52 protein-coding genes and 1 riboswitch (1 of these 53 running past the window's edge) are annotated in these 57,671 nt (G+C 42.2%); of the genes, 34 read left to right on the forward strand and 18 right to left on the reverse strand.

What is annotated here, in order from left to right; genetic code table 11:
- Positions 1–666: 666 nt before the first annotated feature.
- The 4 genes from BUB77_RS24085 (at position 667) to BUB77_RS24100 (ending at position 4,757) form a co-directional block, all read left to right on the forward strand.
- Positions 667–1,668 (forward strand): LacI family DNA-binding transcriptional regulator, encoded by a 1,002-nt coding sequence (locus BUB77_RS24085; protein WP_073279704.1) that lies wholly within the window; start codon positions 667–669, stop codon positions 1,666–1,668.
- A 268-nt stretch (positions 1,669–1,936) separates the two neighbouring features.
- Positions 1,937–2,428, forward strand: coding sequence for a GNAT family N-acetyltransferase (locus BUB77_RS24090; RefSeq protein WP_073279706.1), 492 nt, complete (start codon positions 1,937–1,939; stop codon positions 2,426–2,428).
- Positions 2,429–2,553: 125 nt separating this feature from the next.
- Complete coding sequence (locus BUB77_RS24095) at positions 2,554–3,249, forward strand: sigma factor (protein ID WP_278277742.1); 696 nt, start codon at positions 2,554–2,556, stop codon at positions 3,247–3,249.
- Positions 3,246–4,757, forward strand: coding sequence for an anti-sigma factor domain-containing protein (locus BUB77_RS24100; protein WP_073279710.1), 1,512 nt, complete (start codon positions 3,246–3,248; stop codon positions 4,755–4,757). Before BUB77_RS24095 ends, BUB77_RS24100 begins: the two co-directional genes overlap by 4 nt.
- A 178-nt stretch (positions 4,758–4,935) precedes the next feature.
- On the opposite strand, the gene BUB77_RS24105 is transcribed toward BUB77_RS24100, so the two are convergent.
- Together BUB77_RS24105 and BUB77_RS24110 are read right to left on the reverse strand one after the other, a co-directional pair.
- Complete coding sequence (locus BUB77_RS24105) at positions 4,936–5,874, reverse strand: AAA family ATPase (protein ID WP_073279712.1); 939 nt, start codon at positions 5,872–5,874, stop codon at positions 4,936–4,938.
- A 176-nt stretch (positions 5,875–6,050) separates the two neighbouring features.
- Positions 6,051–6,476 carry a CBS domain-containing protein gene (locus tag BUB77_RS24110; protein ID WP_073279713.1) on the reverse strand — a complete coding sequence of 142 codons (426 nt, stop codon included), beginning with the start codon at positions 6,474–6,476 and terminating at the stop codon, positions 6,051–6,053.
- A 186-nt stretch (positions 6,477–6,662) separates the two neighbouring features.
- Here BUB77_RS24110 and BUB77_RS24115 point away from each other — a divergent pair, with 186 nt between their 5' ends.
- Together BUB77_RS24115 and BUB77_RS24120 are read left to right on the forward strand one after the other, a co-directional pair.
- Positions 6,663–7,421, forward strand: a complete 759-nt coding sequence (locus BUB77_RS24115; protein ID WP_408606433.1) for a M48 family metallopeptidase — start codon at positions 6,663–6,665, stop codon at positions 7,419–7,421.
- A gap of 56 nt (positions 7,422–7,477) precedes the next feature.
- On the forward strand, positions 7,478–7,831 hold the full coding sequence (locus BUB77_RS24120) for an arsenate reductase family protein (RefSeq protein ID WP_073279792.1): 354 nt from the start codon (positions 7,478–7,480) through the stop codon (positions 7,829–7,831).
- A 183-nt stretch (positions 7,832–8,014) separates the two neighbouring features.
- Here the strand turns inward: BUB77_RS24120 and BUB77_RS24125 are convergent, their stop codons facing one another.
- The 5 genes from BUB77_RS24125 to BUB77_RS24145 all read right to left on the reverse strand — a co-directional run bounded on the left by BUB77_RS24125 (position 8,015) and on the right by BUB77_RS24145 (position 13,911).
- Entirely contained in the window at positions 8,015–10,402 is a 2,388-nt protein-coding gene (locus BUB77_RS24125) for a carbohydrate-binding domain-containing protein (RefSeq protein ID WP_073279717.1), read from the reverse strand.
- A 59-nt stretch (positions 10,403–10,461) separates the two neighbouring features.
- Positions 10,462–11,139 carry a DUF4956 domain-containing protein gene (locus BUB77_RS24130; protein ID WP_073279719.1) on the reverse strand — a complete coding sequence of 226 codons (678 nt, stop codon included), beginning with the start codon at positions 11,137–11,139 and terminating at the stop codon, positions 10,462–10,464.
- Positions 11,121–11,852: a polyphosphate polymerase domain-containing protein gene (locus BUB77_RS24135; RefSeq protein WP_084124683.1), complete on the reverse strand. Its 732-nt coding sequence runs from the start codon at positions 11,850–11,852 to the stop codon at positions 11,121–11,123. The genes BUB77_RS24130 and BUB77_RS24135 overlap by 19 nt, the downstream gene beginning before the upstream one ends.
- 173 nt (positions 11,853–12,025) lie before the next feature.
- The gene (gene larE, locus BUB77_RS24140) at positions 12,026–12,829 is read right to left on the reverse strand and encodes an ATP-dependent sacrificial sulfur transferase LarE (RefSeq protein WP_073279721.1); all 804 of its coding nucleotides are present in this window, start codon (positions 12,827–12,829) and stop codon (positions 12,026–12,028) included.
- Positions 12,830–13,002: 173 nt separating this feature from the next.
- Positions 13,003–13,911 (reverse strand): metallophosphoesterase, encoded by a 909-nt coding sequence (locus BUB77_RS24145; RefSeq protein WP_073279723.1) that lies wholly within the window; start codon positions 13,909–13,911, stop codon positions 13,003–13,005.
- A 262-nt stretch (positions 13,912–14,173) separates the two neighbouring features.
- Here BUB77_RS24145 and BUB77_RS24150 point away from each other — a divergent pair, with 262 nt between their 5' ends.
- A complete protein-coding gene (locus BUB77_RS24150) occupies positions 14,174–15,079 on the forward strand; it encodes a radical SAM/SPASM domain-containing protein (protein WP_073279725.1) in 906 nt (301 codons plus the stop codon).
- A 179-nt stretch (positions 15,080–15,258) separates the two neighbouring features.
- On the opposite strand, the gene BUB77_RS24155 is transcribed toward BUB77_RS24150, so the two are convergent.
- The 5 genes from BUB77_RS24155 to BUB77_RS24175 form a co-directional block, all read right to left on the reverse strand.
- Positions 15,259–16,971, reverse strand: a complete 1,713-nt coding sequence (locus BUB77_RS24155; protein WP_073279727.1) for a WG repeat-containing protein — start codon at positions 16,969–16,971, stop codon at positions 15,259–15,261.
- A 1,105-nt stretch (positions 16,972–18,076) separates the two neighbouring features.
- The gene (locus BUB77_RS24160) at positions 18,077–19,039 is read right to left on the reverse strand and encodes an MraY family glycosyltransferase (protein WP_073279729.1); all 963 of its coding nucleotides are present in this window, start codon (positions 19,037–19,039) and stop codon (positions 18,077–18,079) included.
- Entirely contained in the window at positions 19,036–19,746 is a 711-nt protein-coding gene (locus BUB77_RS24165; RefSeq protein ID WP_073279730.1) for an SDR family NAD(P)-dependent oxidoreductase, read from the reverse strand. Before BUB77_RS24165 ends, BUB77_RS24160 begins: the two co-directional genes overlap by 4 nt.
- Complete coding sequence (locus BUB77_RS24170; protein WP_073279732.1) at positions 19,743–20,771, reverse strand: SPL family radical SAM protein; 1,029 nt, start codon at positions 20,769–20,771, stop codon at positions 19,743–19,745. Before BUB77_RS24170 ends, BUB77_RS24165 begins: the two co-directional genes overlap by 4 nt.
- Positions 20,743–21,696, reverse strand: a complete 954-nt coding sequence (locus BUB77_RS24175) for a 5'-methylthioadenosine/S-adenosylhomocysteine nucleosidase family protein (RefSeq protein ID WP_073279733.1) — start codon at positions 21,694–21,696, stop codon at positions 20,743–20,745. Before BUB77_RS24175 ends, BUB77_RS24170 begins: the two co-directional genes overlap by 29 nt.
- A gap of 157 nt (positions 21,697–21,853) precedes the next feature.
- Here BUB77_RS24175 and BUB77_RS24180 point away from each other — a divergent pair, with 157 nt between their 5' ends.
- From BUB77_RS24180 to BUB77_RS24195, 4 genes are all read left to right on the forward strand, one after another.
- Positions 21,854–22,864, forward strand: a complete 1,011-nt coding sequence (locus tag BUB77_RS24180) for an agmatine deiminase family protein (RefSeq protein ID WP_073279735.1) — start codon at positions 21,854–21,856, stop codon at positions 22,862–22,864.
- 102 nt (positions 22,865–22,966) lie between these two features.
- Positions 22,967–23,839 carry an N-carbamoylputrescine amidase gene (gene aguB / locus BUB77_RS24185; RefSeq protein ID WP_073279737.1) on the forward strand — a complete coding sequence of 291 codons (873 nt, stop codon included), beginning with the start codon at positions 22,967–22,969 and terminating at the stop codon, positions 23,837–23,839.
- 21 nt (positions 23,840–23,860) lie between these two features.
- Positions 23,861–24,490, forward strand: a complete 630-nt coding sequence (locus BUB77_RS24190; RefSeq protein ID WP_073279739.1) for a hypothetical protein — start codon at positions 23,861–23,863, stop codon at positions 24,488–24,490.
- Between the two features lie 254 nt (positions 24,491–24,744).
- Complete coding sequence (locus BUB77_RS24195; RefSeq protein ID WP_139241311.1) at positions 24,745–25,935, forward strand: IS256 family transposase; 1,191 nt, start codon at positions 24,745–24,747, stop codon at positions 25,933–25,935.
- Between the two features lie 186 nt (positions 25,936–26,121).
- Here BUB77_RS24195 and BUB77_RS24200 read toward each other — a convergent pair whose 3' ends face one another.
- Positions 26,122–26,493: a VOC family protein gene (locus tag BUB77_RS24200; protein WP_073279742.1), complete on the reverse strand. Its 372-nt coding sequence runs from the start codon at positions 26,491–26,493 to the stop codon at positions 26,122–26,124.
- A gap of 321 nt (positions 26,494–26,814) precedes the next feature.
- Here BUB77_RS24200 and BUB77_RS24205 point away from each other — a divergent pair, with 321 nt between their 5' ends.
- The gene (locus BUB77_RS24205) at positions 26,815–27,297 is read left to right on the forward strand and encodes a glutathione peroxidase (protein WP_073279744.1); all 483 of its coding nucleotides are present in this window, start codon (positions 26,815–26,817) and stop codon (positions 27,295–27,297) included.
- 473 nt (positions 27,298–27,770) lie between these two features.
- Here BUB77_RS24205 and BUB77_RS24215 read toward each other — a convergent pair whose 3' ends face one another.
- Together BUB77_RS24215 and BUB77_RS24220 are read right to left on the reverse strand one after the other, a co-directional pair.
- Positions 27,771–29,489: an ATP-dependent metallopeptidase FtsH/Yme1/Tma family protein gene (locus tag BUB77_RS24215; RefSeq protein ID WP_073279748.1), complete on the reverse strand. Its 1,719-nt coding sequence runs from the start codon at positions 29,487–29,489 to the stop codon at positions 27,771–27,773.
- Positions 29,490–29,698: 209 nt separating this feature from the next.
- Positions 29,699–30,712, reverse strand: a complete 1,014-nt coding sequence (locus BUB77_RS24220; protein ID WP_073279750.1) for a substrate-binding domain-containing protein — start codon at positions 30,710–30,712, stop codon at positions 29,699–29,701.
- A gap of 208 nt (positions 30,713–30,920) precedes the next feature.
- Positions 30,921–31,102: riboswitch (Lysine riboswitch) on the forward strand.
- 102 nt (positions 31,103–31,204) lie between these two features.
- On the opposite strand from BUB77_RS24220, the gene BUB77_RS24225 reads away from it, so the two are divergent.
- From BUB77_RS24225 to BUB77_RS24235, 3 genes are all read left to right on the forward strand, one after another.
- Positions 31,205–32,056, forward strand: a complete 852-nt coding sequence (locus BUB77_RS24225; protein WP_073279751.1) for a transporter substrate-binding domain-containing protein — start codon at positions 31,205–31,207, stop codon at positions 32,054–32,056.
- Between the two features lie 84 nt (positions 32,057–32,140).
- Positions 32,141–32,905, forward strand: a complete 765-nt coding sequence (locus tag BUB77_RS24230; RefSeq protein WP_073279753.1) for an amino acid ABC transporter permease — start codon at positions 32,141–32,143, stop codon at positions 32,903–32,905.
- Between the two features lie 26 nt (positions 32,906–32,931).
- On the forward strand, positions 32,932–33,669 hold the full coding sequence (locus BUB77_RS24235; protein ID WP_073279755.1) for an amino acid ABC transporter ATP-binding protein: 738 nt from the start codon (positions 32,932–32,934) through the stop codon (positions 33,667–33,669).
- Here BUB77_RS24235 and BUB77_RS24240 read toward each other — a convergent pair whose 3' ends face one another.
- The 3 genes from BUB77_RS24240 to BUB77_RS24250 form a co-directional block, all read right to left on the reverse strand.
- Positions 33,670–34,626 (reverse strand): multicopper oxidase domain-containing protein, encoded by a 957-nt coding sequence (locus tag BUB77_RS24240; protein ID WP_073279757.1) that lies wholly within the window; start codon positions 34,624–34,626, stop codon positions 33,670–33,672.
- Between the two features lie 26 nt (positions 34,627–34,652).
- A complete protein-coding gene (locus BUB77_RS24245) occupies positions 34,653–35,939 on the reverse strand; it encodes a glycoside hydrolase family 18 protein (protein WP_073279759.1) in 1,287 nt (428 codons plus the stop codon).
- Positions 35,940–36,008: 69 nt separating this feature from the next.
- On the reverse strand, positions 36,009–36,473 hold the full coding sequence (locus tag BUB77_RS24250; RefSeq protein WP_073279794.1) for a MarR family winged helix-turn-helix transcriptional regulator: 465 nt from the start codon (positions 36,471–36,473) through the stop codon (positions 36,009–36,011).
- A 329-nt stretch (positions 36,474–36,802) separates the two neighbouring features.
- Here BUB77_RS24250 and BUB77_RS24255 point away from each other — a divergent pair, with 329 nt between their 5' ends.
- The 19 genes from BUB77_RS24255 to BUB77_RS24345 all read left to right on the forward strand — a co-directional run.
- Positions 36,803–37,348: a glutathione peroxidase gene (locus BUB77_RS24255; RefSeq protein WP_073279760.1), complete on the forward strand. Its 546-nt coding sequence runs from the start codon at positions 36,803–36,805 to the stop codon at positions 37,346–37,348.
- A gap of 383 nt (positions 37,349–37,731) precedes the next feature.
- The gene (gene nifH / locus BUB77_RS24260; RefSeq protein ID WP_073279762.1) at positions 37,732–38,553 is read left to right on the forward strand and encodes a nitrogenase iron protein; all 822 of its coding nucleotides are present in this window, start codon (positions 37,732–37,734) and stop codon (positions 38,551–38,553) included.
- 20 nt (positions 38,554–38,573) lie between these two features.
- Positions 38,574–38,900, forward strand: a complete 327-nt coding sequence (locus BUB77_RS24265; RefSeq protein ID WP_073279764.1) for a P-II family nitrogen regulator — start codon at positions 38,574–38,576, stop codon at positions 38,898–38,900.
- Between the two features lie 19 nt (positions 38,901–38,919).
- Positions 38,920–39,303 carry a P-II family nitrogen regulator gene (locus tag BUB77_RS24270; RefSeq protein WP_073279766.1) on the forward strand — a complete coding sequence of 128 codons (384 nt, stop codon included), beginning with the start codon at positions 38,920–38,922 and terminating at the stop codon, positions 39,301–39,303.
- Between the two features lie 15 nt (positions 39,304–39,318).
- Positions 39,319–40,908 carry a nitrogenase molybdenum-iron protein alpha chain gene (gene nifD / locus BUB77_RS24275; protein WP_073279767.1) on the forward strand — a complete coding sequence of 530 codons (1,590 nt, stop codon included), beginning with the start codon at positions 39,319–39,321 and terminating at the stop codon, positions 40,906–40,908.
- 2 nt (positions 40,909–40,910) lie between these two features.
- A complete protein-coding gene (locus BUB77_RS24280; protein WP_073279768.1) occupies positions 40,911–42,275 on the forward strand; it encodes a nitrogenase component 1 in 1,365 nt (454 codons plus the stop codon).
- 123 nt (positions 42,276–42,398) lie between these two features.
- Positions 42,399–43,742, forward strand: coding sequence for a nitrogenase iron-molybdenum cofactor biosynthesis protein NifE (nifE, locus tag BUB77_RS24285; RefSeq protein WP_073279769.1), 1,344 nt, complete (start codon positions 42,399–42,401; stop codon positions 43,740–43,742).
- Positions 43,743–43,860: 118 nt separating this feature from the next.
- Complete coding sequence (gene nifB, locus BUB77_RS30590; RefSeq protein WP_073279770.1) at positions 43,861–46,731, forward strand: nitrogenase cofactor biosynthesis protein NifB; 2,871 nt, start codon at positions 43,861–43,863, stop codon at positions 46,729–46,731.
- A gap of 26 nt (positions 46,732–46,757) precedes the next feature.
- Positions 46,758–47,066 carry a 2Fe-2S ferredoxin gene (locus BUB77_RS24295; protein ID WP_073279771.1) on the forward strand — a complete coding sequence of 103 codons (309 nt, stop codon included), beginning with the start codon at positions 46,758–46,760 and terminating at the stop codon, positions 47,064–47,066.
- A gap of 59 nt (positions 47,067–47,125) precedes the next feature.
- On the forward strand, positions 47,126–48,097 hold the full coding sequence (locus tag BUB77_RS24300) for a homocitrate synthase/isopropylmalate synthase family protein (protein WP_073279772.1): 972 nt from the start codon (positions 47,126–47,128) through the stop codon (positions 48,095–48,097).
- Complete coding sequence (locus BUB77_RS24305) at positions 48,084–48,890, forward strand: beta/alpha barrel domain-containing protein (RefSeq protein ID WP_073279773.1); 807 nt, start codon at positions 48,084–48,086, stop codon at positions 48,888–48,890. The genes BUB77_RS24300 and BUB77_RS24305 overlap by 14 nt, the downstream gene beginning before the upstream one ends.
- Positions 48,891–49,163: 273 nt before the next feature.
- Entirely contained in the window at positions 49,164–50,522 is a 1,359-nt protein-coding gene (locus BUB77_RS24310) for an aldehyde dehydrogenase family protein (protein ID WP_073279774.1), read from the forward strand.
- A gap of 67 nt (positions 50,523–50,589) precedes the next feature.
- Entirely contained in the window at positions 50,590–51,906 is a 1,317-nt protein-coding gene (locus BUB77_RS24315) for an acetyl-CoA hydrolase/transferase family protein (RefSeq protein ID WP_073279775.1), read from the forward strand.
- A gap of 4 nt (positions 51,907–51,910) precedes the next feature.
- Complete coding sequence (locus tag BUB77_RS31065; protein ID WP_073279776.1) at positions 51,911–52,318, forward strand: acetyl-CoA hydrolase/transferase C-terminal domain-containing protein; 408 nt, start codon at positions 51,911–51,913, stop codon at positions 52,316–52,318.
- 41 nt (positions 52,319–52,359) lie between these two features.
- Positions 52,360–53,250, forward strand: coding sequence for a LysR family transcriptional regulator (locus tag BUB77_RS24325; protein ID WP_073279795.1), 891 nt, complete (start codon positions 52,360–52,362; stop codon positions 53,248–53,250).
- 110 nt (positions 53,251–53,360) lie between these two features.
- A complete protein-coding gene (larA, locus tag BUB77_RS24330; protein ID WP_073279777.1) occupies positions 53,361–54,656 on the forward strand; it encodes a nickel-dependent lactate racemase in 1,296 nt (431 codons plus the stop codon).
- A 65-nt stretch (positions 54,657–54,721) separates the two neighbouring features.
- Positions 54,722–55,510 (forward strand): electron transfer flavoprotein subunit beta/FixA family protein, encoded by a 789-nt coding sequence (locus BUB77_RS24335; protein ID WP_073279778.1) that lies wholly within the window; start codon positions 54,722–54,724, stop codon positions 55,508–55,510.
- Between the two features lie 11 nt (positions 55,511–55,521).
- Positions 55,522–56,736 carry an electron transfer flavoprotein subunit alpha gene (locus tag BUB77_RS24340; RefSeq protein WP_073279779.1) on the forward strand — a complete coding sequence of 405 codons (1,215 nt, stop codon included), beginning with the start codon at positions 55,522–55,524 and terminating at the stop codon, positions 56,734–56,736.
- Positions 56,718–57,671 carry the 5' portion of an FAD-binding oxidoreductase gene (locus BUB77_RS24345; RefSeq protein WP_073279780.1) on the forward strand. Its footprint extends 450 nt past the window's final position, so the window shows 954 of its 1,404 coding nt (coding positions 1–954); its start codon is at positions 56,718–56,720; the stop codon falls past the right edge of the window. Before BUB77_RS24340 ends, BUB77_RS24345 begins: the two co-directional genes overlap by 19 nt.

Genomic DNA, 57,671 nt, shown 5'->3' on the forward strand with positions numbered 1-57,671 from the left:
CCAATCATAAAAGAGTTAAATAAGACAATAAAAAATATATCTTCCGATTTGTTAGCCAGCTTTGGTCGGCAACTAACAAGGGAAGATATATCCTACACACAGAAACGCACATCATTAAGCATTTTCCGATAGGAACAGTATACCAAAGGAAGTGATATCTGAAAAGAGTAAATTTCAAAAAAATAATTCACAGAAAGAATGGAAGTAGAATTCTTTTGGCCAAGGGTTGTGGATAAAACTTCTGAAAAAGCAGAAACAATTCCAATAATCCCCTTATTTATCCACAATAGGAATTATTGCAGAAATTAATGAAGTTTACCTTTCAGAGCTGACCTGCTTCAGGAGAAATTGACATTGAGGAATTTGTGGGGTATAATCAGGATACAATTTATGCATCTGTACATACACAATCTTATAAGCATACTGTGAATACACAGAAGACAGCTGCGAAATATCCGGAAGGAGCCAGTGAGGGTTTCGTGTCTACTACCTGACATGGCTTCCTGATAAGATAGGGATTCTGATAGATAGTGAAACCTATTTCACCTTCAAACCCACTGATTATAAAGTAAGAAATAAAAAGGTAATAAGGCAATAAATAAAAAAGTAACAAGAAAAAGGTGTTTCCTCAAGAATAATAAAGAAAAGGCGATTGGAGAAACCGTAATGGTAACGATAAAGGATGTGGCCAAGGAAGCAGGGGTAGCAATATCCACTGTGTCTAATGTACTCAATAATGTAGATGTAGTAAGCGAAGATACCCGCCAAAAGGTATTGGACGCGGCTGAAAAGCTCCACTATGTTCCAAATATGAACGCAAAATTTTTAAAATCGAATAAAAAGAACTCTATAGGCTTATTTTTAACCAGTATCCAGGGGGATTTTTATAAAGACCTGATTCAGGCTGTACATTTACAGTGCAAGCTAAAAGGCTATCAGCTAAATATCTACATCAGCAATGAAAATACCAGTGAAGAAATCTATAGTATGATAATTTCCTCAGGAGTAGAGGGTGCGATTGTTTTAAATGAGCATTTATCCCAGGAGTATATTGACAGGCTTGCCATGGCCCACATGCCCCTTGTGTTTATTGACCGTGAATACTGCGGGGAGCAGATGTCCAGTGTCATCATAGACAGCATGGAAGGGGCGACTCTTGCTATGGAATACCTGATAAAGCAGGGGCACAGAAGAATCGGCTTTTTCCACGGTATTTTTAATTTTGATGATGAATGCCGTTACAATGCCTATGAAAATGTATTAAAAAAATATAACCTTCCCATTGATGAATCCATAATCCTAAGGGCCTATTTTGAAGAAACCTTAGCTTACAGTGAAATGAGGGTTTTTTTACTAAAAGGAACGAAGCTTCCGGAAGCTTTCTTCTGTGCAAATGATGAGATGGCCTGGGGCTGCGTGAGAGCTCTTATGGAAGCAGGGATCAATGTGCCGGATGACATCAGTGTGGTAGGATTTGATGATAATGCAGTTGCCAGATACAATACACCCGCTATTACTACCGTGCACAGTCCTGTGGCAGAGCTTGGTACTTATGCGATAACAGAACTTATACGTCTGATGCAAAGCGAAGAGCGGGTTCAGGGAGGGGTCTTCCGCCTGTCACCTGCCCTTGTACTCAGAGATTCCTGCAAGCTGCGCATAGGATAATGACTGGAACAGAGGATGAATATAAGAAGGAATAGGAATAGCAATTAGGAACAGCAATTAGGAACAGTAAGAAAATAATTAAGCAATCGAAAAAACCGAAAAAGCAACCGGAAAAGCAACCAGAAAAGCACACCGCTTTCTGGCTGCTCTTTTTTTGCAAAAAATTAATTGCATCTACCCCAAAAAAATCTGACTTCATATCGAATATACATATATAAGAGCATAAAACACAACAGGGAGTAATCTGTCCAAAAAAGGAGCAAAGTCTATGATTTACATTCCAGATATAAAGATAAGAATACGCACCATGGAATTTGAGAATAACCAGACGATATTTGACTATCAGAATTCTCTTAAGGTGGAAGAACGAAGTAAAAAATATGTATTTAATGCAGAATTCAACGGAAAAACTGCCGGTTATATCACTCTGAATTTAAACAGTGACAAAGGTCCGTTTGCATGGAGGGATATCCCTGAGCTGGAGGAATTGCATGTGTTTCCTGAATTCAGAGGACTGGGTGTCGGAAATATGCTATTGGATGCAGCAGAAGAGAAAGCAGCGGAAGTCAGTAATACCATAACGGTATGTGTCGGACTTCACAGCGGCTATGGCGTTGCACACAGAATGTATATACGAAGAGGATATATGCCCGACGGCTCAGGAGTCTGGTATGAGGGCGAGCCCCTGAAACCCTATGCCAAATGCTGTAATAATAAAAATCTGGTGATTTATCTGTTAAAAGAATTGAATAATAATTAGATACTGTTACATAAGTACCATATTTTTATTATTTATCTGACATAAATAAATCACAAAATAGTAATAAATAATCCGAAAGTCGGATAAAGGGAGGGATAGTCCTGAGAGAACTGGATCACCTGGCATTGGAAGCATCTCAAAATGAAAATGTTTTAAATACTTTTATTGAACAGAATGAAAGAAATATTTTGCATATAGCATCAAAGGTTTCAGGGCATTACATTACAAAAAGTGACGATGAATGGGCAATTGCCTTAACTGCATTTGTCCAGGCAGTGAAGGAGTATGACGGAAAGAAGGGAAATTTTTTAAGCTTTGCCAAGCTGGTAGTGCAAAGGCGGCTAATTGATTATATCAGGCAGCAGAGTAAATACAAACCGGAATTGGCTGTAAATCCGGTTGCTTTTGACATGGAATCAGAGGAGGAAGAAAATAATACGGTTCGGTCTGCGGTTACTAAAAAATCTATGGAGTCCGGCAGGCAGGAAAGTCTGGCATTTGAAATCAGAACCGTTAACGAAAATTTAAAAGAATATGGCTTTTCTTTCTTTGATTTAACAAAATGCTCTCCCAAGGCCGCAAAAACGAAAATTGCCTGCGGGAAGGTCATAAATTTTTGTATTCAGGATTCCATGGCAGTAAAGGTTTTAAAAAACACGAAATTACTGCCTGTAAAAATTCTTGAGAAAAATACGAAGGTACCCCGAAAAATTATTGAGCGCCACCGAAAATATATAATAGCAGCCATAGTGATACTATCCGGAGAGTATCTTGAGCTTGCAGAATATCTTCGTTACATCAGAGAGGAGATGATACAATGAAATCTGTAGTAGTTGAAATAAGAGGTAAATTTGCAGCAGTACTGTCTGATGATGGAAGCATAACAAAAGTTAGAAATAGAAATTATGCAGTTGGTCAGGAAATTCTGCCGGAAAAAGCGGCCTGTCATTCGAAAGCTGGTAATGAATCCGGTTTACTGCTAAAAGAAAAAGAAAAGGGTATGATCATGAAAAAATTACATATTACAAAAAAACTGGCAGTATGCGCTGCCTGTGTGGCATTCTTACTATTATGTTCCGGTACCGGGATATGGGCATATGCATCACCGTATTCCTATGTCAGCCTGGATGTAAATCCTTCCATTTATTACACACTGAACCGTTTTGACCAGGTAATAAATGTGAAAGCAGTGAATGATGACGGAAAAATCATATTAGAAAAAATTAAAATATCAGGTTTGAAACATAAGTCTATTGAAAAAGCAATCCTAACTACTGTAGAAAGAATTTCAAAAGAGGGTTATTTCACAAGGAACAATACCCCGGCAGTTACCGACTCTGCCGTTGAAAAACCGAATAGTACAAATACAGGAGCAAAAGTAGTTACCGGTTCAGCAATTTCCATAGACGGAGGAATTGTGATTACAGTTTCCAGCGGCAATGCAAAATTATCCCATGGACTTGTGAAGGATATACGTAAGACAGTCAAAGCTTTTGTTAAGGAAAATAAGGAAAATGTGGAAGTTGAGGTCTCAAGCGTAGGGCTTGAACGCGTAAAGGAAGCAAGAGAGCTGGGAGTGACACCGGGTAAATTAAATCTGGTTGAAAAGCTAAAGCAAAGTGCGGCTGACCCTAATAGTATCAAGGTGGAAGAATGGCTGAATAAACCTGTAAAAGATATTATGAAAGAGATCAAGAAGAACAGAAAAGCAGCAGATTCTATTGCCAGGGCTGCTTCTGGTTCAACGGAAGAACAGACAAACGGAGAGGATAAATCTTCAGCAGCTAATGATTCCTCTGAGATGAAAGATTCTGAGAAGTCTAATAATGGCAAAGGCAGTAAAGAAAAAGGTAAGAAAGAAAAATCCAATAAGGGAAAGTCTAATAAAGGAAAATCCAATAAAGGAAGATATAAGAAAGAAAAGGCTAATAAAGAACAATCTGATAAGTATAAATATAATAAAGAAAAAGCAAATTATGATAACGACGATAATGAAAATGAACAATCTGATAAGGATGAAATGAAGAACCAAAAAGCTTCCCAAAAATCTGATGAAAAAGCACTGAAGAAGAAATCAAAAGAAGCAGACAAGGCAAAAAAGGAAAAAGAAAAACAGGAAAAAATGGAGGAAAAAGACCAGAATCAAAATGATAAGGATGAAGATGAAGGAAAATCACATTCCAAAGAAGAGAATAAACAGGAAGAAAGTGATAAATCCAATGAAAATTCATCCGGCAGGTCTAAGAACGGCGAATCGGACAAAGGGAATTCAGGAAAGAATTCACAAAGCAGTGGATATGCTAAAACAGAGGACAGCGGTAACAGGTAACGTTAAATAAACAACGGTAAATACACTATAACGCAGTTTTAGAAAACCAAATAAAATCTCATTTATATGAAAAACAGATAGCCTGCTGTGATTTAGCAGGTTATCTGTTTTTGATTATCCCGGCATAAAGGAATTTAAGGATGTCAGGAGGGGTTAATCAAATCACCCGCTCCGGCTATCAGCTGTTTTTTATGATATTCTCCAGTTCCAGCTTTGCCTGGCTCAGGGAGCTTTCTGTAGAACTCTTAAGGCTTTTTAGCTGGTTTAATACTCTGTCTACTTTTGTTTCCAGATCTGCGACGGCATCAATGGAAGAATTAATTTTTGACTGAACCATCCAATCAGAGAAGACCCCGTCAAAGAAGTAGTCTGCAAATTTCGTAAAACCATCTATCTGTACATTGATTTCTTCATCCATTTGAATATCCGCAAGCTCTGAATGAAATTGATGTAAAAGGGACTGAACTTCATTTATGGAGTCCTGGGCATCGTCAAGACGAGAGTGCTTAATAACATCACTTATCAGGCCGCCGCCCAATAAATCATAGGTTCCCCAGCTATGGGCACTATCTAAGCTTTCTTCTGCTTCCCTTACTTTAGCAATTACTGAAGTGCCGGCTCCGATGGCCTCGTTAATTTCGGTAAGGTTTTTTTCACAGAAATGTATTTTTTCCTCGGCAGCTTTGATTTTACCGGAATTTTCAGGATCGCTTTCCGACAGCAGCCGGTACTTTTCTTCATAAAGCTTCCGATATGTACTTTCACAGCTTGAGAGGTTAACTCTCTCTTCTTCCAGGCTCCGTATAGTAAGCAGGAGAGCTGCAATCTGCTTTTCAGCTTCGTCAAGCTTTACCCTGGCTGCTGCAATTTCCTGATATTCTTTGGCTTCTTTTTTCTCCTTCTTGTTTAATAGTTCCAGAATCAGGTTATTTAAGCTTTTTTTAAACAAGCTGTTATAATCTTCTTCCTCTTTTAAAAACTGCTGTTTTAAATTGACCCTTTTGGATTCCAGTTCATTCAATTGTTTACGGCAGTCGGAAAGCTTACTGCCAAGATGCTTGTATTTGTCCATTCCCTGACGGCTTTCATCCAGCCTTTGATTCAGTTCTTCATACATTTTTATAACTCCCTTTCTCCCAATATGAAATCATATGCTTCCATCTGATAAATAGAAAGCACAATTATCATAACATGAAAAGATTAAAAATACATTAACTAACAGGAAGGATTCATTTAAATAAAAGAATAAAAGGTTGTTACAAGCTTTCACACTGTAACAACCTTTCACTTGTCTTAATGGAAATGATTTGGTCTGGAGATATCCCTTAAGGTATCCTCTGCACTGTCGGAAAGAGCAGGTTCCAGAGAAATATCGCTTAAGGCTACAATTCCTACCAGAGAATTGTTCTCTACTATAGGCAGCCGCCGGATCTGTTCCCTGCTCATGATTTCGGCAGCATCCCTTACATTCATATCAGGGCTTCCAAGAGAAGGACTTTTTGTCATAACATCGGAAACCTTCTGGCTCTTCCAGTCCTGGCTTTCAGCAATACTGCGCAAGGTCAAATCACGGTCTGTAACAATACCGACAACCTTTTCATTATCGCATACGGGAATGGAACCAACATCATGCTGTTTCATTAATTGTGCACATTTTTCTACACTATCGCTGCCGCTGACACATGCTATATCTGTTGACATAATATCTTTTACCTTCATTTAAACTCCTTTCGTAAATATCAAATCCTGATTTGATATTTTTAAATGCGTTTGATTACCTTCAATCTTAGAATACCCATGCTGACGTTGTTTTATAATTGGATAATGAAGCTAAGTTATGTTATAATACCAGCTGAATGGATTTTAAAAATTTATAAGAAATCATTATTAAAAAGGAGGTGGAAGATACTGCTGTCAGAAGTGACTTTTACTGTCGGACAGGAAGAACTTTCTGTCCGGATCATATATTCTAAGCGAAGGACCATCAGCCTTGAGATAAAGGCAGAAGGGACAATAAATGCCCGTGTCCCGGATTTTATACCGGATGCAGATATAAAAAAGCTCATTGAAGATAATAAATTAAAATTGTACAGAAAATATAAGGAATTTTGCCCGGAGGGTAAAAAAACAATAACAAAGGGCGGAAGCTATGATAAGTTATATTATAATGGTGCAGTGCTTCCCTTCGTATTAGGGGAAATAAAATTACTTCTTGTAAAAAAGGGCAGTAAGGATTCAGCCAAACTTTACTATAGAAAGCATCCGGACGGGAGCAGGAGCCTTACGGTAGAGACCGGGTCTGAGGACAGCGTTTTAATCAGAGACAGTATCACGGACTGGTACCGCAGGTATGCAAAGGAAACCCTGCTTAAAAAGACTGCTTATTACAGCAAAATAATGCAGACAGATTACCAAAGAATCACGGTAAGGGAGCAAAGAACCAGATGGGGCAGCTGCAGCAGCAAAGGGAATCTCAATTTTAACTGGAAACTTATGATGATGCCCGAGACAGTGATTGATTATGTAGTGGTTCATGAACTGGCCCATCGAAAGCATATGGATCATTCACCTGCTTTCTGGCGGGAGGTAGAAAAAATCCTGCCGGACTATAAAGATAGGAGATATTGGCTCAGGGAAAACGGAAGGAATTTTTCCTTCTATTAGCCAAAGAAATAGAAGGAGATTCTCTTTCTATGAACGAAAGAAATGGAGGACTTTTTATGTTGTTTTTATGGTATCCCAAATGTACAACCTGCCAGAAGGCAAAGAAATGGCTGGATGATAATCAGGTTAGCTATGAAGCAAGAGATATTAAGACGGATAATCCAACCTTTGAGGAAATCAAGGAGTGGCATAATAGAAGCGGGCTGCCCCTGAAGCGCTTCTTTAATACCAGCGGTCTGGTATATAAGGAAAAGGAGCTTAAGGACAAGCTGCCCGGTATGACAGAAGAGGAGCAGTACGAAATTCTTGCATCGGACGGAATGCTTGTAAAACGCCCTTTGATTGTTGAAGAGAAAAAGGTACTGGTTGGCTTTAAACAAGAGGAATGGGCTGCCTTCTACGGAAAATAAGAAGGAGAATGGGGATTTGATAAGCAGACAAGAAGAATTATGAATAAATTATAAGTATCCGAATGAAAATGCCGGAAGAGAAGAGGCTTAAGGCGTTTAAGACATATTCGATATTACTCTAAAAGTACCATATCTTTTAATGAATTTATTTAAAAGATATGGTACTTTATTTATTTCATTCTATCAGGTACCGGAACTACTGTCTGTGCCGGATTTGCTGGTATCCTTACTGGAATTGCTATTATTTGTACTGGAATTGCTATTATTTGTACCGGATTTGCTGTTATTCGAGCCGGAATCACTGCTATTCGTACTGGAATTGCTGTTGTTCGCACCAGTGCTGTTGTTCGTACCGGAATTCCCATTGTCCGGTGCCTGGGTAGGAGTATTTCCGCTGTCTGTATTTGGCTGCTGGTTCTGGCTGTTATCACTGCTTCCGCCAGGTCCTCCATTACCCTGACCCCGACCGCCGTCAGGTCCGCCGTTCTGTCCGCCGCCAAAGCCTCCGGGGCCTCCGTTGGTTTGAATGGTCGTATTGGCATTAACCGTATCGGAGATAGTAAAGGTATATACGGAAGTACCGTTGGAGTAAAGGGTATATTTTTTAGTTTTCTCTAAAAGAGGAGAGGATATCAGTAAATATTGATAGTCCTTTTCAGGGGTATAGGATATAATTTCTTTACCATCTTCAGTCTTTAGAGTAAGCTTGGTACCGGCTGTCTGTTTGCTGTCAAAAATATAGGCAGCGGAAGCCTGCTTGGAATCGTCCGAAGGAGCCTGTGCCATGCCGGAGCTTCCGGCAGCTATGAGGGTTCCGCCATTCATTGCAAAGGTAGTATCAAAATCCAGCGGACCGTTGCCGTCATTGGTGGGACCGGACACATAGACGGTACCGTCATTTATTGTAACAGAGCCATTGGCATCCAGGCCATCTCCATCAGCATTTACCGAAATGGTTCCGCCGTTAATCGTAAGTGCTGCACTGCCGCTTGATTCCTGGCCTCCCGGACCGCTTCCCCCGGCTGTCTCTGAGCTTTCACTGCCGCCAGAAGCATTGATACCGTCATCACTTGCTTTAATGGAAATATCACCGCTGTTAATGATTATATTTTCACTTTCAAGGCCTTCATAGCTCTTCTTAATTGTCAGCTTACCAACAGAGAGAGTTAGTGCTGAATCTGCATGCATGGCATCATCTCCCGAAGAGAGGGTAAAGGTGCCGTCGGTAACAGTAATAGTTCCGTTACTGTGGAAGCTGTCGTCAGAGCTGTCTACGGTAAAGGTACCGCCGTTAATAGTTAAAACAGATGCAGATTTGAAAGCTTTTGCACTGGATTTCTCAGTCTCTGAAGAAGCAGTGCTGGAAGCCGATGATGAGCCATTACCTGAATTGGAAGTTCCAGAAGACGCAGCATTATCTTTTGGTGTTTCGGCTGTTGCCTGGGAAGTTATGTCTGCCTTGGAATTCGAATTAGAATCTGTTGAATTGCCGTCATTGCCGTTATTACTGCTATTGCCGTTTGGAGCGCTTTTGTCTCCAAAGGATGGCCTCTGCCCGCCGTTTCCTCCAAAACCTCCTCCAAAGTCATTATTTGTTTTGGCCGCTGCATTAGCACTGCCGCCGTTTGTGGTCACATCAAAGGTACCATCGTTTACAATAAGGCTCGTTTCTGCCTGAAAGCCGTCAGCTCCGCTGGTAATGTGAAAGGTCCCCCCGTCAACGATAATAAAGCCTTTGCTGGTATCCTTGGTATTTGTGGACTTTATGGCGTCCCCGGTAGAATTCACCGTGATATTTCCGCTTTTAATGGAAAGGGAATCTTTTCCGATTATTCCGTCATCCACAGAGGTTATGTTAAGGGTTCCGTCTACTATTTTTAAATCATCCTTGCATTGTATGGCATTGTTAAAGTTTCCTTTTACATTTAAGGAACCGCTTCCGTTGATGGTCAGATCGGATTTTGAAAAAACCGCTGCACTGGGCTCATCGTCAGCATCATCGGCATATATATATTTTGCGGCATCTGCAATGGTATTTTTGCTTCCTTCTGCCAGAATCAGATATGCATTTTTAGCGTTTTTTATATAAATAGGAGCAGTGGTACTGCTTGTCATGTCGGCATTGTTTAATACAAGCCTGACATCATCCTTATCACCGGCTGCTACAATAAGGCTGCCGTCTGTTAAAGTGCCGCTTAGGACATAAGTGCCGGCTTTTGTAATGGTGGCAGTATTATCCTTAACTGTAACACTGTTATCACTGCTGGTTATGTTCTGTTTGTAGAAGGTTATTTTTACGGCAGAAGCTTCATCCCAGGAAGCGTCCAAATCCTTATCGCTGTATTCTCCGGTGGTCTGCTTTACAGTACTTACGACAGCAGCTTTGCTTTCTGTCTGAGCAGCTTTGCTTTCTGTCTGAGCAGCTTTGCTTTCTGTCTGAGTTTCCTGCTGGGTATTGGAAGCTGTTTTACCAGAGGAGCTGTCCTTTTTATTGGTGCAGCCCGTAAATAAAAGCAAACTTAATATTAGTAAAAGGCTTAAGCCTTTTTTTAGCTTGGGTCGTATCGCCATGTATTTTACCTTTAAGGGCAGCCAGGAAATCCTTTAGCCCCTTTTCCTTTCTTACTGTCTTATAATTCCATGTTAACAGCCTGCTGTATCCTGCCGCAGATGATTGTAAGATTACCATTTCTGCAGCGGATATCGTCAATCATTTCTTTTTCCTTACTGCCGTCCAGCAGCTCAATTTCATAGTATAAATCATACATGCTTCCTAAGTTGGTAGTCTTTACCTTTGTAAGAGTGACATTTTTAGTGTATTTTTTAAAAATGTCATCGAATACGTCCGTATAGTCCAGATTTTCCGGAATTGTAACGCGAAGCTCCTTATTTTCATTCTTTTTATCACCAAAGCTGAAACGGGATAGAAGAAAGAGGGCAAGGCCGATAATTACCGTAATAAGTACAGCATAGGTAATGTAGCCCATACCGGTTGCAAGCCCGACTACCATGGCAAAAAAGATACTGCTGATTTCCTTTGAGCTTCCCGGTATGGAACGGAAACGGACCAGACTGAAAGCACCCATAACAGCGACACCGGCTCCCAGGTTGCCGTTTACCACCATAATTACGGCCTGTACCAATGCCGGTAAAAGGATTAGGGTGATAATAAAACTTTTGCTATAGGTTCCCTGAGTCATATATATTACTGCAATAATACCTCCCAGTATAAGGGATACTACAGTGCATATTAAAGCAGTTTCAATGGTAAGACTGCCTGTTACTGAAGCTATAATGCTTGTAAACATAAGTTTCCATTCCTTTCGTCTATTAATTGTTCTTTATAAACATTTCCGTATTTGGAGAAAGATAAAGGATAAATCATCAGATCCGATAAAATACCGGCAAGCCATAGGGGATAAGCGCTGGGAACTTTTATTTCCATTAATACAGCACCCTTTTCAAGCAGGCATTTCCCATGGTCACCTTCCGCAAGGTCAAGCTCTGTCATCCGGCTGCGGATGTTCTGGTCAAAGGTTATTCTGATATCGGAATCCTCCATACCATAGAGCGCAATTCTGTCATATGCCAGATAGACCTTTGGTACCGGGCGGTAGAATTGAATAAAATAATCAATTTCCTTTAGAATCTGACTGTCCATGGAGGGATGGATTCCGTGTTTAAGATACCTCTTTGTTTCCTCCAGAGTCATGGAAACTCTTCTTTTGTAAACAACTCCCTTATATTTTTTCTTGATTTCCAGAAAAACAGCGGAGTTATCCGTAGGTATTCCATAGCTTCGAAGCCGAAGCTTTTCCTTATAAACCGGCCCTTCGATGGAAGTACGTATCAATTCGTAATTTTCTGTGTCAAAATAAATATTGCAGATGGTATGAAGTCCGTAATGATCCATTTTCATAAAGGGCAGCAGTTTTTCTTTTAATAATTCATAGTCCATATTGGAAAGCAGGTATTTTTTCTCAACCCGTTCAAAAATATTGTTAGATTTCATCTGGTTCATAAGCATTGCTCCTTCCTTAAGAATATCATAAATTAAAATAATGTTTCGTCTGTGTAAAATTTATGTAAATTCTATGAACTTGTAAATAATGAACAAATAAAAGAAGATAGCATAAATCAAGGTTTTATCATGATTTATGCTATCTTCAGTCTTGTATAATATTACGGTTTATTTTATAATGTTTCGTTCATACTTCCGGTTCGGTAGCCCTTTAAATCTAAGGCCGTATAAGAAAATCCGAGCTTTTTATAATACTCCTGGACTTCTTTCATAAGGGCTAAATTTAAAAAATTTTCCATTTCTATCTGTCCGACTTCAATTCTTGCAATGTCTCCATGATGTCTTACACGAACCTGGCGGAAGCCATGGTCCAATAAGAATTGTTCTGCCTTATCAACCATTTCCAGTTTTTCTTTTGTGATCTTCTGGCCGTAAGGGAATCTTGAAGAGAGACAGGCAAAGGCAGGCTTATTCCAGGTGGGAAGCCCCATTTCCTTTGATAATGACCGGATTTCCTCTTTTGTAAGCCCTGCTTCTCTCAGAGGGCTTAATACTTTATGCTCTGATACTGCCGTAAGTCCGGGACGGTAGTCACCCAAGTCATCCATATTGGAACCTTCTGCAATATAGGAGATATCCTTGGCTTTTGCAATTTCATCAATTTTTTCAAATAATTCATTTTTACACAGATAGCAGCGGTTAACAGGGTTATCGGCAAAGCCGTCCACATCAAGCTCTTCTGATAAAATTACCTCATGGGGAATTCCATACTTCTTTGTAAATTCCACTGCTTCCCTGTATTCTCTCTCCGGGTAGGTAGAAGAGCGGGCCGTGATAGCAAGTACTTTATCGCCTAATACATCATAGGCTGCTTTTAATAAAAAGGTGGAATCCACACCGCCGGAAAAAGCAATACAAAGGCTGTCAAGAGCGGAGAGATTCTTCTTTAATAGATCAAATTTTTCCTGTAAGTCCATATTATCCTCTTTTCTATATTTCCTGAAAGCTTGAAATATTATTATACCTCTATAATTCGGGTATCATCAAACTAATGATGCCCGAATTATGAATTGTCAACAATCTAATAGTATAACACCAGGGGAGGACTTGTCAACACGAGAAAGAAAGTGTACAGGATACGACATGGAGGCTATTTTAACGGAAAATTACACTGCTGGTATTTGCAGATTTTCTCAGGGCCTCTGACAATAGTTCTGACAATATTAAGGGCTCCGTCTTCATCGGCCTTTACCCTCCATTCCACCAGATTGATTGTATCATTAATAATCTCAATACCGGTAAGGCCCTTGGAGTGGATACAGCAGCCGGTGTTAAAGTAAGGTAATTCCTTTACCTTGGGAAAATGGGGCCTATGAGTGTGACCGCAGATTAGCATCCGTTTATTTTTATTGATCCATACCTTATAATTTTTTTCGATTTTATGACGCTTGTAAAGGTTCTTAGCCGGGCTGGCAGGATTGTGAAGTCCCACAACATGAAGGAAACGCCAGATGTAGCGAAGCATGATCATGGAGATAAACCATAGCTGGTCATTCATCAAATCTCCCTGATGCCCATGGACGACCAGAATCTCCTGACCTGTTTTCCGGTGCTTTAATACGATTGCCTCATGAGGAATAAGATTCTTAAACAGGCTCTGCCTTTTTTGCTTGTATTCATCATAGAAGCTGTAATAATTCTTTCTTACATATTTACTTTTTTTCAGATAAATATTATGATTGCCAAAAAGGAAGATAAGCCTGCCCTCGTTTGCAAATTTCTTCATGCCAAGGAATACATCGCTGTGAGCCAGACGGATATAGTTGAAATCCGTATATTCCCATAATTCATCCCCATCCCCGGCCTCTATATAAGTATATCCGTTGTTATAGTAGTAATCCAGGGCGTGAAGAAAGACATGCTGGTTCTTGGCAAATTCATCCGAGGCGCTGTCATCTCCTCTGTGACAGTCGCTGAATATAATATATTTGGAATTCTTATCAAAATACTCTACTTTTGCTGTTTTATAAGCCTGTGTAAGACGTTGTTCCGTAAACATTCATAGCCTCCTAAAAGATAATATAACGAAAAAGTAAGGGCAATTTATTAAAATTAATTGTAAAAACAGAAGGAATCTGATACTCTTAATTCTGTGCAATATTGCAGGGTTTATGCCATATTGCTGAAAAAATGATGGCATGTTTCCAATGCATGGGACGGAATGGAAATACATGATAGACGGAGGGACGGTCATGGGTTTGCATTGGGAACAAATATAAAATCAAAATAATTAGAAAGGATGCCCAAGGGCATTATGTGATATGAAAAGCTTTAAGAAAATTTATATAGAGATAACAAATGTCTGTAATCTATCCTGTAGCTTTTGCCCCAGGACCAAAAGGGACATGGCCTTTATGTCGGAAAGGTCCTTTGAAGAAATAATCCAAAAGATTAACCCCCATACAGATTATGTCTGTTTTCATGTGAAAGGGGAGCCTTTACTGCATCCCAAGCTGGGAGCTTTTCTTGATATCTGCAATAACTATGGGATCAAGGTCAATATCACGACCAATGGTACCCTGATTACAAAAGTATTAAAGGAGCTTGCAGGGAAGGATGCCTTGCGGCAGGTGAATTTCTCCCTTCACAGCTTTGGAGGCAGAGAGGAAGAGAAGGAAAAGTATTTGCAGGACATACTTTGGGCTTCGGAAGAACTTCTAAGGACAACAAAGACGAATATATCATACCGTTTCTGGAACCTGGACCAGGAGGCTGACCAAGGCCTGGCAGAAGAAGAGGAGAGCGGTGAGAACAGTGAAATGGACGATACCGGTAAATATCTGAAAATACTTGAAGAAGCCTATGGGATAGAAGGTTCGCTTAAACATTTGGCAGCCCCCGGAAGAGGGATAAAGATTGCGGACCGGGTATATATCAGCAGAGATTACCAATTTACCTGGCCCTCCCTTACGGAGGAAGAGGATGAGGGAAAGGGATTTTGCTATGGCTTACGAAGTCATGCCGGAATACTGGCGGATGGTACGGTGATTCCCTGCTGTCTTGATGGGGAGGGAGCAATAAGCCTTGGCAATATCTATGAGAAAAGCTTAGAGGATATCATAAACAGCCCTCGGGCCAAGGCAATCCATAGCGGCTTTTCAAATAGAAAAGCCGTAGAAGAATTATGCAGAAAATGCGGTTACCGAAAGAAATTTTCTCTTTCCTGAAATTATAAGGGCTTACGAAGATAAAATCATAAAAGATAAAACATACGAAGGATAAATCATACAGAAGATATATCTTATGGAAGTAGAATTCTACGGAAAAAAATCATACGGAAAATAAGTAAAAAAGGGGGACTGGTGCAAACAGATTGCGCCAGTCCCCTTCAAATATATCCTATTTTTTATTTATCCGATTGAAAAGCTTTCCAGAAGTCACCGTCTTTATTGATGATATTGCTTATGCTGTCAAAGGGAATCTTGAATTCAGGAAATCCTGCAGCATAAGGAGCGATATCGTAGGGATAGAAATAAAGGTAAAGGTTATTATTATCCAAATAAAAGTACTGGTCCTCCTGTATGGAAGTGAAAGAATCATTAAAATACATGGACTGCTCTTTTTTAGACTCTTCTTTAATTTTAGCAGCTACCTTCTTGCTTAATACCTTTACATAGTCGCTGTTTTCCAGAAACAAATCCTTTAGTTTATAAATTTCTCCGGTCTTAAGGTCAATCGGATAGTAGTTGTTAATTGGCATGCCGTGGGCAGCTCCAAAGGAATAGTCATAGCCTGATTTGTTCAGGAGTAAAAGGTTATTTATCGTTTTTCCTGTAAAGGAATCATCGACGGAGAGATTATCTTCCTTTTTTATATCCTTGCGGCCTTCAACAAAAATTGTATATAATTTCTCATTAATCTTTTTTTCTACCGAGCCGTCAGAAAGACCGGTAAGGACCGGATAGTGAACTACAACATATTTATTTGGCTTGAACTTCTCTGCCTTTAAGGTAAGAGAGGAACTGAGCTTCACATCATCAGAGGTCTGGTAAAAGACTTTTCCGTCAGAGGTTTCGTAGGTCAGGATATCATCTATCTCTGCTTTAATTACATTTCCGGTAAGAGTAAGTTTTCCCCTTCCTTCAAACTTTGGTAAAGTATCAACCACTTTACCCTTTGTATCTATGAAATAAGTGCTGGTATCATCCGTTGCCGAGGCATATCCGTTACTGTAGCTGCTCAGATCATAGAAAATATAATCTGTAAGCTTGGTGCCATTTGCATCAAAGAGGGCATAGGGAGTTGTAAAGGTAGAGGAATAGTCCTCTGTTCCGCTTTTTTTCATAACGGCAAATATATTATTGCCTAAATACATGAGGTTACCGTATCCGGTGTAGTCAGAGGATACATTGTTGGGAAGTGGAAGCTTTGCGCCCTTGTAATCCATTGCCTCCATGATACTGCTTCCGACACTGTTGTAAACAATATAGCCATCACGGAAATCAGAGATATAAATATCGTTTTTATTGATATCAACGCTGCTTAGTACTTTGCCGGTCTTATCGATTTTCTTAATCTGTTTGTCCGCATATACGTAAGCTGTGCCATCCTTAAATTCCGATGCCTTGTCGTATACGGCAGGCAGAATGATATTGCCGGCAGTATCTATATAGCCCTCCAGGGTTTTACCATCCTTGTAATCATCAAAAACAGCCATGCCATCATGATAGCTTCCTATGTTATAAGAGCTCTTGTAGATGCTCTTGCCAGTATAATCAATAACACTGTATTGATTATCTTCCGAATTAAATACAACGGCAAAGCCTTCACTAAAATCAGATGCCTGATCATAGACAGGATTGATTACAAAAGCACCGGTTTCATCAATATATCCATATTTATTTTCATCCTGGCTCTTTACATAGGCGGGTAACAGGCGGGTTGAGGTACTATCTGCGGCTGCTTTTGATTTATTATCATCTGCATCTGCCGTTATAACATCTGTCCGGCTGGCAGAATTATCTACATTTTTAATCACTTGTTCATTTTTATTCTGTGTGCTGCAGCCGCTTGCCGCAAGAATAGTAAGCAGCAGTATTGAGAATATTATTTTTTTCATCCAGCTTCTCCTTGTAGTCTTTGAAGGTTTATATGATCTTTTCGATAAAAGTTTTATATCTTTGTTATAAGATATTCCAACATAATACCCATGCATATCGCAAGTCTGCTGCGATATTGTTTAAATAAAAGATTAAAAATGCATAGCATTTTTCAATCTAATACCCATGCATATCACAAGCTTGCTTGTGATACTGCTTAAATAGAAAGATTTAAAAATGGAGCGCATTTTTAAATCTAATACCCATGCATATCACAAGCTAGCTTGTGATACTGCTTAAATAGAAAGATTTAAAAAATGGAGCGCATTTTTAAATCTATGTCTTATATCATTATAACAGTGATATTAGCAGGTTTCAAATTAAGTTTGTGTGACAAAATCATTACATAATTCACTTTCTATTTAAAATAACGGACAGTTGGTACAAAATTTTCCAGGAGCAAAGGAAAGCTTTATATAATAGCAATATATGCCTTTAAATAATTTTCGGTATTATAACTGTGCATGAAACAGTCTGATACAGCAAAAATCGGTCCTGTATCAGGGCAGAATCAATACAGAATCAGGGATTGTCTGTTTCGAGGGAGTTAAAAGCCATCCGGCATTGTCGTAAAACATCCTGGGATTTGGAAGGAATGAGCAGGTTATTAAGCAAGAAAAGGATTAATGACAGAAAAAATCCGTAAAAATAGCATTAAAGTCAATGAAAAGAATGTGATATAATAAATATTTTGACGAAAGCTACAAATTGGGATATAATTATAGAAAATAATAGGGCAGAGGTAATAATTGACAATATATGGAAAATGAAATACAATGAGAACAGACTATCTGTTATAGATATCATTTAATTCCAGGAAGGTTAAGGTTAGGAGGTGAGACAGATGGGAGATAAAAATCCAAAGAAAGCACCTAAGAAAAAACAGGGTGCAGAGAAGTCGGCTCCTCAGGCTTCTTCATCGGCAGCTGCTTCTAAGAAAGCAAAATAAGGAACAGAATAACAGACATAAAAAATTCCCCTTAGAGGGAATTTTTTATGTTATGCTGGAAATCGGGAAAGAGATAAAGCTTTGCTTTCAGCCGATATATGTTTTGCCGGCAATAATTATATCAGGAGCCATATCAGGGTAAAGGAAATCAGCACCTGGATTATGGCAAATTTAAATACTACCTGCGTATTGGACCAGCCAAGCTTCTTCCGTACATGGTCGTGGATGGGAGTTATGGTGTTTTTTAAAATATGGACTTTTAAGAAGCGGATTAAGGATACCTTTAAAAGGCCAAGTCCGCCATCTAAAATAAGCATAAAGGCTGCAGGGATGTATAGTAAAGGGCTGCCCGTTTTTAATATGGCAATGGCGATAAAAAAGCCCAGAGCTCTGGAACCGGCATCCCCCATCATCATAAGGCTTGGGGTAGCATTAAACCACAGGTAACTCATAATACAGGAGACCATGATCAAGATCATATAAGTATCATTAGGGTCCATGCCCTTAATTCTTCCTATGCCAAAAACCGTTAACAGTGTAATCACGGAAAGAGTACCGGAAAGGCCGTCAACGCCGTCAGAGCAGTTGGTTACATTAATAGATACCCAGATTAATATGGTAGCCAGAATGACAAACAGGGCAGGAGGAACGGTAACAGGGCTGCTTATAAAGGGTATTTCAAAGGTGGAGGAATTAAAGTTAACATAGGTAATGGCAGTGGTAAGTGCTATGGCAAAGTCTAAAAGTCCCTTCTTTAATTCTCCCCAGGGAGTTTTGGAACAGTCGTCTAAAAATCCCGTAAGCATGGCAGCTAAGAGCATAATGACATAGATCAGTTCCTCTGTGGTAACAGGAAGAAAGAGCAGAGTGGAAATAGCAAAGGTGAGAATAAACAAGAAGCCTGCCCCTCTTGGCTTTCCCTGGGAGAGCTTACCGTCATGGGCGAATTCCCGGCCTCCGTCTCTTGGCAGTATACCTGTACCGAATTTTAACAGCAAAAAGGTAACCGCATAGGTAAAAAGAATACCGATTAATGCGGTCATTCTATAATCTAAGTGTGTATTTAGCAGAGTTATCATGATTTTCTCCTATCATTTATTTTTTGCAGACGGTGCAGCTGTGGTTTTAAGGTGATTTCCGAAACCACCAGCCCATCCCTGCTCGTTATCATCATTTGGACAGCCTTTGCCACCTCTTCGGGCAGCAGGTAAGTGTCAGAAGTTTCGCCTTCCTTAAAGTCTGCGTTCCGGTAAAAATTACTCTTTGTCATGTCCGGGTGTATGGTGCATACTTTAACACCATACTTTCTTACTTCATCAAACAGGCTTGCAGAGAAGCTCGTCAGAGCTGACTTTGTAGCACCGTAGGCACAGCCGTGGGTATTGCTCTTTGACGCAGTAACAGAAGATATGTTGATTATAATTCCTTTATGTTTCTTTAAATCTCTGAGTAAAAGCTGACTTAGCAACAAGGGCACTTCTACATTTACAGAGACCATTTCATGTATTTTTTTCTGATTTAATTCTTCATGGGGACCAAAATACCCTACACCGGCATTGTTGACTAACAGGTGTATTTCCTCCTGCTTTTGTATCTCTTTGATATGTTCTGTTAACCGGAGGGTATTGGTGATATCACAGGTAATGGGGCAGAAGCACTTACTGTTTGGCGTATCCGGCGGAAAATTCCTGCCGAAAGCATAAACCCTGTAATCAAGCTCAAGCAGCATTCGGGTGATTTCCAATCCGATACCGGAAGAGGCACCGGTCACTATTGCTGTTTTCATGTTACTGTCTCCTTCCAGAGATAAATATTATCCTCCTTCAGCCATTTCGTCAACTCTAAATTGCAAAAGTCAAGGATTTCTTCTGCCAGAGCTTTATCATAGCTTAAGACCCCGGAAGAAGTGGAATAGGGATATTGCAGAACAAGGGAGTCCCTGCGCTGCTTTCTCATGACCTTCATGAAGTCCTTCGGTATACGAAAACAGCCAAGGCTTGCATCCTTTATCTTATCGGGAGGAATTCTTTCAAATACTTCCAGGAAAAAAGCGGAATACATTTCCTTCCAGTCCTTAACGGCCAAAAGGGGGTCAAAGCATAAACGTACCGGAAAACCCATGGAAAGGACATTATCGATAGCATCAAGCCTTTGTGCGAGGGCGGGGGTATGATGCTCCAAGGCTTCCTGTACAAAGGGAGGAGATAAGGTCCAGGCAAAAATGAAATTCTTTAAGGGCGCAAGCTCTTTTAAAGGAGTAAAGGCGGCACTTTTGGTACGGCATTCAATAGTAAGCCCTTTATGGGAGGCGGCAAAATCATAAAAGGATTTCACAAATCCAAGGAGTGGCTCCAGGGCCATCAGGTCCGTATCATAGGAAATACAAAGGTAAATATCTTTCTGTGAAAGCAGCAGCTCCAGTTCATTAAAGGTATCTTCCAGATTTACGAATATAACAAGGTTTGCACTCGGGTACATGCCCTGGAGGTAACAGTATTCACAGTCATAGATACAATTCATAACACAGGAGGTATAGTAAAAGTGGCTGTTTCCAAAATCCTGACAGGTAGGAGCACCTTCGTAAATTAAGGAAGTACGGTTTTTGGCAAGTATCAGGGACGGACTCTTTTTTTGCTCCATATAATTTTGACCGCTCCGGTTAAATACATCCTTGTAATGGGTTACAGGTATAAGCTCCGCATCAGGATAGCGGTCCAGAATCCTTCTGGTAACGGTATAATCATAAGCTTCCTGTTCTATATATATGTGAGAAAAAAACGAATTATAAAAGGTTTTTCTTAAAGTAGTCAAGGTATTTCTTTCCTTCCAATTTACTCTTAACCGGCAGGGGCATTTCCTTTGCCAGCAAGCTGGTAATGGTGAGGAAATCCCCCTTTACCAGCTTGCAGTACCGCAGATACTGCGTCAGCTCGTGCTCCATGGTTACCGATAATTTCAGGCTTTCTGACAACTGGCGGATATATTCGGTTTCCTCTTTAGTAAAATCATTGGTCGTTTCTGAAAATTTATTCAAAAGCCCGTTTATCCATTGGGCTATCACTGCAACATTATCACCGACCAGCCTGGAAACATCAATAGCTTCCATCAAAGATGGGGGTGCCGGCATAAGGTAGTCGGATATTATCTTAATAAAGAACATCTGATGGGGCTGAAAAAAGTAACGTCCTGCCTGATAGAGGGCGGCAGCCTCCATGTCTGCAAAGGATAATGCGTTCTCCGCCGGTAAGGTCGCACCTGATGTTATGAAGCCATTTTCTGAAGTAGAACTATTTTCATTTCTGAAGCCATCTTCCACAAGGGAACCTTCTGCAGAATCCGGAAGTGCCGTCTGTCTGCGGCAGGAAGTAATAATACTGCCCTCCCGGAAGGGATGGGTATACAGAATATCGGGGTAGTAGGTACGTCCTGTTTCTGCTTCGATAAGCTTATTGCACAGCACCGGAGTTCCAAGGGGTAAATCCCTTCGTCTGCTTCCGCAGATGCCGATATTTAAAAATAAATCAGCAGCGGCAGGAGATTCCCGGGTCAGGAAGGCGGCGGTAATGATGGCAGCTTCCATAGGGCCGGTACCCGTTATATACAGTACGGTATCCTCCTTTCTAAAAACCTGGAAAGAAGGGTAGGACAGGTCTTTTTTTAGGTTATAAAATTCAATAAAAGGTTTTGCTTCACTATAAAGTGCAGCAGAAATAATCAGCATAGCAGTAAAGGCCAAAAAATAAGCCTGCTCCTTCCAAAAAAATCTTACCTTTAATTATGTGTAACTTTTGGGTACATGTCAATCAATTCGTTAGAATTTATCGAAAAAATATTGATAGATAGGATAGAAATAGATATAATATTGAAATAAAAATGTAGAAGGACTGAAGAATATGAATTTTTTAATGCCCGGTGAATGGAAAAAGCATGAACGGACTTTTATAGAATGGCCGGTTAAGGCATCCCTCATATACCCTGAAAATTATGAGGAGGTACTAAGGGGATATCAAGAGGTTATAAAGGCAATCAGTGAATTTGAGCCGGTTACGGTTATAATAAACGAAGGAGAGAAGCACCCTTACCTTACGGAGATAGCAGAATATGCAGCGCTTCTTGAAATTCCCCACAACGATGCCTGGTGCAGGGACAACGGGCCTACCTTTGTATATGGAGAAGAGGGGGAGCTTGCTGCAATGAACTGGAAATTCAATGCCTGGGGGGAGAAGTACAAGCCCTATGACCTGGACGATAAGGTAGCCGGGAAAATTGCAGCGCACTATAATGTGCCCCAGGAGAAGGTGGATATCGTATTGGAAGGAGGCTCCATTCATTCTGACGGAGAGGGAACTCTTCTGACAACGGAAGAATGTCTCCTGAATATAAATCGGAATCCCCGTCTGAACCGGGAAGAGATTGAAGGCATCCTTAAGCCAAGACTTGGTATTCAGAAAATAATCTGGTTGAAAAAGGGCCTGTATGGTGATGAAACAGACGGCCATGTAGATAACGCAGCCTGCTTTGCCTGCCCAGGCAAGGTCATAATCCAGGTCTGTGAAGAGAAGGAAGACCCCAATTACCTTATAAACAGAGATAATCTCAGGCTTTTGGAAGAGGAAAGGGATGCACTTGGAAGAAGCCTTGCAATTGTAAAACTGCCGCAGCCTCCCAAAAGGGAGTATGAGGGTGAGCGGTTAACCTTAAGCTATATTAATTTTTATTTTGTAAACGGAGGAATTATCCTGCCCGTATTTGGTGAAGATGCGGCGGATACCGATAAAGAGGCAGAAAGAATTTTAAAAGAAACCTTTCCGGATAGAAGAATAAGAACGGTGGATGGGATGCCTCTTATAAAAGAAGGCGGAAATGTTCATTGCATTACCCAGCAGATGCCCATAGGAAAATAACTGATTGAAAAAACACCTTTTAACACATATTAACAACGTAAATACAGCAAAAAATAGAAGGAGAAATTCCAATCAGAATCTCCATACAGAAAAGAGGTTGCCATGAGAAAGGTCACGGTTGCAGCTACTCAGATGAGCTGCTGCGATAATATAGAGAAAAACATTGAGAAGGCGGACAGACTGGTGCGGGAAGCAGCCGCAAAGGGAGCAGGCATCATTTTGCTTCAGGAGCTTTTTGAGACCCCCTACTTTTGCCAAAAGGAAAAGCCGGAATATTATGAATATGCGGCAGAGATTGCCGAAAATAAGGCAGTTGTACATTTTAGAAGGCTTGCGGCAGAGTTAAAGGTCGTACTTCCCATAAGCTTTTATGAAAAGAGTAATTATGCCAGATATAATTCATTGGCTATGATAGACGCGGACGGTGAAATCCTGGGAGTTTACCGTAAGAGCCATATACCGGACGGGCCGGGATATGAGGAAAAATATTACTTTAACCCGGGAGACACCGGCTTTCAGGTATTTCAAACAAAATACGGCAGAATAGGAGCAGGTATCTGCTGGGACCAGTGGTTTCCGGAGGCTGCCAGGTGTATGGTACTTATGGGAGCAGAAATCCTGCTATACCCCACAGCCATCGGCTCAGAACCGGAGAGCAGGGAGGTAGATTCCAAGGGGCACTGGCAAAGATGTATGATTGGGCATTCTGCCAGCAATCTGGTTCCGGTGGTCGCATCCAACCGTATTGGAACTGAAAAAGCGGAGGATTCTGAAATCACCTTTTATGGTTCCTCCTTTATAACCGGCGGCACCGGAGAGATGATAGCGGAGGCCGGCAGGGAGAAGGAAGAGATTCTGACTGCGGAGTTTGATTTGGAAGAACTCGAAAAGGCACGTATTGAATGGGGAATATTCAGGGATAGAAGACCTGACCTGTATGGTACGATTTTAACTTATGACGGCAGAATCCGTTAGATTTTCAAAGGAGGCTATTTTATGTTTGTTTCAGTAAAAAATCCGGAACTGCTTAGGATAACAAGCAGTGTTGACAATACAGCCTATTTTGGCGGTGATCAGGAATGGTATGAAAAGAAGTGGAATAAAGATGCCGGCTGCGGGGCAACCAGTGCCGCCAATTTATCTGCTTATCTGGCTGCCTCCGGCAAAGGCTTAAAAAATCTATATCCTTATGAAACAATGGAAAAATCCGATTTTACAAAGCAAATGGAAGATTTAATATTATATGTTACACCGGGAGCAATGGGGGTCAACCATGTGAAAAAGTTTACCGATGGTTTTGACCGGTTTTTAAAAGACCGCAATACTGCCTTAACTGCTAAGGTTCTGACCACAGACAAGGTACCAAAGGCGGAAAGAAAGCTTTCCGAGCTTATGGACTTTGTAAGGGACGGTCTTTCAGCGGATTGTCCGATTGCTTTCCTGAATCTTTCAAAGGGTGAGGAAAAGCGCATACAGGGCTGGCATTGGATAACCATAACGGCTGCGGAGATAACAGAGGATAAGGTGAAGGCAATAGCATCGGATGAAGGAAAGAGAATCGAGTTTGATTTAGGACTCTGGTTTCTTACAACCCGCAGACACGGGGGCTTAATATATTATAGTTAAAAATATAGACACGGATTTAATCGTGCAGATAGTATAGATTTAGGAGGGAGTTCGTTTCCCTCCTTTGCTTAATAATTGTCAAAGTTAGCGAACAACTAAACTTTATATAATGCTTATTAGTGGATTGCTGGGAGTATCCTAAAGTTTGTGTAAACCTTCAAACTGATGTAAAATAAAATTACTCAGTTTGGAGGTTTTATTTTATGGCAAAGAGAAGAAGGGACGAATCTCCCGAAAGACAGGCACTACGTGAAATGGTTAATGGATATCTGAAAGAAAATCCAGTTAAGAATGGAACAGACGTCAATGCTCTCATGAGAGAAATGATGTCTGTCATTCTGGAAGGTAGTCTGGATGGCGAAATCGAGGAGGAATTGGGGTACTCCAAGTACGATTTTCGGAACAAAGAAACAGAGAACAGCAGAAATGGCTATAACTCAAAAACATTACATACCAGCTATGGAGACATGGAACTGGACGTTCCCCGTGACCGAAATGGGGAGTTTGAGCCTAAAATCGTTAAGAAATATCAAAACACGTTGACACAGGACATGGAGGAAAAAATCATATCCATGTATGCCAAAGGAATGACCACCGGAGATATTGAGAGCCATATGCAGGAGCTTTATGGAATCGATATTTCCGACAGTACCATCAGCCGGATTACTGACAAAATACTCCCTATCGTGAAAGAATGGCAGGAACGGCCACTGGAAGATATTTATGCTGTCGTGTTCCTGGATGCCATACATTTTCATGTCAGAAGTGAAGGCCGGATTGTAAAAAAGGCTGTTTATATCTCCATCGGCATTGATATGAGTGGACGCAAGGATGTTCTGGGTATGTATGTCGGCGAAAACGAAAGTGCGAAGTTCTGGCTGTCCATTATGAACGGTTTAAAGAACCGTGGAGTACAGGATATCCTAATTGCATGTGTGGATGGTCTGACCGGATTTCCCCAGGCGATTGAAGCGGTCTTCCCGGAAACAGAAATCCAGCAGTGCATTATCCATCAGATACGGAACACGACAAAGTTTGTATCCTACAAGGATATCAAACCGCTCATGGTCGATTTAAAGTGTGTGTATGCTGCACCTACAGAAGATATCGCATTAGGTGAATTAGATTTGTTTGATGGAAAATGGGGAGGAAAATACCCGAAAATAGCAAAGTCATGGAAGGACAATTGGGCTAACCTTTCCACGTATTTTAAATATCCCGAAGCGGTCCGCAGACTTATCTATACTACAAATACCATAGAGGGCTTTAACCGGCAGCTCCGGAAGGTTACCAAAAGCAAAACCGTGTTCCCCACAGATGACAGCCTGCTAAAAATGCTGTACCTGGCCACGATGGACATCACAAAAAAATGGACAGGGCACCGTCAGGACTGGGGGCAGATTCATTCCCAGTTGGAGATATTCTTTGAAGAAAGGTTATCCTAAAAGGGGAAAAATCAAGGTATTAAGACTGCCAAAGGGGAGTTTTACTTGACAACCCTAAAAACAGTTTTATAATACAAGCATGGGCAAGAACCAATGGAAAATGGCCTTGCCCATAAAGTACAATAAAATTTTATATCAGTTTTTCGAGTTTACACGGACTTTGAAACGGTCTCGTATTGCTCTTTTTTAGTCAACCATTAAGAACCACTTAAAACCAAATTTGTCTTTTAATTCACTCATACAGGTCGCAAAGGCTGGCTTATGAGGTGCTTCTATAACAGTACCACCTTCTTTTAAAATATCAAATGCCCTCTCGACATCTGCAACTGTGTCAAATACCACAGCAAGGAATAAGGAATCTGCTTGAATTCCCTCTCGTTCTGTGCCGCCATCAGACAATCTAATTCTTTGTTTTCCAATTCGGGCTTCAGTATGATATATAAGGTTTGTTTGTTCATCTTTTCCCTGCCAATCAACTTCTAAATTAAAAGCTTTTTTATATAATGCAATCGCTTCCTCACAACGACCACCGCAATGTAATGTTGGTATAACAATCAAAATCTTCACCTCCCAAAATATAAAGTATATCCAGTATGCGTCTTGTAAACAATCGTAAACTAAAGATATGGTAATATTATACAGTATAAGATTGTTTTAAATCAATATATTTGTCATTTACATCTTTATAAAAATGAGCATAGAAAATAAAGGGTCATTAACAATGTCTTCTTCATCAAACTTGAAATATTTATTATTCAGGACTCCACTATATAAAAACTTCATAAAATGCTTGACAAATGCAATCAAATAGGGTATATATAAATTATATTGTAAACAATTAAATTATAAAAAATATAAAAAATAAACAGGAGGCCTATTATGGAATTTTATAATTATTCAGCAGTAAAAATGGATGGAAAGGAACATTCTATGGAGGAATACAAGGGGAAGGTATTAATTGTAGTGAATACAGCCAGTAAGTGCGGCTTCACTCCCCAGTTCAAGGATTTGGAAGAGTTGTATGAGAAATATAAGGCAGATGGTCTGGAAATAGCAGGCTTCCCCTGTAACCAGTTTGCCGCCCAGGACCCAGGAGATAATGATGAAATACATTCCTTCTGCCAGTTAAATTACGGTGTTTCCTTTGATATGTTCCAAAAGGTAGATGTGAACGGAAGCAATACCCATCCTCTTTATAAATATCTGAAAAATGAAGCCAAGGGTACCTTGGGAAGCAGTATAAAATGGAACTTTACGAAATTTCTTGTTGACAGGGAAGGAAATGTTGTAGAAAGATTTGCACCCAATGTAAATCCAGGCAAAATGGAAGATAAGATCAAGGAATTGCTTGGGAAAAACTGATTACACGAATTTAATAAAAGGCATATTGAATTAGATAAAATTAGGAGTTCCTGTAATTGATGTGGAATACCAAGATTAATATGTAAGATGCCAAGATTCTAATGAAGTAAGAAATTATTACAAAAGATAAAATTATAGATCATAAATAAATCAAAACCATATAAGGAGCAAAGGTTATCTTGCTCTCTATATGGTTTTTGAATAGCAGGACAGCTATGTTTATTTTGTAACTGTTCTTCTCTGTAGTTTCAGCGCACAGTACTTTGAATGCAGTTTTTGCGTAGGGTTCTTTAGGCACAGTTTTTATGCACAGCTCTTTGTACACATTTTGGGGTATGGTTCTTTGTAAACAGTTTTTTCGTCCAGTACTTTGTACATATTTTTTATGCGGTTCTTTATACACAGTTTTTGCGCATGGTTCTTTACACACATTTTTTACACGGTTCTTTGGGCACATTTTTTTCGCGGTTTCTTTACGCACAGATTCTGTCTATATCGTCTCCATTTAAGGATTCTTTCTCCAGAAGTTCTTCTGTTATTTTCTCAAGTAAGTTAAGATGGCTTTCTAACAGCTCCTTGGCTTCATCATATAATTCCTTCATCTGAAGGCGGCATTTGGAAAGAAGTTCTTTATCCATGGTATCTTCCAGGGCTGCCTGGCTGAACATACCCATCTCGTCATCCATGCCGTACCTGCTCATATAGTTATAAAGGAGGGTAGAAGCTTTTTCAATATCATTGCTTGCTCCGGTGGTAATATCATCCTTGCCGAATATAAGCTCCTCAGCAGCTCTGCCTCCCAGTAAGACCATGATTTCTGAAAGTATCCCCTGCTTTGTTTTGAACAGGGTATCCTTTGGAATTGACAGGTTGAAGCCGCCTGCTCCTCTGACACTGGGAATTATGGTTACCTTGGATATATACTGGTCAGGAGTCAGAAGCTTCGTAACCAGGGCATGTCCTGCTTCATGGTAAGCCGTTATTTTTCTATCCCTTTCGGAAATATAGCTGCGGTCCATAACAGGGGCACCGGCGATCACGGAATAAAAGGCCTTATCCACATGCTCCTTAGCAATAACGGACTGTTTATCGTTGGCAGCATTGATGGCGGCTTCGTTCAGCAGATTTTCCAGCATTGCTCCGCTGAAATAGACCGTGGACTTTGCCAGGCTGTCCAGATTCACGTTATCGGCAAGGGGTTTTTCATTGGCATATAAGCTTAATATCTTTTTTCGGGCATTTACATCGGGAAGACCGATTTCTACCTGTCTGTCAAAGCGTCCCGGCCTTAAAAGTGCATCATCCAAGGTGTCCAGCCTGTTGGTAGCTCCGATTACTACAATACCATTATTATCGTGAAAGCCTGACATTTCTGTCAGCAGTGCGTTAAGTGTCTGATCACGCTCATCATTGCTTGCATTGGCGTTTCTGGCACGTTTTTTACCGATAGCATCGATTTCGTCAATAAAGATAACAGCTCTTTCGCTTTTCTTGGCTTTATTAAAGAGGGAGCGGACACGGCTTGCACCTACACCGACATACATTTGGACGAAATCAGAGCCGCTCATGGCATAAAAGGGTACTCCGGCTTCCCCTGCAATTGCTTTTGCCATCAATGTTTTACCTGTTCCGGGAGGCCCGTATAAAAGAACTCCATTTGGCATTCTTGCACCGACACTGTTATACTTTTCAGGGTCCTTGATAAAAGAAATGATATCCTCGACCATCAGCTTGGCTTCTGTGTTGCCGGCTATCTGGTTAAAGGTAATGGATGGTGCTGAAGGCGTTTTCTTTGAGGAATCCGAAATTAGAGGCTTATCACCGCCATTCTTTCTGATAAAGAAGAAAATGGCACTTCCTGCTGCTACAAGGAAAAGGATCTGAAGCATTCGAAGAAAAATGCTGTTTTCCGTGTAATTAATTTTTATATTATGAAGCAGAAGATATTCTGTAAAGTTCTCCGTTTTAGGATCAGGGATGTTATATTTTTTCAGTCCGTCCTTCTCGATCATGGCGTGAAAAGTGGAACCGCCCGGTGTAATTGTAACAGAATTTACCTGACCATTTTCCGCTGCCTGAAGGAAAGAGGGGTAGGACATATCCGTACTGCGGTAGTTTAAATTCTCAAATCCAAGGGCGCCCACGCAGAATATAATAAGCGCACCCAGGATGAACCAATATAATTTCTTCATGTAATATCCTCCCGGTCGTGAATGTAGTTTACATAATCAATAGGACTATTATAGAACAATATATACCATAAATCTACAAAATATTACTGGAAAATATGAGCGTTTATGGCAGTAAAGTAGGAAGGATACCTGTTTTTGAATGTTAAATAGAAAATAAATAGTAATAAAAGTTGTTGTTCAGGATAAAACAATTGAAAATGTATGTATGCTTAAGGCAGATAGGGGGTGGGATTACCGCTTGAATCAATCAGGTTTATCTCAACAAGAAGCATCTTGTCAACCCAGTCATCAAACCGTATATGCTGGCCAGTCAGCAGTTCATATGCAGTTTGTGCTCCTAAGGAGCCCATTTCATAAGGATTCTGGGCAATGGTACCTTGCATGAGACCTTTCTTTATGGCATCTATTGCGGCAGAATCACCATCAAAGCCAATCAGCATAATCTTTCCGGTCTTGCCGGCTTCCTCCAGGGCTCTTGAAGCTCCCAGTGCCATGCGGTCATTTTCACTGAAAACCACAGCCAAATCGTCCCCGTAGGAGGAGAGAATCTCTTTCATTGCCTGATACCCTAAATCTTCTCTGGAATCGGCTCTGATTTCTGCCACTACGTTATATCCTCTGTCATTCATAACCCTTTTAAAGGCGTCGCCTCGTTTATTGGCATAGGTTGCTGTTTCTTCTGTTTTGATGATTGCGGCATTTTTGCTCGTAATATTATTGGTGCTGATTAATCTTAAAGCGTATTCAGCAGCCAGGACACCCCCTCCGTAGGAATCGGAAACAATAAAGGCATCATAGAGGGAATCTCCCGTTCCGATATCGACAATAACAAGAGGAATGCCGGCGTCCTGGGTCATGGAGGATATGATTGGCATGGCATCGGGATTGATGGGGGATATGACAAGAGCGTCAATGCCCTGGGCTATCAGATTTGTTACACCGGATATCATCTCGGAAGTACTGCTTTTCTGATTGTGTGTAATTACATTCATGCCAAGTTCTTTTGCCTTATCAATTAAACCATTCTGCATTGTATTGAAGAATTCATAATCACTGTTATATACGGACCAGCCAATAGTATAAGGCTTAGTGTTTAAATTTGTGCCGTTTGCGGGAGAGGTCGTCTGATTGTTATGGGAAAGATGGTCATATAATAAAAGAAGGAGAAGAGTAGCCGTAATCAGGATAAGACCATGTATAATTTTTCTTATAGGTTGTTTCATTGCACCAGGGCCTTTTATTGGTATATTTCCTAATATATGCTTAAGTTTCATTCAACATACGAAACTAAAATTCTTTTTCAGGAGAGTAAAAACTGCGGATGGCAGCATTTTCATGTATTATATGAAGAAAAAATGATGCAGGAGGATTGACAAGCCAAGACTTGTGTTGTAAGATAAAAAACATAAATTGAATATGACCTCACTATGGCAGTGAGGTAGAGGCGCGGTATTTAACAGTCTTAATTGGAGCAGAGGAGCTGGGAAGATTGAGAGAAGGAAATATCGCCGAAGTGGTTATGCATCCTCAATGCATACTGCTGGGTCTGCAGTTAACAGCTGCAGGACTGTCTTATCAGACTACCCAGTCTGGTAAGTTGTGCTATCTCATCTGGGATTGTGTGGGCTGTTTTTAGAAAGTCCTTTTAGATTTAAGGGGACTTTTTTTATTGTACATTACCCTGTTAAAGGGACGAATTAAAGGAGAGATGAGCTATGAAAAAAAGATGGATGGCAATATTGGCAATGACCTTGTCCATTGCAGCAATCCTAACTGCCTGCGGTACCAAAGATACCAAAAGTACGGGAAGCCAGGACGGAGAGGATGCCAATGCTGATGTATTCCGTGTAGGGATGGAGTGCGGTTATGCACCTTTTAACTGGACACAGTTAGGTGATTCCAACGGGGCAGTGCCAATTGACGGTGCTTCCGAATATGCAGGCGGGTATGATATTGAGATTGCCAAGAAAATTGCAGATGGTATGGGCAAGAAGCTTGTAGTTGTTAAGACAGAATGGGACGGACTTTTACCTGCTTTGACCTCAGGAAAGATTGATGCCATTATTGCCGGTATGTCACCTACTGAAAAGAGAAAAGAAACCATAGATTTTTCAGATAATTATTATAAATCAAATCTGGTTATGGTAGTTAAGAAGGGCGGTGCTTTTGAAAAGGCAACCTCCATTCAGGATTTTAAGGGAGCCAAAATCACAGCTCAGTTAAATACCTTCCATTATACAGTAATTGACCAGATTAACGGGGTTAAAAAGGAAGCTGCGATGGATAATTTCCCTTCCATGAGAGTTGCATTGGAGTCCGGTATCATTGACGGATATGTTTCCGAACGTCCGGAGGGTGTCAGTGCTTCTAATGCCAACGATAAATTCGTCATGGTGGAATTTAAGGATGGTTTTCAGACATCGGATGATGATACGGCAATTGCTGTCGGCTTGAAAAAGGGCAGTGACTTAACAGCCAAAATAAATGAAGTTCTTGCGGGAATTTCCGAAGATGATCGTACAAGCATTATGGATACCGCTATAAAGAATCAGCCGGCAGCTAAATAGCCTTTGCCGGAAAGAAAAATTTCGCAGAGGAAAAACCGGGTGTGATGTCTGCAGCCGGTTTTTCTTAGAGTTTGGAGGAGAAGGATGAGTTTTACACGAATAGCACAAACATTTGCTGACTATTGGCCCATGTTCCTGCGGGGCTCCTGGTCAACCTTATACATATCAATTATCGGAACCGTTATAGGCTCCTTCATAGGTCTTTTGATAGGAGTTATCCGTACCATTCCGGTACCGGAAAGAGGAGTTAAAAAGATAATAATAAAGATAATCAATGCAATTCTTTCTGCTTATATCGCACTGTTTCGCGGTACGCCCATGATTGTACAGGCTGTACTTATATACTACGGCTCTGCCGAAGCTCTGCACATAGATATGAACAAGACCTTTGCGGCTATCTTTATTGTTTCCATCAATACCGGTGCCTATATGTCCGAAATTGTAAGAGGCGGTATTATATCCGTTGACAGGGGACAGTTTGAAGCGGCACAGGCAATCGGAATGAATCATATAAAGACCATGCGGTATATCGTTATGCCCCAGGTAATCCGTAATATCCTGCCTGCAACGGGCAACGAGTTTGTCATTAATATTAAGGATACCTCTGTGTTAAGTGTAATCGCCGTATCAGAGCTGTTTTACCAGTCGAAGTCAATTGTAGGTACCACCTTCCATTATTATGATACCTTCTTTATAACCTGTATCATTTACTTTATTATGACCTTCACTGTTACCAAGATTCTCAGATTTGCCGAGAAGAAACTGGACGGACCGGATAATTATATACTGCTTGGCAACCAGATGCAGGTTGAAAAGCCGGAAGACGGTGCAAAAAGGGCAGCAAAATAAGGATAGAAAGGAAAGGAAGGATAATTATGGATAATTTAATTGAGGTAAAGCATTTAAGCAAATCCTTTGGTGAACATGCTGTATTAAAAGACATTGATTTTAGTGTGAACAAAGGGGAAGTAATCTGTATCATAGGTTCCTCCGGTTCCGGTAAATCAACACTTCTCCGCTGTATTAACCTGTTGGAAAAGCCCTCGGGCGGAGAGATATTTTACAATGGTGAAAACATCCTGGATGACAGGCATGATATTTATAAATACCGGACAAAATTAGGTATGGTTTTTCAGCAGTTCAATCTTTTTAACAATTATAATGTGCTGGACAACTGTGTGATAGGACAGCTCAAGGTCCTTAAAAGGAACAGGGAAGAGGCGAAGGAAGTTGCCCTGAAATATTTGAAAACGGTGGGAATGGAGCAGTTCGTCAATGCAAAACCAAGACAGCTCTCCGGCGGCCAGAAGCAAAGGGTGGCAATTGCAAGAGCTTTGTCCATGGAGCCGGATGTCATGCTCTTTGACGAACCCACTTCAGCTCTTGATCCGGAGATGGTCGGCGAAGTCTTAAAGGTTATGAAGGAGCTTGCAGGAATGGGACTTACCATGTTGATTGTAACCCATGAGATGGGTTTTGCAAGGGACGTAGCGGACAGAGTCGTATTTATGGACCAAGGGGTCATTGCGGAAGAAGGTAATCCGGAAGATATCTTTAATAATCCAGCTCAGGAAAGAACAAGGGAATTCTTAAGCAGGGTTTTGGAAGAATAATTAAAAATATAAAATATTGGACATGATACCGCCCGGGAAAACGCCGTTATTGGACTGATGAAATACCGCAGTTGCATTAATCAGCCACTTTCCCGGGTTATTTGCTGTCAATGCGATGTCGGTGCGGACGCCGGAATTAAACTCCAGAGTATCATTAACAATATCCATGTACTGGTTATCCCTTGAGAAGCCGTTAATGGAAAGAACCCGGAAATGATGACCCTCCAGGTGAATCCAGCCGGCTTCTCCGGCCTTTGAAAGAAATCGCATCCGTACCTTATCGCCGTCGCATAAATAGATGGGAGAGGTATAGGGATAGCACCTGCCGTTCAGGGTAAAAAAGTTCGGATTTCTGTGGAACATGTCGGGGGTATAGCTGCCGGGTATGATTTTACCCAGGGGCAGTTCCGATACCTCCCATTGCTGCATCAAAAACACAAAATCCTTATCCGGGATATCGTCTGCTTCTAAAGTATCCCCAAAGGGAAGTATTATAAGAACACCAATAAGCCCCAGAGAGACTTGAAAATCCTGTGAGGAATGGTATAGAAAGGCACCTGTTTTGTCACATAGAAGCTTGTAGGTATAGGATTCATCAGGATTAATAATCGGCCCGTTGTAATTAAAATCCGGTAAGCCTATAATCGCACCGGGTTTGACATAGCCCTGGATTGTAAGATTTGTAGGAACGGAGAGTTTATTTTCCAACGTTAAAAAAAGCCATTCACCCTGCCTCATGATAATTACTGGGCCGGGTGTTTTTTGGTTGTAGCCAAAAGCATTCAGAGTGATTTCAGGCAGAATTTTCTGTTCAACCGGTTCCGCCCGAAGGCTGAAACGCCGGACTTTATAGGAGTATTGATAGGGGGCTATATCCATGTCAGGTGCCATAACATGGGATTCCCACTTGTAATGCAGATTATTGGAATCTATCAAATTATCAATTTGTCTTTCCATTTTTGAAACCTCTGAAAAATTAGACTTTAAAGAACCTTAGCAACATTAAACAGGTTATTTACCACAAGCCACATCCCTGGGAAATAGTTCATGATCTGCCATACGCCGGCACCATTTAATTTAAACTCCGGTATCAGACGGTATTTGGCATTCATGCTTCTGGCATCGTCAAACCATACGACGTGCTCCACTCCATCGGAATTTGTATAGTAGTAAAAAGGAGCCTGGGAGGCTTCATCGAACTGGATGGTAACACCATATTGCACCCCTCTTTCAATGGCCTGCACATTGCTGATAGTCTCTGCTTTGGATTGGCCTTCAACGTAGGGAAGAGGCCAGTCATAAGCATAGTTCGGCATACCCATAAGGATCTTATCAGGGTCAATGACGGAGACGCCGTAGGAAAGAACTCTTCGGACGCTGTTTAAGGGAGCGGTTGCCATAGGGGAGCTGTAAGTGTAGCCCCATTCATAGGTCATCAACAATACCTTGTCAGCAATAGCGCCAATTCTCGGGTAGTCATGGGCCTGGTAGAGAAGTCCGGCTTGTTCACCGGAAGTTTTGGGTGCCAGTGCAACTGTTAAAATATATCCGTTAGGCTCCAGCTTGTTTTTTAAAGCAGAAATAAAGCTGATAAAGCCTTCTTTGTCTTCGGGACGAACAAATTCAAAGTCAATATCAACACCGCTGTAATTTTTATTCTGGACATTGGAGAGAATATTATCTATGAGACGGCTTTGGCCCTCCGGGTTTGTAAACATTGCATGGGCGATTTCGTTGCTGAAATTACCGCCTGCATCCATTGGAGCCAGGACCATGAGAGGGGCAACGTTATAATCTCTGGCCAGTTGGATCAATTCTGTATCGTCAATTGGGATTAAATCACCCTCCGGTGTAAAGCCATAGGTAAACAGGGACAGATAGGTCAGGAAGGGAAGAGTTTTTCTTAAGACTGTCCGGTCGATGTAGGGGTAGGCATAGGCATTAATCACGATGTCGCCAAAGTTTTCATCACGGCGAAAGCGTATAACAAGTACAGTTCCCGGAATCAGGAATTCTGTGTTGGCTATCCAGGGATTATTTTGAAGGAGCCTTGTAGGGGTGACGCCATATTCTTGTGCAATGCCATATAGAGTGTCACCCTCTGCTACTGTATGAATTACTTCAGGAAATTGTATTACGAGACTTTGACCGACCAAAAGATTATTGGCATTTGTTAATTCGTTATCTGTAATGATTCTGTTGGAGGTAACACCATATTGATTTGCAATAGAGGAAATGGTATCACCTGGCTTGACAACATATATGGTCATAGAACTTAAAACTCCCGCTATCAGACTTTATAATCAATGTATGCAAAGATGGCAGGGGTGTGATAACTTTTATTCCTCATCTGTAAGAAGTTCCATGATGGAATGAAGGTTACCGATGGTCTTGGAAATAGTCTCTTTGTCAAAGCGGACGGAGCATACAAGGTCTTTTGGAACATTAATTGCCAGTGACTTTAAATCGCGGCCCTTTTCTGTCAAGGTTATAACAACATTCCGTTCATCATTAGAGCTTCTGACCCGGTTAATTAAATTCTGGGCTTCCAGCTTTTTTAAGAGGGGTGTTAAAGTTCCGGAATCCAGATATAGCTTATTACCCAAATCCTTAACAGTTAGATTATCTTCCTCCCATAAGGCCAGCATAGTAATATAACCGGTATAAGTCAGGCCAAGAGGCTCTAAGATAGGCTTATATTTTTTTATTATTTCTTTCGAGCAGACATATAGCGCAAAGCAAAGCTGATTGTCAAGCCTGAGGATTTCATCGCCGGATGGAGTTTCATTTATTTTATTTTTCATATTTATACCCATTGCATATCCCAGCCAGGCCAGCAGACCGGTCTGTGATACTGCCACAAATAAAAATAAGTGAAAGAAGCTGTAAGTGGCATCCTTTCAAAAATAATATTTTCTTTCACTCTTATATTTATTGCATACCGCTGTCAGGCCAGCAGACCAGTCAGCGATATTGCCATAAATAAAAATGCAAATAAATTTTATGCAATTTAATAGTAATAAAAAACCAGTAAAATGTCAATAGTAAGTATTGACAAAACAAATAATATTTTATACAATCTAATTAAGATAAATAAAATCAAATCAACTTAAATTTGTGAAGGAGGATTATTATGACAGTACATGATTTTAAAGTAAACAATATAAAGGATGAAGAAATCTCATTGGACGCATACCGCGGAAAGGTGCTTTTAATTATTAATACCGCTACAAGGTGCGGTTTTACACCTCAGTACGATGAGCTGCAGGATCTTTATGAGAAGTACAAGGACGAGGGTTTTGTAATTCTTGATTTTCCCTGCAACCAGTTCGGGGCACAGGCACCGGGAAGCAATGAGGAAATCCACAGCTTCTGTGATGCCAAATTCGGAATCACTTTCCCCATGTTCTCCAAAATAGAAGTGAACGGAGAGAATGCGCATCCTTTGTACAAGTTCCTTGTCAGCCAGAAAGGCTTCCAGGGCTTTGACGAAGCACATGAATTAACTCCCGTTTTAAACCAGATGCTTAAGAAAGATGATCCTGACTTTGACAAAAAGCCCAGTATCAAATGGAATTTCACCAAATTCCTGATAGACAAGGAGGGAAATGTGGCTGCCAGATTTGAGCCTATGGATGATTTAGGCTATGTAGAAGGCAAAGTAAAGGAACTTCTTTAATATTTAAGAGATTGACAATTAGAGTATAATTCTATATACTTAACCATAAGTTAAATGTGAAGAGGCTGCAGACGGTGTTTGCAGCCTCTTCACATATAAGGTTTTCTTTGGGCGAGGGAACAGTAGTAATCAAAATATTCATCAATTTACTAGGTGAAATTGTAAAAAAACAGAAAGAAATCAGTAAAATGATTGACAGATTAATGCATTGAAAAGGAAACACCTAAATGATAAAATCTCATCAATAGAAATTGCATGCACTCTATCAGACAGAGACGTCATTACGAAAGTAATGGCGTTTTTTATTGGCTGTAATGACTGCCTTGCTAGCAGTTACCAGGCAAAACCACTAACAACATTCTTTGTTTAAGGAGGATTTTCGTATGAGACAGGTCGCAATTTACGGCAAAGGCGGAATCGGTAAATCAACAACGACACAAAATTTGACAGCGGGCCTTGGTGAGATGGGCAAAAATATCATGATTGTAGGGTGTGATCCCAAAGCGGATTCAACAAGACTTATACTGGGCGGTCTGGCACAAAAAACAGTTCTGGATACATTAAGGGAAGAAGGAGAGGATATTGACCTTGATTATATCCTGAAGGAAGGCTTTTCCAATATCCGCTGCGTAGAGTCCGGTGGCCCGGAACCCGGTGTCGGATGTGCAGGCAGGGGAATTATTACCTCCATCAACCTGCTGGAGCAGTTAGGTGCTTATACGGATGATTTGGATTATGTATTTTACGATGTATTGGGTGACGTTGTATGCGGCGGCTTTGCAATGCCAATCCGTGAAGGAAAAGCACAGGAGATCTACATTGTGGCTTCCGGTGAAATGATGGCCCTTTATGCAGCCAATAATATCTCAAAGGGTATTCAGAAATATGCCAATACCGGCGGTGTAAGGCTTGGCGGGATTATCTGCAATTCCAGAAAGGTTGACGGCGAAGCGGAACTGGTGGCTGCCTTTGCAAAGGAGCTTGGTTCCCAGATGATACATTTCGTACCCAGGGATAACATGGTACAGAGAGCAGAGATTAATAAAAAGACTGTTATAGACTTTGACCCCACAGTGAACCAGGCCGATGAGTACAGAGCACTGGCGCAGAAGATTGACGGCAATGACATGTTCGTAATACCAAAGCCCATGAAGCAGGAGAGATTGGAAGAGCTCTTAATGGAGCATGGCTTAATGGATATCTAAAGGAGAAGGAGGTACCCCTGATGTTATTAGTAAGAGCAATTATCAGACCTGAAAAAGTCGGTGCAGTGTTATCGGAGCTTTTAGCCGCCGGTTATCCTGCTGTTACCAAAATGGATGTTTATGGACGCGGAAAGCAAAAAGGCGTGAAGGTAGGAGAGATATTTTATGATGAGATTCCCAAGGAAATGCTTCTGATTGTGATAGAGGATGCAGATAAGGAGGATGTGGTAAAAATCATTATGAAGTATGCAAGAACAGGTGAGACCGGACATTTTGGTGACGGCAGAATATTTGTAAGTCCTGTAGAAGAGGCTTATACGATCAGTACAAAGAAAAAAGGCTTGTAGAAAAGAGAGGTCGGCTACTATGAAGGAAGTTATGGCAATTGTCAGGCAGAATAAAGTAAACGTTACGAAGGAAGCGTTAGCCTCTGCCGGGATACCGGCTTTTACCTGTAGAAAGGTATTAGGCAGGGGAAAGAAATTAATCGACATGAACCTGATTACTACTATTGTAGAAAACGGTGAGCTTCCCCTGGATTCTACCGGTGAGCATTTATCGGAAACTACAAGGCTGATTCCCAAAAGAGTTTTTACCCTTGTAGTGGAGGATGCTCAGGTGTCAAAGGTAGTGGATGCCATTATGGAGGTAAATTCGACGGATAATCCCGGAGACGGCAAGATATTTGTACTTCCCATCTATGAAAATTATCAGGTGCGTAACGGGGAAGCAACAACAGAAGCATATTAAAGGAGGTGGCTGGTAATGAGTGCAGTTGATAAAGTTCTGGATCAATATAATTCCCGTGTCTACAAGAATAGAAAAGAACACATGGTGGATATCGGAAACAATGAAAACGATAACCAGATTGCAGCGAATGTGCGTACCATACCCGGCATTATTACTCAGCGCGGCTGCTGCTATGCAGGCTGTAAGGGCGTTGTATTAGGGCCCATTAAGGATGCCCTTCAAATAGTCCACGGGCCTATCGGATGCTCCTTTTATGCCTGGGGAACCAGACGGCATAAGGGAAAGAAAGAGGAAGGCGTGGACAATTACCTGCAATACTGTTTCTCAACGGATATGCAGGAGCCGGATATCGTATTCGGCGGTGAAAAGAAATTAAAACAGTCAATTACGGAGGCGATGGACTTGTTTCATCCTTCCACCATATTTATCTGCTCTACCTGCCCGGTAGGATTAATCGGTGATGATATCCATGCCGTAGCCAAATGGGCGGAAAATGAGTATGGCATCAAGTGTATTGCATACAGCTGTGAAGGCTATAAGGGAGTAAGCCAGTCGGCAGGACACCATATTGCCAATAATCAGATTATGCGTTATGTAATTGGAGAAGGTGACAGGGAAGTAAAGAATAAATTCTCCGTTAACCTCCTGGGAGAATACAACATCGGCGGTGACGGCTGGGAGACTGAGAGAATCCTGAAGCGAATCGGCTATGAGGTAGTTGCGACCTTTACCGGTGACAGCAGCATGGAGGATTTAAAAAATGCCCACAGGGCCAATTTAAGTCTGGTACAGTGCCATCGTTCCATTAATTATATTGCGGAAATGATAGAAGAAAAATACGGTACTCCCTGGATGAAGGTTAATTTTATCGGAGTAAAGGGAACCATTGGGACCCTAAGAAAGATTGCAAAATTCTTTCAGGATGAGGAACTTATCAAAAGGACGGAAGAGGTCATTGCCGATGAGTTGGGTCTCATCCAGGATGATATGGCATATTACAAGAGTAAGCTTAAGGGGAAGACTGCCGCAATCTATGTAGGCGGCTCCAGAGCCCATCACTACCAGTTCCTTCTTCATGACCTGGGTGTCAATACCGTGCTGGCCGGCTATGAATTCGGTCACAGGGATGAATATGAAGGAAGAGAAGTACTTCCCTTTGTAAAGCCCGATGCGGACAGCAAGAATATTGAATCCATCACGGTAGAGCCGGATACGGAAAAGTACCATCTCTATCTTCCCAAGGAAGAATTGGAGAAGCTAAAGGAAGAAAAGGTTATTGATTACTATGGCGGTCTGGTAAAGGATATGCCCGATGGTACCTTTATGATTGATGATTTAAATCATTTTGAAACAGAGGAATTCTTGAAAATATTAAAACCGGATATCTTTTTCTCCGGAATTAAGGACAAATTCGTGGCACAAAAAAGCGGTATCCTTTCAAGACAGCTCCATTCCTATGATTACAGCGGACCCTATGCAGGCTTTCGGGGAGCTGTGAATTTTGCAAGGGATGTAACCATGGGTATCTATACCCCGGCCTGGAGCTTTGTAAAGGCTCCCTGGAAAACCGTTCCGATTCTTACAGGAACCTTTGGAGGTGAATAAGAATGCTTGATTATACAAAAAAAGAACTCTATGACAGAACAGCCCTTCGCGTGAATCCCGCCAAGACCTGCCAGCCCGTGGGGGCCATGTATGCAGCACTCGGCGTACATGAATGCCTTCCTCACAGCCACGGTTCCCAGGGGTGCTGTGCCTTCCACCGGATGTATCTGACAAGGCATTTCAAAGACCCTGCCATGGCAGCTTCCAGTTCCTTTACGGAAGGTGCTTCCGTATTTGGCGGCGGCAGTAATTTAAAGACAGCGGCAAAGAATATCTTTGATATTTATAAGCCTAAGATTATTGCAGTGCACACTACCTGCCTTTCCGAAACCATCGGAGATGACCTGAATGCCATTATTCAAGGCATCGACATTCCGGAAGGCAAATATATTGTGCATACCAATACGCCCAGCTATAAGGGCTCCCATATAACCGGCTTTTCCAATATGGTAGGAAGCTTTATCAGCTATTTATCGAAAAAAAGCGATAAGAAAAACGGAAAGACAGCCATTATCCCGGGCTTTGTAAATCCCGGTGATATGAGGGAGTTAAAGAGGATCGCTGAAATCATGAAGGTTCCTTATACCATGCTCCCGGACACCAGCGGCGTAATGGACAGTCCCATGACTGGAAAGTTTGAGATGTTTCCCAAGGGAGGAACCACCGTTGAAGAAATCATTGAACTGGGAGATTGCATCGAGACCCTTGCAATGGGCAAATTCGCCAGTGAATGGGGAGCCCAGAGCCTTAAGAAAAAATGCGGCGTTCCTTATGAAGTGCTTCCCATGCCTATCGGAATAGCGGAAACGGATAATTATATCATGGCTCTTTCCTCCATTTCTAAAATCGAGGTTCCCTATGAATTGGAGGAGGAACGGGGACAGCTGGTGGATATTTTAATTGACATTCATCCATATACCTATAATAAAAAGGCTGCCATTTACGGAGATCCGGATACCGTACTTGGACTGACAGAATTCCTGCTGGAGATGGGCATGATTCCTAAATATGTCCTGACCGGAACTCCGGGGGAGGCTTTTAAAGACGAGGCGGAGAAATTATTTGAAAAATACGGTATGAAGGACTGTACGGCAAAGGCCTCCGGTGATTTGTATGAACTGCACCAGTGGATTAAAAATGAAGGTGTGGATTTGCTTGTAGGAGGAACCCATGGAAAATTCATCGCAAGAGCGGAGGATATTCCCTTTGTAAGAGCCGGATTTCCGATTATTGACCGCTATGTTCATTCCTATATGCCTCTGGTTGGCTATAAGGGAGGCATGAGATTGGCGGAGCTGATTACCAATGCCCTGATGGACAGACAGGACAGAGACTGTGCGGAAGAAGATTTCGAAATGGTAATGTAAGTGCAGGTTAGTCATATACAGAACAATAGGAAACTCCCGTACCGTGACGATTGTGTCATTTTGCGGGAGTTGTGCTTATTTAAAGAGCAGTACAAAAGGAAAATAGCGGAAAGGAGCCTGACTATGGGAAATGCAGAGGTATTAGAAGACAGAAAAAAATTTATCTATGAAAAAGAGGAAGGCTGCGGCGGAAATGGAATGAGGTGTGATACCGACAGCGTATCCGGTTCCGTCAGCCAGAGGGCCTGCGTTTACTGCGGAGCCAGAGTTGTGTTAAATCCCATAACAGATGCCTTTCATATCGTCCATGGTCCCATCGGCTGTGCCAGCTACACCTGGGATATCAGAGGAAGCTTATCCAGTGGCGATGAGCTCTACCGCAACAGCTTTTCCACGGATTTAAGAGAAGCGGATGTCATATTTGGCGGAGAAAAGAGGCTCACCCTGGCTATTGATGAAATAGCGGAAAAATATCATCCAAAGCTTATCTTTGTCTATGCCACCTGTATCGTAGGTGTGATTGGAGATGATGTGGAGGCAGTCTGTAAGGTCATGTCTGAAAAATACAATATGCGTGTGATTCCGGTAAAATCCCCGGGCTTTTCCGGTAACAAATCCCTGGGGTATAAAATTGCCTGCAATGCCATTATGGAGCTGATCCTGCCACATCATCCTCCTAAAGGGAAAGGGATTAATATCCTTGGGGATTTTAACCTGGCAGGGGAGCTCTGGATTATCAGGGATTATCTGAAGAAAATCGGAATACCGGTGGTCACGGCCTTTACGGGGGATTCCAGTTATGACACCCTTATAAAGGCTCCTTCAGCCCGGTTAAATATCGTACAGTGTGCAGGCTCAAGTACTTATCTGGCAAACCGTATGGAAGAGGAGATGGGAATCCCTTTTATTAAGGTAAGCTTCTTCGGCATTGAAGACACTGCCAGTTCCCTCATCCGCATTGCAGAAGCACTAGAGGATGAAGCGGCAAGACAGAAGGCAATTGATTTTGTACGGGAAGAAGCAGAGAAACTGGAGGACTTCTTAAACCTGTATAGAAGGAACCTCAAAGGCAAACGGGCTGCCATCTATGTAGGAGGCGGTTTTAAGGCCATTTCCCTTATAAGGCAGTTTAAGGATTTAGGGATGGAGACTGTTGTGGTAGGGACTCAGACAGGGAAAAAGGATGATTATGAAATCATAGCCGGTCTGGTTGATAAAAATACTGTAATTTTAGACGATGCCACACCTTCCGAGCTTGAAAAATTTATGAAGGAAAAAAGGGCGGACATTTTAGTGGGTGGGGTCAAGGAAAGGCCCCTGGCCTATAAGCTGGGGATTGCTTTTTGTGACCATAACCATGAAAGAAAGCATCCTCTGTGCGGGTTTGATGGAGTTGTTAATTTTGTGAAAGAAATTAACAGCAGCATGAATAATCCTGTCTGGAACTATATCAGAGAGGAATTATAGCAAACTTGCATCAATTTGATATTCAGGAAAGGAGTTAGGTTGAAAAATAAAAAACATTTTTCAACTACGAATTCTGGAATATCAAATCATAGATTTGATATTCAGGAAAGGAGTTAAAATGAGAGAAGCGCTTGTTAATCTGAATGTTAATCCATGTAAGATGTGTATGCCTATGGGTGCGGTAACTGCCTGCTACGGTATTAAGAAATGCATGTCCATTCTCCACGGTTCCCAGGGATGCAGTACCTATATCAGAAGGCATATGGCTACTCATTATAATGAGCCGGTGGATATTGCCTCTTCTTCTTTAACGGAGGAAGGAACTGTTTACGGAGGAGAGCAGAACCTCATCAAAGGCCTTAAAAACCTCATAACTATCTATCAGCCGGAGGTTATTGCTGTCGAAACTACCTGCCTGGCAGAGACCATTGGTGAGGATATTGAAAGAATTATCGATAAATTCCGCAGTGAATACCAGGAAGCAAGGGATATTGAGATTATACCGATACCATCGGCAGGCTATGCAGGCACCCAGTTTGAAGGCTACATGAAGGCACTTTGCCAGATCGTGAAGCATGTTAAAATGGAGGAAGAGAAAAACGGAAAAATCAATGTGGTAACATCGCCCCTTTCACCGGGGGATATCCGGTATTTGAAAGAGCTTTTGGAAAGCTTTTCACTGGATTATATCCTGCTTCCTGACCTCTCTGAGAATCTGGACGGGGTATACCAGCCTGATTATGAGAAGCTTCCGGCTAAGGGCACGGATATCAGGGACATCAGGAAGATGGCAGGAGCTGCTTTTACCATAGAGCTTTCTTCTTTTACAGAGGAGAATCCTTCCGTTGCGGAGTATCTGTATGAGCGTTACCAGGTTCCCTATGAGAAATGCAATGTTCCGGTAAGCTTAAGAGATAACGATAAGCTGGTAAAATTGCTGGGGAAGCTTTCCGGCGGAAAAATTCCGGAGAAGCTGAAAAAAGAAAGAGGACGTTTCCTGGATGCCATGGTGGATGCCCATAAGTATAACGGTGAAGCCAGGGCGGCAGTATTTGGTGAGCCGGATTTTGTATACAGTACCGTCCGCTTATGTGTGGAAAACGGCATCCTTCCGGTAATTGCCGCTACTGGCTCCAAATGTCCGTCCCTTAGGGAAAAGCTTAGAGACGAGATAAAGGAGGTTGCTGACCGTTATTTTTGTACGGATTATGAAATCCTTGATGATACGGACTTTAAGACCATAGAAGAAAAGGCAGGGGAGCTTTCTGTCAATGTATTAATTGGCAATTCTGACGGCAGAAGGATATCGGAAAAACTGGGAATAGAGCTTGTGAGAAGAAGCTTTCCGGTCCATGACAGAGTGGGAGGACAAAGGCTCAGAACCGTTGGCTACAGCGGCGCACTGACCTTCCTGGACGATATCTCCAATGTCATACTTGCAGGAAAGGAAAAGGGCTTTCGTAAGGAAGCGTATGACAAATATTACCATGAGGATCAGGAGGAAGTAAATGAAGAAAAGCAAGAGGATATAGGCTTTATGAAGGTGCTGAAAAAAAAGCCTGCTGAGGGAAAAGACACGAGTGAAATAGAAATATCTGAGAATGTGAAAATCACCGAAGGAAGAAAGATTCCGGAAAACATGCAAATTCCGGAAGGCATGAAGGTCCATGAAATGCAGATTCCCGAGGACCTGGAAGTTCCAAAAAGAATGGAGGCTAAAAGAACAGAAGTTCCGGCAAAAACGGATACTACAGGAAAGTCAAAAACCCCGGAGGAAAGGACAAAAACCCATCCCTGCTTTAACTGCAGCGCACATGATTATGCAAGAATGCATCTTCCCATTGCGCCGAAATGCAATATCAGCTGCAATTACTGTGTAAGAAAATATGACTGTCCCAATGAAAGCAGACCGGGTGTTACGACTCAGGTATTAAGCCCGGAGGAGGCTTGTGAAAAATACAGGGAGGTGAAGAAGAAGGTTCCCAAGCTCTCCGTTATCGGCATAGCAGGACCGGGAGATGCCCTTGCCAACTTTGAGGAAACGAAGCGCACCCTGTCTCTCATACGCCAGGAGGATGAAGAGGTCACCTTCTGCCTTTCCACCAATGGGCTGATGCTTCCCCAATATGCCGGGGAGCTGATCAGGCTGGGAGTGTCCCATGTTACCGTGACAATGAATGCTGTGGACCCAAAAATCGGAGCCCAAATATACCGTCATGTAAATTACATGGGCAATTCCTATTTTGGAGAAACAGCGGCAGCTATTCTGATGGCAAACCAGATGGCAGGAATCCGTATGTTGGCGGAGGAGGGAATTATCTGCAAGGTAAATATCGTAATGATAAAAGGCATCAACGATGAACACATTCCCGATGTTGTTAAAAAAGTAAAGGAATTAGGAGCGTCCATTACGAACATTATGCAGCTTATCCCCGTGGAAGGAAGTGTTTTTGAAAATATTCCCCTGGTCAGCAATCAGGAAATCATGGCCATGAGAAAGAACTGCGGTGAAACCATGAAGCAGATGTACCACTGCAAACAGTGCAGGGCAGATGCTGTCGGAGTATTGGGAGATGACCGCTCCCTTGAATTTAATGCCTGTCATAAGGAAGAAACTGAAAGGGCAGCAGAGGAAAAAACAGAGGAAAAAGGCGTATATGTAGCGGTTGCTACCAAAAGCGGAATTCTTGTTGACCAGCATTTTGGCCAGGTATCGGAGCTTTATATATACGAATACCGGAGCGGAGCCGCATGCTTTAAAGAAAGACGGGTAGTTGATAAGTACTGTACCGGTTCGGAAGAATGCGATTTAAAAGAAGACAAAATCACCGCTATCTTAAAAACCATCTCCGACTGCAAGGCTGTTATCGTAATGAGGATCGGAGAAGCCCCCAAAGCGAAGCTGAAGGAAAGAGGGATAGAAGTATTTACCACGTATGACCGGATAGAAGCTTCCGTAAAGAAAGCGGTGGCGGAGCTGAAGATGTAATTTTAATATCGAAAGGAGAGCTATTTATGGTAAGTCCGAAATATCATATATTTGTATGTACCAGCTGCAGAATAAACGGGGTACAAAAGGGGTTTTGCTTTTCCAAGGATTCTGTTGATATCGTTCAAAAATTCATGGAGGAAGCAGGGGACAGGGACTTGTCCGGTGATGTAATGATAACAAATACCGGCTGCTTTGGAATCTGTGACAAGGGACCGGTTGCTGTGGTTTATCCGGAAGGAGTCTGGTATGGTAATTTAACGGAAGACGATGTGGAAACCATTATGGAGCAGCATATTGAAAACGGCATTCCGGTAAAGGAGCTTATGATATAAGAAAATTAGGTCAGGGGATAGGAACCAGCGGTTTATGAATTCAGAGGGGAGATGGTAATATGCTTCGTATTATTGATAACACATTGACTGGATTTGACCATTGCTTGCCGTCAAAGGAGGAGCTACAGCTTTTTTGCAGGCTGCTGACGGAAATCGGAATAGATGCCATTGAAATTTCCTTGTCGGCCTATGAGAGAATGGAGCAGCTGCCGGAGGAAGGAAAATATATACTGCGGATGGATTATTTGGAAGATATGGCGGAATACCCCGGATTTTACCGGTATACCTGCCATTTTTATGATAATCTGGAGAATATGATACCGGAAATCCAGATAAATGATACCAGAGAGCTGATAAAACTGAGGGCTCTTAATCATTGCAAGGAGCTTCGCATTGCAGGGCTTGATGACCTGATGTGCAATAGTTCCGATAAGGCGATGGAAGAAATACGAAAAAGCCTCCCTAATACGAAAATCATATTAAATCCTGAAAATACCTACCACTGTGCCAGCGCCCTGGCAGTCCAGTGGCTCTTAAGCTATGGCAGTGATGCTACGGTAAGCTATGCCGGACACAATAATAACGGTGCAACGGAAGAGGTCATGATGGCCCTCCGCCTGGCAGCAAGGCATAAGACAGGGAAGGATTTCACCGTACTTCCAAGGCTTACGGCCCTATATGAAGGAATAACCGGGAAGATAATTGGAAATAAGAAACCGGTAATCGGCAAAAGTATTTTTAAGGTTGAGTCCGGTATCCATGCCGATGCAATGAGTAAAAACCCGGCAATTTATGAAGCCTATGAACCTGCCTGTGTAGGCGGCAGAGCAGAGCTTGTAATCGGGAAGCACTCAGGCAGCAAAGCTGTTAGAATGAAATTGGAAGAGCTGAAATTACCGGTGCCGGATGACGAAGGAATTCAAAGGATATTGGACTTTATAAAGGGGATTTGCGCCGTCAACCGCAGCAGCCTGTGTGATGAGGAATTTGCTGAAATAGCAGTGAAGGTGGGTGCCAATGAAAGAGGTTAAATACATCGTTGATACGACCTTGCGGGATGGGGAGCAGAGCCCCGGTATCGCTCTTCGAAGAGAGGATAAGGTTAAGATTGCAGGGCTTTTAGACAAGATCGGAGTATATGAAATTGAGGCGGGAATTCCGTGCCTTGGAAAGAGGGAAAGCGATTGCATTTCGGAGATTGTTTCCTCTGTCAAGACTGCCAGGATATCGGTCTGGAGCCGTATGAATGCGGAGGATGTGAGGCAGTCTCTAATTTGTAAGCCCCATATTCTGCATATCGGAACACCGGTTTCCTATATTCAGATATATAGTAAGCTTAAGAAAAATAAAGCCTGGGTGCAGAAGAATATTCTGGATTGTGTTGATATCGCCTTAAGCCAGGGAGTGGAAGTTACTGTCGGACTGGAAGATGCCTCAAGGTCCGACATCGGCTTTATTTTAAGTCTTGTAAAAGAGCTGAAAAAAGCCGGTGTCAGAGTCATCCGCCTTGCTGATACGGTTGGTGTTCTGACACCGGGAAGGACCAAAGAGCTTGTAGGAACAATCAAATCCCATTGCGATATCGAAGTCGAAATGCATGTTCACAATGATTTGGGAATGGCAGTTGCCAATTCTATCGTAGGAGCGAGGGCAGGAGCAGCTTATATCGACTGCACGCTGTTTGGTATCGGTGAAAGAACCGGGAACTGTAATTTTTATGACTTTATCCATGCCAGTGATGCAATCTTTCAATTTGCCATGTCCAAGAAGCAGGTAAGGCAGCTGGAAGAAGAGTGCTACGAGCTTTTAAAGGGGGCTATGTAAATTATATTGTCAGGAGCTTACCGCTTTCGGCCACTTTTTTTGTATGCTGGCCGTTATTTTTATCCAGCCGGTTAAGGGATAGTAGTATTCCTTAACCGGCTGGATTTTTGTTGTGGTCTGTTTCATTTTTTATAAATGTGTTTTTGGTTGTATATGAATATCCTATCGTTTACAATAAAAAACTAGTATTTCTAATTTTTGAGAAAAAGTGTTAAACTGGTATCAGAAACAATGTTAAAAAATTCACTAACTACAATGAGGGAGGAAACAAAAATGAACCAAATTATTCAGTCACTGGTAGAACGTTCCAGAAAAGCGCAGCAAATTTTATACACTTATAATCAGGAAAAGACGGACGAAATCGTAGAAATGTTCGCAAGCGTTGTTTTCAATCATGCCGAACCGCTGGCAAGGATGGCTGTAGAAGAAAGCAGAATGGGCGTATACGAGGATAAGATTACGAAAAATAAGGAGAAAGCAAAAACAATCTGGAATTCGCTGAAAGGAAAGAAGTCCATAGGCATCATTGGAAGAGAGGAAGAGGCAGGGCTCATTGAAATAGCAAAACCAATGGGAGTCATTGCAGCAGCAATGCCGTGCACCAATCCGATTATAACGCCCATGTGCAATGCTATGTTTGCTGTCAAATGCCAGAATACCATTATCGTAGCTCCTCACCCCCGCGGCAAAAAATGTGCTATGGCACTGGCAGAGCTTTATTATAAGGAATTAGACGGCATGGGAGTTCCAAGAGATATCTTTCTGGTGGTGGAAGAGCCAACGATTGATTTGACCACGGAATTGATGTCAGCCTGCGATACGGTCATAGCAACCGGCGGTATGGGAGTTGTGAAATCTGCCTATTCCAGTGGAAAACCCAGCTATGGGGTTGGACCTGGAAATGTCCAGGGGCTGATTGATGAAGGAATCGATTACAGGGCGGCAGCAGGCCGTATGATAGCCAGCCGTATCTTTGATAATGGGATTCTCTGTACCAGTACCCAGAGTATCATTGCTCCTGAAAAGGATTATGAATCCGTTATCAAGGAATTTGTGGCTCAGGGTGCTTATTATATTGATGATCCGGCAGTGATTGCCAGTCTGTCAGAGGTGGTATTCCCAGGCGGCGTCATCAATAAAAACGTAGTTGGGCAGTCGGTTAAGACAATTGCGGGACTGGCTGGTATCTCCATTCCGGAGGGAACCAAGGTCATTATTGTTAAGCCGGAAAGACATGGCGCCGGTGTGGTATGGAGCAGGGAGAAGATGTGTCCCATGATGACGGCCTATAGCTATAAAACCTGGGAAGAGGCGGTTCAGATTGCTTATGATAACCTGCTGGTAGAAGGGGAGGGCCACACAGCAGATATCCAGTCTGACAATCAGGCACACATCGAATATGCAGGTGTGAAGCTGCCTGTAAGCCGCGTGGTGGTGAACCAGAGCTGCTCCGTCATGGCAGGAGGTGCTTTTGGAAATGCACTGAATCCCAGCGCAACTCTTGGCTGCGGAAGCTGGGGCAACAATGCCATCAGCGAGAACCTCTTCTATACCCATCTAATGAACAAGAGCCGCATCGCCTTTGTCAGGAAGAATTGGAAACAGCCGTCCGATGAGGAGATTTTTGCGTAGGAGAGCCGGTATAGGAAGGAAGTATTTTGTTTTTATGATGTAATTCTGCCGGGGAGGTTACATAAGTATGGATTGGAAAGAGATATACCTATCAAGACTTAAAACGATGGAAGAAGCCGTAAAGCTTATAAAATCCGGTGACCGTGTGGTTATTGGCCATGCGGCAGGTGAACCGGTGAAGCTGGTTGATACAATGGTAGATTATGCAGTAATGGCTGACTTAAAAAATATTGAAATTTTCCAGCAGGTGGATATGGGGCACTCCCTTTACACCCAGCCTGGTATGGAACTGCATTTCAGAGAAAACAGCCTGTTTTTGGGAGCACGGACAAGAGACTGTGTGAACAGCGGGCGGGGAGATTTTACACCCTGCTATTTTTACCAGACTCCTTCTTTTTTCCGAAATGTGAAAAAGCCCGATGTGGTTTTGGCTACCCTATCCCTGCCTGATGAACATGGCTATTGCAGCTTTGGAGTATCCTGCGATTATACAAAGCCGGCAGCAGAAACAGAAGGGGCAAAGGTGATTGCCGTTGTCAATCCCAATATGCCAAGGACCTTAGGAGACAGCTTTATTCATGTGAGGGATATTGATGTGATTGTGGAGGACGATACTCCGATTCCGGAGCTTGGGCTTCCTCCCATCGGTGATGATGAGATGGCAATCGGAGAACACATTGCATCTTTGGTGAATGACGGTGATTGTTTACAGCTTGGAATTGGAGCCATTCCCGATGCCGTTTTAAAATTCCTTGGAAATAAGAAAAATCTTGGTATTCATTCTGAGGTAATTTCAGATGGGGTCATTGAGCTTTATGAGCAAGGGGTAATTAATTGCAGTGCAAAGAATTTTAACCGGGATAAAATGGTAGCATCATTTTTTATGGGAACCCGGAAGCTCTATGACTTTGCGGACGATAATCCCGGCCTGTACATAGCACCGGTGGATTATGTCAATCATCCTGCAATCATTGGAAAAAATGATAATCTGGTATCCATTAATTCGTCGATGGAAGTAAATCTTATGGGAGAGGCCTGTTCCGAGGCCAAGGGACTGGAACAGATTTCCGGAATCGGCGGGCAGGTTGACTTTATCCGTGGAGCCGCCTTTTCCAGGGGCGGAAGATCCATTTTAGCGTTTCCTGCCACGGCCGAAGAGGGAACCATTTCAAAGATTGTGCCATTCCTGACCCAGGGAGCCACAGTAACAGCTTCCAGAACGGATGTGGATTATATCGTTACAGAATATGGGATCGCGAAAATGAAAGGTAATACTTTACGGGAAAGAGCACATCAGTTAATCCGCATTGCAGCACCTCAGTTTAAGGATGGTTTGGCGGAGGAATTTGAAAGACGTTTTGCTGAAAAATATCAGGAGGTGTAGCTTTGTGGATTGGAAAAAAATCTATGATTCAAAGGTGAAATCCCCTCAGGAGGCCGTAAAAATCATTCATTCCGGGGATAGGGTGCTAATTGCTCATGCGGCGGCAGAACCAGATACGCTTGTGAGTGCAATGGTTGAATATGCGGCTGGGCAGAATTTAAAAAATATCAATATTGTTCAGCAGCATGATATGGGAGCCTGTCGGTTTTTTGAACCCTCCTTTCTGACGGAGGGTACGGCGGTTACTACCAGCAGAAACGATGTGGATTATATCGTAACGGAATATGGAATTGCCCATTTAAAAGGAAAATGCTTAAGGGAACGGGCCAGGGAACTAATAAAGATTGCCGCACCAGCCTTTCGGGAAGAATTATCTGGAGAATTTTTAAAACGCTTTGGAAAAGATTTCTGATCGGCAGGAAACACTTAAGATTGTATGAAAGAAGTGGGGATATGACAGCTAATTTTGAGCATTATAAAGTCTTTTACTATGTAGCCAAATACAAAAATTTCACCAGAGCGGCCAATGCCTTGGTAACGAGCCAGCCATCCGTTACATATTGTATGCAGAATCTTGAGAGTATGTTAGGATGCAAGCTGTTTATACGATCCAGAAAAGGTGTTACTTTGACAGCCGAAGGAGAACTTCTTTACAGCTTTGTGGCCCCTGCCTGCAAACAACTGATGCAGGGGGAGGAAAAGCTGAGAGAATTAATGGGAGAGCAGCATGACCGTATCAATGTAGGGGCAACCCAGATGGCTATGCGGTCTTATCTGGTGGAAAAACTAAAGATATTCCAGGAGGAGTATCCTCAGGTTAAGCTTAATATCTTCAATTATAATACGGAGCCGACACTAAGTGAGCTGAAAGCCGGAAAGATAGATCTGGCTATTGTTACCACTCCTATTGATTATGAAAAGAGACTGAAGGTAGTTGAAGTCAAATCCTTTAAGAGCATACTGGTGGGAGGCCAAATATATAAGGAATATGGGGAGCGGAAAATGTTTCTTTCAGAAGTCGTGAAACTTCCTCTGATCACCATGTCCAGTACCAGCACCACCTTTGGCTTTCTTCAGGAATTTTACCGTTCCTGCAGTCTTACCATGCAGCCGGCCATTGAGGTCGCCACCATGGATCTCATTATTCCGGTTATCCGAAAGAATCTTGGGATTGGATTTGTTCCGGAGGAGTTTGCCGGACCATTTCTTAAAGCGAAGGAAATTCTGGAAATAAAGCTTCATGAACAGATTCCGGAGCGTAAAATCTGCATTGTCAGTGATAACAACAGACCCTTAAGCGTAGTAGCCAAAGAACTGCAAAACATGCTGGAAGGTAAGAACTAAACCAGCCAAGGGTCTTAAATACCGTCCTCACCCACTGCTTCAGAAGGTGGTGCCGGGCGAAAAGCCGGTGTATCAATACAATGGATACTCAATAAGGAGGAGTAAGAAATATGGCGGTTGTGGAACTGCCCTTCGGAAGGGAAAAAATCAATGTGAATATTCCTGACAGCAGGTTAAACGGGCTTCTTATTTCAGGGGCTCACAGCTATCAGGCAGATGGGGAGGAAGAGGAACTGGTCCGAAAAGCCATGGAACACCCCATACATTCCCCAAGGCTTAAGGAACTGGTTAAGGGAAAGAAAAGTATTGTCATGATTGCCAGCGACCACACCCGGCCGGTTCCAAGCCGGGTGATAACACCTGCAATCATAGAGGAAATCAAGGAAGGAAATCCCCAGGCCCAGCTTACAATCCTAATAGCCACCGGATTTCATAGATCCACCACCAGGGAGGAATTAATTGATAAGTTCGGACGGGAAATTGTTGACAGGACGGATGTTCGTTTTGTTGTTCATGAAAGCCGGAAGGAAGAGGATATGGTTTTCATAGGCACCCTTCCTTCGGGAGGAAGGCTTTTGATAAACCGGATAGCGGCAGAGGCAGATGTCCTTTTTTCAGAAGGCTTTATAGAGCCTCATTTCTTTGCAGGCTTTTCCGGCGGAAGAAAAAGCGTGCTGCCGGGAGTCTCAAGCGGGGTGACAGTCATGGCAAACCATTGCTCGGAGTTTATTGACAGCCCATTTGCAAGAACCGGTATTCTGGAGGGAAATCCCATACATAGGGATATGGTATACGCCGCCGGGAAGGCAAAGCTGTCTTTTATCGTCAATGTAGTACTGGATGAAAACAAAAAAGTGATAAAGGCCTATGCAGGCCATTTTGACGAGGCTCATAAGGAAGGCTGCAGATTTGTGGACCAGCTCTCAGGAGTAGATGCCATTCCGGCGGATATTGTCATTTCTACCAATGGCGGATATCCCCTGGATCAGAATATATACCAGGCGGTAAAAGGCATGACGGCAGCGGAGGCCACCTGCAATCCCGGGGGTGTCATCATTATGGCAGCAAGCTGCAGCGACGGACATGGAGGCCAGTCCCTTTATGATACCTTTGCAAGGGGAGAAGATAAAAATGCAATCATGAAACGGTTTCTTGACACGCCTCGGGATAAAACCGTACCGGATCAGTGGGAGGCGCAGATTTTGTGCAGAATCCTTTTGAAATATAAGGTGATAATGGTTACACAGGCTCCCAGGGAAATGATTTGTAATATGCAGATGGATTATGCAGACAGCGTAGAGGAGGCAATTTCTATGGCAGATCATTATCTTGGCAAGACTGACGGGAAAATCACGGTCATTCCCGACGGGGTTTCCGTTATTGTCAGGAAAAGACGGCTTTCGTAAATTGCCGCCTGGATGCCTGGCTTTCAAAATGCGGAGGCGGATTTAATAAGAAAAGGAGAAAAGGAATGAAGATTCTTGTTTGTATCAAGCAGGTACCTGACAGCAATAAGGTCGAAGTGGATCCTGTTACAGGAGTGTTAAAAAGAAACGGAGCGGCTTCAAAGATGAATCCCTATGATTTGTATGCCATTGAAACTGCCCTTTGGATGAAAGAGAAAGCGGGAGGTAGTGTCGATGTTATTTCCATGGGACCTCCCCAGGCCATGCAGGTAATAAAAGAAGCGTTTTCCATGGGAGCAGACAGGGGAACACTTTTGTCAGACAGACGTTTTGGAGGAGCTGATGTTCTCGCAACCAGCTATACCCTGGCACAGGGAATTAAGGCAATGGGAGAGTATGACTTGATTCTTTGCGGTAAGCAGACTACAGATGGGGACACCGCGCAGGTAGGTCCGGAAATATCGGAATGGCTGGACCTTCCAAGTGTATCCAATGTTGTGAGAATCCGAAAGCTTGAAGAAGATGGAATTACAGTAGATATGGATCTTCCCGATGAGGTAGAGGTGGCTAAAGTAAAATTTCCATGCCTTTTAGCAGTGGAGAAGGATATCTTTCAGCCAAGACTCCCTTCCTATGTAAAAAAATCAGAGACGAAGGACAGAGAGATTCAAGTCCTTACCCTTGATGATATGAAGGATAAGGACGAAATGAATTACGGCCTGAACGGATCACCCACTCAGGTACAGAAGATATTCCCTCCGGAAACAAACGATAAAAAGGAAGTATGGGATGAATCAGGAGAGGTGCTTGCAAAAAAGCTGTTTAACAAAATTGAGGAGCTGAAATTTGTTTAGGAGGTGAAAATATGGCAAGGTTAATCGTAAATCAGGAGAGAATTCCTGACAATCAGGAGCTGATAAAAATCTGTCCCTTTGGGGCAATGGAGGAGCAGGGTGGAAAGGTTATCATAAATGCTGCCTGCAAGATGTGCCGCCTTTGTGTAAAGAAGGGTCCTAAGGGCGCAGTAGAGTATATGGAGGACGTAAAAAAGAATGAGATTAACAAAGACGAATGGAAGGGAATTGCTGTTTATGCAGACCATGTAGATGGTACCATTCATCCGGTTACCTTTGAATTGATTGGAAAGGCAAAGGAGATGTCAGCTGTTACCGGGCAAGAGGTATATGTACTGTTCATGGGAAAGGATATCAGGGAAAAAAGTGAGGAACTCCTCCATTACGGAGCTGACAAAGTCTTCGTTTATGACAAGGAGGAGCTGGCACGTTTTAAGATAGAGCCCTATACGGCAGTCTTTGAAGCTTTTATCAAAAAAGTCAAGCCCTCCTCCATTCTGGTAGGAGCAACCACTGTAGGGCGTCAGCTTGCGCCAAGAGTGGCTGCCAGAATGAAAACCGGTCTCACTGCGGACTGTACCATTCTGGAAATGAATGAAAATACGGACTTATCCCAGATCCGGCCGGCCTTTGGCGGCAACATTATGGCTCATATCAAGACTCCAAACCATCGTCCTCAGATTGCTACGGTCCGGTATAAGATAATGAATGCCCCAGTCCGCTCGGAGTCAAAATCAGGGGAAATCGTGGTTTGTGATATTAAGAAAGAAAAGCTTTCCTGTTACGTGGACGTCATTGATATTCTGCCAAAGGAAAAGGAGACCTTCATTGAGAATTCCGACGTTCTGGTTGTTGCAGGAAGAGGAGTGAAAAAAGAAGAGGATTTAAGGCTGCTCCGGGAGCTGGCAGAGCTTCTGGGAGGTCAGGTGGCATGCACCAGACCAATGGTTGAGTCCGGCTGGCTGGATGCGAAATACCAGGTTGGCTTAAGCGGCCGTACTGTCAGACCAAAGCTTATCATCACCTGCGGAGTTTCCGGCGCCATTCAGTTTGTGGCTGGCATGGACCATTCGGATACCATATTTGCAATCAACAACGATCCAAAGGCACCGATCTTTAAATCAGCTCATTATTGTCTGATAGGTGACCTCTATGAAATTCTCCCTAAACTGATTGCAAGGATAAAAGAGAAGGAAGGTGTAGAAGCATGGGATATAAGAAAATAGATAAAGATGATATTGCTTACATAAAAAATATTATTCAGGATGAGGAGCGTATCCTGACAGGGGATTTTATTAAGGAGGAGTACAGCCATGATGAATTAAGCGGTATCAGCAGCTATCCTGATATCGTAGTGAAAGCAAAATCAGCAGAAGAGATATCTGAAATTATGAAGTATGCTTACAAAAATGTCATACCCGTGACTCCAAGGGGGGCCGGTACCGGTCTGGTGGGCTCCTCCGTAGCAATGGAACACGGAATTATGATAGATACCGCGTTAATGAACCAGGTGCTTGAACTGGATGAGGATAATCTGACAATTACGGTGGAACCGGGTGTTCTGCTTATGGAGCTTTCCGCTTATGTGGAAGAGCATGACCTGTTTTACCCGCCGGATCCAGGCGAAAAATCTGCGACCATTGGGGGCAATATCAGTACAAATGCAGGAGGCATGCGTGCCGTGAAATATGGAGTAACCCGTGATTATGTAAGGGGTCTGGAAGTCGTTCTTCCCAGTGGTGAGATTACGGAATTCGGAGGTAAGGTCGTAAAAATAAGTTCCGGGTATGCTCTTAAGGATTTAATGATCGGAGCTGAGGGAACGCTCGGTTTTATCACAAAGGCCACGTTAAAACTGATTCCCCGCCCCAAGATAGTGATCAGCCTGCTGATTCCGTTCCCTACCCTGGAGCATGCCATTAATACGGTGCCGTTAATTGTCAAGTCAAAGACCATTCCCACAGCCATTGAATTCATGCAGCGGGAAGTTATCATTGATGCAGAGCAGTATTTAGGAAAGGCATTTCCGGATAAACAGTCAGATGCTTATCTGCTCTTAAAATTTGATGGAAACTCGGTGGAAGAAATCGAAAAGGCATATGACAGTATTGCAAAACTTTGCCTGGAGCAGGGAGCCTTGGATGTCCTGATTTCTGATACC

Source organism: Anaerocolumna jejuensis DSM 15929 (assembly GCF_900142215.1).
Lineage (GTDB): Bacteria > Bacillota > Clostridia > Lachnospirales > Lachnospiraceae > Anaerocolumna > Anaerocolumna jejuensis.

What these genes read in the sequence shown, in the direction of transcription:
- BUB77_RS24230 (WP_073279753.1), top strand. Translation starts at nt 32,141, where the DNA reads ATGAGTTTTACACGAATAGCACAAACATTTGCTGACTATTGGCCCATG.
- BUB77_RS24220 (WP_073279750.1), bottom strand. Translation starts at nt 30,712, where the DNA reads ATGAAACAACCTATAAGAAAAATTATACATGGTCTTATCCTGATTACG.
- BUB77_RS24305 (WP_073279773.1), top strand. Translation starts at nt 48,084, where the DNA reads ATGAAAGAGGTTAAATACATCGTTGATACGACCTTGCGGGATGGGGAG.
- BUB77_RS24130 (WP_073279719.1), bottom strand. Translation starts at nt 11,139, where the DNA reads ATGTTTACAAGCATTATAGCTTCAGTAACAGGCAGTCTTACCATTGAA.
- BUB77_RS24270 (WP_073279766.1), top strand. Translation starts at nt 38,920, where the DNA reads ATGAAGGAAGTTATGGCAATTGTCAGGCAGAATAAAGTAAACGTTACG.
- BUB77_RS24340 (WP_073279779.1), top strand. Translation starts at nt 55,522, where the DNA reads ATGGCAAGGTTAATCGTAAATCAGGAGAGAATTCCTGACAATCAGGAG.
- BUB77_RS24315 (WP_073279775.1), top strand. Translation starts at nt 50,590, where the DNA reads ATGGATTGGAAAGAGATATACCTATCAAGACTTAAAACGATGGAAGAA.
- BUB77_RS24205 (WP_073279744.1), top strand. Translation starts at nt 26,815, where the DNA reads ATGGAATTTTATAATTATTCAGCAGTAAAAATGGATGGAAAGGAACAT.
- BUB77_RS24180 (WP_073279735.1), top strand. Translation starts at nt 21,854, where the DNA reads ATGAATTTTTTAATGCCCGGTGAATGGAAAAAGCATGAACGGACTTTT.
- BUB77_RS24165 (WP_073279730.1), bottom strand. Translation starts at nt 19,746, where the DNA reads ATGAAAACAGCAATAGTGACCGGTGCCTCTTCCGGTATCGGATTGGAA.
- BUB77_RS24085 (WP_073279704.1), top strand. Translation starts at nt 667, where the DNA reads ATGGTAACGATAAAGGATGTGGCCAAGGAAGCAGGGGTAGCAATATCC.
- larA (WP_073279777.1), top strand. Translation starts at nt 53,361, where the DNA reads ATGGCGGTTGTGGAACTGCCCTTCGGAAGGGAAAAAATCAATGTGAAT.
- larE (WP_073279721.1), bottom strand. Translation starts at nt 12,829, where the DNA reads ATGGACTTACAGGAAAAATTTGATCTATTAAAGAAGAATCTCTCCGCT.
- BUB77_RS24145 (WP_073279723.1), bottom strand. Translation starts at nt 13,911, where the DNA reads ATGTTTACGGAACAACGTCTTACACAGGCTTATAAAACAGCAAAAGTA.
- BUB77_RS24225 (WP_073279751.1), top strand. Translation starts at nt 31,205, where the DNA reads ATGAAAAAAAGATGGATGGCAATATTGGCAATGACCTTGTCCATTGCA.
- BUB77_RS24265 (WP_073279764.1), top strand. Translation starts at nt 38,574, where the DNA reads ATGTTATTAGTAAGAGCAATTATCAGACCTGAAAAAGTCGGTGCAGTG.
- BUB77_RS24090 (WP_073279706.1), top strand. Translation starts at nt 1,937, where the DNA reads ATGATTTACATTCCAGATATAAAGATAAGAATACGCACCATGGAATTT.
- BUB77_RS24240 (WP_073279757.1), bottom strand. Translation starts at nt 34,626, where the DNA reads ATGGAAAGACAAATTGATAATTTGATAGATTCCAATAATCTGCATTAC.
- BUB77_RS24120 (WP_073279792.1), top strand. Translation starts at nt 7,478, where the DNA reads ATGTTGTTTTTATGGTATCCCAAATGTACAACCTGCCAGAAGGCAAAG.
- nifH (WP_073279762.1), top strand. Translation starts at nt 37,732, where the DNA reads ATGAGACAGGTCGCAATTTACGGCAAAGGCGGAATCGGTAAATCAACA.
- BUB77_RS24155 (WP_073279727.1), bottom strand. Translation starts at nt 16,971, where the DNA reads ATGAAAAAAATAATATTCTCAATACTGCTGCTTACTATTCTTGCGGCA.
- BUB77_RS24215 (WP_073279748.1), bottom strand. Translation starts at nt 29,489, where the DNA reads ATGAAGAAATTATATTGGTTCATCCTGGGTGCGCTTATTATATTCTGC.
- BUB77_RS24105 (WP_073279712.1), bottom strand. Translation starts at nt 5,874, where the DNA reads ATGTATGAAGAACTGAATCAAAGGCTGGATGAAAGCCGTCAGGGAATG.
- BUB77_RS24190 (WP_073279739.1), top strand. Translation starts at nt 23,861, where the DNA reads ATGTTTGTTTCAGTAAAAAATCCGGAACTGCTTAGGATAACAAGCAGT.
- BUB77_RS24235 (WP_073279755.1), top strand. Translation starts at nt 32,932, where the DNA reads ATGGATAATTTAATTGAGGTAAAGCATTTAAGCAAATCCTTTGGTGAA.
- nifB (WP_073279770.1), top strand. Translation starts at nt 43,861, where the DNA reads ATGAGAGAAGCGCTTGTTAATCTGAATGTTAATCCATGTAAGATGTGT.
- BUB77_RS24295 (WP_073279771.1), top strand. Translation starts at nt 46,758, where the DNA reads ATGGTAAGTCCGAAATATCATATATTTGTATGTACCAGCTGCAGAATA.
- aguB (WP_073279737.1), top strand. Translation starts at nt 22,967, where the DNA reads ATGAGAAAGGTCACGGTTGCAGCTACTCAGATGAGCTGCTGCGATAAT.
- BUB77_RS24195 (WP_139241311.1), top strand. Translation starts at nt 24,745, where the DNA reads ATGGTTAATGGATATCTGAAAGAAAATCCAGTTAAGAATGGAACAGAC.
- BUB77_RS24135 (WP_084124683.1), bottom strand. Translation starts at nt 11,852, where the DNA reads ATGAACCAGATGAAATCTAACAATATTTTTGAACGGGTTGAGAAAAAA.
- nifD (WP_073279767.1), top strand. Translation starts at nt 39,319, where the DNA reads ATGAGTGCAGTTGATAAAGTTCTGGATCAATATAATTCCCGTGTCTAC.
- nifE (WP_073279769.1), top strand. Translation starts at nt 42,399, where the DNA reads ATGGGAAATGCAGAGGTATTAGAAGACAGAAAAAAATTTATCTATGAA.
- BUB77_RS24255 (WP_073279760.1), top strand. Translation starts at nt 36,803, where the DNA reads ATGACAGTACATGATTTTAAAGTAAACAATATAAAGGATGAAGAAATC.
- BUB77_RS24325 (WP_073279795.1), top strand. Translation starts at nt 52,360, where the DNA reads ATGACAGCTAATTTTGAGCATTATAAAGTCTTTTACTATGTAGCCAAA.
- BUB77_RS24335 (WP_073279778.1), top strand. Translation starts at nt 54,722, where the DNA reads ATGAAGATTCTTGTTTGTATCAAGCAGGTACCTGACAGCAATAAGGTC.
- BUB77_RS24110 (WP_073279713.1), bottom strand. Translation starts at nt 6,476, where the DNA reads ATGAAGGTAAAAGATATTATGTCAACAGATATAGCATGTGTCAGCGGC.
- BUB77_RS24125 (WP_073279717.1), bottom strand. Translation starts at nt 10,402, where the DNA reads ATGGCGATACGACCCAAGCTAAAAAAAGGCTTAAGCCTTTTACTAATA.
- BUB77_RS24310 (WP_073279774.1), top strand. Translation starts at nt 49,164, where the DNA reads ATGAACCAAATTATTCAGTCACTGGTAGAACGTTCCAGAAAAGCGCAG.
- BUB77_RS24245 (WP_073279759.1), bottom strand. Translation starts at nt 35,939, where the DNA reads ATGACCATATATGTTGTCAAGCCAGGTGATACCATTTCCTCTATTGCA.
- BUB77_RS24280 (WP_073279768.1), top strand. Translation starts at nt 40,911, where the DNA reads ATGCTTGATTATACAAAAAAAGAACTCTATGACAGAACAGCCCTTCGC.
- BUB77_RS24100 (WP_073279710.1), top strand. Translation starts at nt 3,246, where the DNA reads ATGAAATCTGTAGTAGTTGAAATAAGAGGTAAATTTGCAGCAGTACTG.
- BUB77_RS24250 (WP_073279794.1), bottom strand. Translation starts at nt 36,473, where the DNA reads ATGAAAAATAAAATAAATGAAACTCCATCCGGCGATGAAATCCTCAGG.
- BUB77_RS24300 (WP_073279772.1), top strand. Translation starts at nt 47,126, where the DNA reads ATGCTTCGTATTATTGATAACACATTGACTGGATTTGACCATTGCTTG.
- BUB77_RS24150 (WP_073279725.1), top strand. Translation starts at nt 14,174, where the DNA reads ATGAAAAGCTTTAAGAAAATTTATATAGAGATAACAAATGTCTGTAAT.
- BUB77_RS24160 (WP_073279729.1), bottom strand. Translation starts at nt 19,039, where the DNA reads ATGATAACTCTGCTAAATACACACTTAGATTATAGAATGACCGCATTA.